The sequence below is a fragment of the Citrobacter sp. KTE151 genome, from assembly GCF_000398845.1.
Lineage (GTDB): Bacteria > Pseudomonadota > Gammaproteobacteria > Enterobacterales > Enterobacteriaceae > Citrobacter > Citrobacter braakii.
This window is the reverse complement of record NZ_KB976059.1, coordinates 172,116-229,786: the sequence shown is the minus strand read 5'-3', so window position 1 is coordinate 229,786 and position 57,671 is coordinate 172,116. Positions and strand designations below refer to the sequence as shown.

Annotated in this window: 52 protein-coding genes, 1 tRNA gene and 1 pseudogene (1 of these 54 only partly in view); 16 read left to right on the top strand and 38 right to left on the bottom strand. The window is 53.1% G+C overall.

Going from position 1 to position 57,671, the window contains the following annotated elements; all coding sequences use genetic code 11:
• The 3 genes in view from WC7_RS23110 to tamA are tightly spaced (at most 2 nt apart) and all read right to left on the bottom strand, a layout consistent with a single transcriptional unit that may run on beyond the window.
• Positions 1–85 carry the beginning of a gamma-glutamylcyclotransferase family protein gene (locus tag WC7_RS23110; RefSeq protein WP_016151451.1) on the bottom strand. It extends 260 nt beyond the left edge of the window, so 85 of the gene's 345 nt are visible here — the first part of the coding sequence; it begins with the start codon at positions 83–85; the stop codon falls past the left edge of the window.
• Between the two features lie 2 nt (positions 86–87).
• Complete coding sequence (gene tamB, locus WC7_RS23115) at positions 88–3,864, bottom strand: autotransporter assembly complex protein TamB (RefSeq protein WP_016151450.1); 3,777 nt, start codon at positions 3,862–3,864, stop codon at positions 88–90.
• The gene (gene tamA / locus WC7_RS23120; RefSeq protein ID WP_016151449.1) at positions 3,861–5,594 is read right to left on the bottom strand and encodes an autotransporter assembly complex protein TamA; all 1,734 of its coding nucleotides are present in this window, start codon (positions 5,592–5,594) and stop codon (positions 3,861–3,863) included. Before tamA ends, tamB begins: the two co-directional genes overlap by 4 nt.
• Before the next feature lie 212 nt (positions 5,595–5,806).
• Here tamA and msrA point away from each other — a divergent pair, with 212 nt between their 5' ends.
• The 3 genes and pseudogenes from msrA (at position 5,807) to WC7_RS23135 (ending at position 12,485) form a co-directional block, all read left to right on the top strand.
• Positions 5,807–6,445 (top strand): peptide-methionine (S)-S-oxide reductase MsrA, encoded by a 639-nt coding sequence (msrA, locus tag WC7_RS23125; protein WP_016151448.1) that lies wholly within the window; start codon positions 5,807–5,809, stop codon positions 6,443–6,445.
• 2,803 nt (positions 6,446–9,248) lie between these two features.
• A pseudogene (locus WC7_RS27265) lies at positions 9,249–10,886 on the top strand (autotransporter outer membrane beta-barrel domain-containing protein); the annotation flags it as partial.
• A 258-nt stretch (positions 10,887–11,144) separates the two neighbouring features.
• Positions 11,145–12,485, top strand: a complete 1,341-nt coding sequence (locus tag WC7_RS23135; protein WP_003830418.1) for a polyamine export protein PaeA — start codon at positions 11,145–11,147, stop codon at positions 12,483–12,485.
• Positions 12,486–12,552: 67 nt separating this feature from the next.
• Here WC7_RS23135 and WC7_RS23140 read toward each other — a convergent pair whose 3' ends face one another.
• Positions 12,553–12,759, bottom strand: coding sequence for a DUF1107 domain-containing protein (locus WC7_RS23140; protein ID WP_003025710.1), 207 nt, complete (start codon positions 12,757–12,759; stop codon positions 12,553–12,555).
• Between the two features lie 326 nt (positions 12,760–13,085).
• Between WC7_RS23140 and WC7_RS23145 the strand changes: the two genes are divergently transcribed.
• On the top strand, positions 13,086–13,643 hold the full coding sequence (locus tag WC7_RS23145) for a YtfJ family protein (protein WP_016151446.1): 558 nt from the start codon (positions 13,086–13,088) through the stop codon (positions 13,641–13,643).
• On the opposite strand, the gene cysQ is transcribed toward WC7_RS23145, so the two are convergent.
• Positions 13,633–14,373, bottom strand: coding sequence for a 3'(2'),5'-bisphosphate nucleotidase CysQ (gene cysQ / locus WC7_RS23150; RefSeq protein ID WP_016151445.1), 741 nt, complete (start codon positions 14,371–14,373; stop codon positions 13,633–13,635). The genes WC7_RS23145 and cysQ overlap by 11 nt on opposite strands.
• 187 nt (positions 14,374–14,560) lie before the next feature.
• Between cysQ and cpdB the strand changes: the two genes are divergently transcribed.
• Positions 14,561–16,504, top strand: coding sequence for a 2',3'-cyclic-nucleotide 2'-phosphodiesterase (gene cpdB / locus WC7_RS23155; protein ID WP_016151444.1), 1,944 nt, complete (start codon positions 14,561–14,563; stop codon positions 16,502–16,504).
• A gap of 48 nt (positions 16,505–16,552) precedes the next feature.
• Here cpdB and WC7_RS23160 read toward each other — a convergent pair whose 3' ends face one another.
• Positions 16,553–16,957, bottom strand: a complete 405-nt coding sequence (locus tag WC7_RS23160) for a winged helix-turn-helix transcriptional regulator (RefSeq protein WP_016151443.1) — start codon at positions 16,955–16,957, stop codon at positions 16,553–16,555.
• An 85-nt stretch (positions 16,958–17,042) separates the two neighbouring features.
• On the opposite strand from WC7_RS23160, the gene WC7_RS23165 reads away from it, so the two are divergent.
• The 3 genes from WC7_RS23165 to WC7_RS23175 all read left to right on the top strand — a co-directional run bounded on the left by WC7_RS23165 (position 17,043) and on the right by WC7_RS23175 (position 19,839).
• The gene (locus WC7_RS23165) at positions 17,043–17,891 is read left to right on the top strand and encodes an SDR family oxidoreductase (RefSeq protein WP_016151442.1); all 849 of its coding nucleotides are present in this window, start codon (positions 17,043–17,045) and stop codon (positions 17,889–17,891) included.
• A gap of 81 nt (positions 17,892–17,972) precedes the next feature.
• Positions 17,973–18,797, top strand: coding sequence for an AraC family transcriptional regulator (locus WC7_RS23170; protein WP_016151441.1), 825 nt, complete (start codon positions 17,973–17,975; stop codon positions 18,795–18,797).
• 76 nt (positions 18,798–18,873) lie between these two features.
• On the top strand, positions 18,874–19,839 hold the full coding sequence (locus WC7_RS23175) for a DMT family transporter (protein WP_016151440.1): 966 nt from the start codon (positions 18,874–18,876) through the stop codon (positions 19,837–19,839).
• A 63-nt stretch (positions 19,840–19,902) separates the two neighbouring features.
• Here the strand turns inward: WC7_RS23175 and WC7_RS23180 are convergent, their stop codons facing one another.
• On the bottom strand, positions 19,903–21,456 hold the full coding sequence (locus WC7_RS23180) for a methyl-accepting chemotaxis protein (RefSeq protein ID WP_016151439.1): 1,554 nt from the start codon (positions 21,454–21,456) through the stop codon (positions 19,903–19,905).
• A gap of 244 nt (positions 21,457–21,700) precedes the next feature.
• Between WC7_RS23180 and ytfE the strand changes: the two genes are divergently transcribed.
• Positions 21,701–22,363, top strand: coding sequence for an iron-sulfur cluster repair protein YtfE (gene ytfE / locus WC7_RS23185; RefSeq protein WP_016151438.1), 663 nt, complete (start codon positions 21,701–21,703; stop codon positions 22,361–22,363).
• Positions 22,364–22,443: 80 nt separating this feature from the next.
• Here the strand turns inward: ytfE and cycA are convergent, their stop codons facing one another.
• Together cycA and fklB are read right to left on the bottom strand one after the other, a co-directional pair.
• Positions 22,444–23,853: a D-serine/D-alanine/glycine transporter gene (cycA, locus tag WC7_RS23190; RefSeq protein ID WP_016151437.1), complete on the bottom strand. Its 1,410-nt coding sequence runs from the start codon at positions 23,851–23,853 to the stop codon at positions 22,444–22,446.
• Between the two features lie 309 nt (positions 23,854–24,162).
• Complete coding sequence (gene fklB / locus WC7_RS23195; RefSeq protein ID WP_029139741.1) at positions 24,163–24,783, bottom strand: BamJ family beta-barrel-assembly machinery protein; 621 nt, start codon at positions 24,781–24,783, stop codon at positions 24,163–24,165.
• A gap of 219 nt (positions 24,784–25,002) precedes the next feature.
• On the opposite strand from fklB, the gene WC7_RS23200 reads away from it, so the two are divergent.
• A complete protein-coding gene (locus WC7_RS23200) occupies positions 25,003–25,653 on the top strand; it encodes a LysM-like peptidoglycan-binding domain-containing protein (RefSeq protein WP_016151435.1) in 651 nt (216 codons plus the stop codon).
• A gap of 54 nt (positions 25,654–25,707) precedes the next feature.
• On the opposite strand, the gene WC7_RS23205 is transcribed toward WC7_RS23200, so the two are convergent.
• The 6 genes from WC7_RS23205 to WC7_RS23230 all read right to left on the bottom strand — a co-directional run bounded on the left by WC7_RS23205 (position 25,708) and on the right by WC7_RS23230 (position 29,138).
• Positions 25,708–26,631, bottom strand: coding sequence for a DMT family transporter (locus WC7_RS23205; RefSeq protein WP_016151434.1), 924 nt, complete (start codon positions 26,629–26,631; stop codon positions 25,708–25,710).
• A 143-nt stretch (positions 26,632–26,774) separates the two neighbouring features.
• Positions 26,775–27,224, bottom strand: coding sequence for a 50S ribosomal protein L9 (rplI, locus tag WC7_RS23210; protein ID WP_003025676.1), 450 nt, complete (start codon positions 27,222–27,224; stop codon positions 26,775–26,777).
• A gap of 41 nt (positions 27,225–27,265) precedes the next feature.
• Positions 27,266–27,493 (bottom strand): 30S ribosomal protein S18, encoded by a 228-nt coding sequence (gene rpsR, locus WC7_RS23215; protein WP_000135199.1) that lies wholly within the window; start codon positions 27,491–27,493, stop codon positions 27,266–27,268.
• A 4-nt stretch (positions 27,494–27,497) separates the two neighbouring features.
• Positions 27,498–27,812: a primosomal replication protein N gene (gene priB, locus WC7_RS23220; RefSeq protein WP_003025674.1), complete on the bottom strand. Its 315-nt coding sequence runs from the start codon at positions 27,810–27,812 to the stop codon at positions 27,498–27,500.
• Positions 27,813–27,818: 6 nt separating this feature from the next.
• The gene (gene rpsF / locus WC7_RS23225) at positions 27,819–28,214 is read right to left on the bottom strand and encodes a 30S ribosomal protein S6 (RefSeq protein ID WP_016151433.1); all 396 of its coding nucleotides are present in this window, start codon (positions 28,212–28,214) and stop codon (positions 27,819–27,821) included.
• 159 nt (positions 28,215–28,373) lie between these two features.
• Complete coding sequence (locus WC7_RS23230; RefSeq protein ID WP_016151432.1) at positions 28,374–29,138, bottom strand: TSUP family transporter; 765 nt, start codon at positions 29,136–29,138, stop codon at positions 28,374–28,376.
• A gap of 298 nt (positions 29,139–29,436) precedes the next feature.
• Between WC7_RS23230 and yjfY the strand changes: the two genes are divergently transcribed.
• Positions 29,437–29,712, top strand: coding sequence for a DUF1471 family protein YjfY (gene yjfY / locus WC7_RS23235; RefSeq protein WP_016151431.1), 276 nt, complete (start codon positions 29,437–29,439; stop codon positions 29,710–29,712).
• Positions 29,713–29,842: 130 nt separating this feature from the next.
• On the opposite strand, the gene WC7_RS23240 is transcribed toward yjfY, so the two are convergent.
• The 6 genes from WC7_RS23240 to ulaA are packed head-to-tail and all read right to left on the bottom strand — an operon-like array spanning position 29,843 to position 34,253.
• Entirely contained in the window at positions 29,843–30,529 is a 687-nt protein-coding gene (locus WC7_RS23240; RefSeq protein ID WP_016151430.1) for an L-ribulose-5-phosphate 4-epimerase, read from the bottom strand.
• Complete coding sequence (locus tag WC7_RS23245) at positions 30,529–31,383, bottom strand: L-ribulose-5-phosphate 3-epimerase (RefSeq protein ID WP_016151429.1); 855 nt, start codon at positions 31,381–31,383, stop codon at positions 30,529–30,531. The genes WC7_RS23240 and WC7_RS23245 overlap by 1 nt, the downstream gene beginning before the upstream one ends.
• Before the next feature lie 9 nt (positions 31,384–31,392).
• Positions 31,393–32,043 (bottom strand): 3-keto-L-gulonate-6-phosphate decarboxylase UlaD, encoded by a 651-nt coding sequence (locus WC7_RS23250; RefSeq protein WP_016151428.1) that lies wholly within the window; start codon positions 32,041–32,043, stop codon positions 31,393–31,395.
• Between the two features lie 12 nt (positions 32,044–32,055).
• On the bottom strand, positions 32,056–32,523 hold the full coding sequence (gene ulaC / locus WC7_RS23255; protein ID WP_016151427.1) for a PTS ascorbate transporter subunit IIA: 468 nt from the start codon (positions 32,521–32,523) through the stop codon (positions 32,056–32,058).
• 11 nt (positions 32,524–32,534) lie between these two features.
• Entirely contained in the window at positions 32,535–32,840 is a 306-nt protein-coding gene (gene ulaB, locus WC7_RS23260) for a PTS ascorbate transporter subunit IIB (RefSeq protein ID WP_016151426.1), read from the bottom strand.
• A gap of 15 nt (positions 32,841–32,855) precedes the next feature.
• Positions 32,856–34,253 carry a PTS ascorbate transporter subunit IIC gene (gene ulaA / locus WC7_RS23265; protein ID WP_032946815.1) on the bottom strand — a complete coding sequence of 466 codons (1,398 nt, stop codon included), beginning with the start codon at positions 34,251–34,253 and terminating at the stop codon, positions 32,856–32,858.
• A 367-nt stretch (positions 34,254–34,620) separates the two neighbouring features.
• Here ulaA and ulaG point away from each other — a divergent pair, with 367 nt between their 5' ends.
• Complete coding sequence (gene ulaG / locus WC7_RS23270) at positions 34,621–35,685, top strand: L-ascorbate 6-phosphate lactonase (RefSeq protein ID WP_016151424.1); 1,065 nt, start codon at positions 34,621–34,623, stop codon at positions 35,683–35,685.
• 107 nt (positions 35,686–35,792) lie between these two features.
• Entirely contained in the window at positions 35,793–36,548 is a 756-nt protein-coding gene (gene ulaR, locus WC7_RS23275) for an HTH-type transcriptional regulator UlaR (protein ID WP_016151423.1), read from the top strand.
• Here the strand turns inward: ulaR and yjfP are convergent.
• A complete protein-coding gene (gene yjfP / locus WC7_RS23280) occupies positions 36,545–37,294 on the bottom strand; it encodes an esterase (protein WP_016151422.1) in 750 nt (249 codons plus the stop codon). The two genes, ulaR and yjfP, sit on opposite strands and share 4 nt — an antisense overlap.
• Before the next feature lie 181 nt (positions 37,295–37,475).
• Here yjfP and bsmA point away from each other — a divergent pair, with 181 nt between their 5' ends.
• On the top strand, positions 37,476–37,805 hold the full coding sequence (gene bsmA / locus WC7_RS23285) for a biofilm peroxide resistance protein BsmA (RefSeq protein WP_029139740.1): 330 nt from the start codon (positions 37,476–37,478) through the stop codon (positions 37,803–37,805).
• 147 nt (positions 37,806–37,952) lie between these two features.
• Positions 37,953–38,228 carry a DUF1471 family protease activator YjfN gene (gene yjfN, locus WC7_RS23290; protein ID WP_016151420.1) on the top strand — a complete coding sequence of 92 codons (276 nt, stop codon included), beginning with the start codon at positions 37,953–37,955 and terminating at the stop codon, positions 38,226–38,228.
• An 85-nt stretch (positions 38,229–38,313) separates the two neighbouring features.
• Here the strand turns inward: yjfN and WC7_RS23295 are convergent, their stop codons facing one another.
• From WC7_RS23295 to nnr, 15 genes are all read right to left on the bottom strand, one after another.
• Positions 38,314–39,936, bottom strand: a complete 1,623-nt coding sequence (locus WC7_RS23295; protein ID WP_016151419.1) for an isovaleryl-CoA dehydrogenase — start codon at positions 39,934–39,936, stop codon at positions 38,314–38,316.
• A 129-nt stretch (positions 39,937–40,065) separates the two neighbouring features.
• Complete coding sequence (gene rlmB / locus WC7_RS23300) at positions 40,066–40,797, bottom strand: 23S rRNA (guanosine(2251)-2'-O)-methyltransferase RlmB (RefSeq protein WP_003830482.1); 732 nt, start codon at positions 40,795–40,797, stop codon at positions 40,066–40,068.
• 70 nt (positions 40,798–40,867) lie between these two features.
• Positions 40,868–43,330 carry a ribonuclease R gene (gene rnr, locus WC7_RS23305; RefSeq protein ID WP_016151418.1) on the bottom strand — a complete coding sequence of 821 codons (2,463 nt, stop codon included), beginning with the start codon at positions 43,328–43,330 and terminating at the stop codon, positions 40,868–40,870.
• 38 nt (positions 43,331–43,368) lie between these two features.
• Positions 43,369–43,794: a nitric oxide-sensing transcriptional repressor NsrR gene (gene nsrR / locus WC7_RS23310; protein ID WP_003025609.1), complete on the bottom strand. Its 426-nt coding sequence runs from the start codon at positions 43,792–43,794 to the stop codon at positions 43,369–43,371.
• A 216-nt stretch (positions 43,795–44,010) separates the two neighbouring features.
• Positions 44,011–45,309, bottom strand: coding sequence for an adenylosuccinate synthase (gene purA, locus WC7_RS23315; protein WP_003025606.1), 1,299 nt, complete (start codon positions 45,307–45,309; stop codon positions 44,011–44,013).
• A 102-nt stretch (positions 45,310–45,411) separates the two neighbouring features.
• Positions 45,412–45,609 carry a DUF2065 domain-containing protein gene (locus WC7_RS23320; protein ID WP_005122170.1) on the bottom strand — a complete coding sequence of 66 codons (198 nt, stop codon included), beginning with the start codon at positions 45,607–45,609 and terminating at the stop codon, positions 45,412–45,414.
• An 82-nt stretch (positions 45,610–45,691) separates the two neighbouring features.
• A complete protein-coding gene (hflC, locus tag WC7_RS23325; protein ID WP_016151417.1) occupies positions 45,692–46,696 on the bottom strand; it encodes a protease modulator HflC in 1,005 nt (334 codons plus the stop codon).
• A gap of 2 nt (positions 46,697–46,698) precedes the next feature.
• On the bottom strand, positions 46,699–47,952 hold the full coding sequence (gene hflK / locus WC7_RS23330; protein ID WP_016151416.1) for an FtsH protease activity modulator HflK: 1,254 nt from the start codon (positions 47,950–47,952) through the stop codon (positions 46,699–46,701).
• Between the two features lie 189 nt (positions 47,953–48,141).
• A complete protein-coding gene (hflX, locus tag WC7_RS23335; RefSeq protein WP_016151415.1) occupies positions 48,142–49,422 on the bottom strand; it encodes a ribosome rescue GTPase HflX in 1,281 nt (426 codons plus the stop codon).
• Between the two features lie 74 nt (positions 49,423–49,496).
• Entirely contained in the window at positions 49,497–49,805 is a 309-nt protein-coding gene (gene hfq / locus WC7_RS23340) for an RNA chaperone Hfq (protein ID WP_016151414.1), read from the bottom strand.
• Between the two features lie 84 nt (positions 49,806–49,889).
• A complete protein-coding gene (miaA, locus tag WC7_RS23345) occupies positions 49,890–50,840 on the bottom strand; it encodes a tRNA (adenosine(37)-N6)-dimethylallyltransferase MiaA (RefSeq protein WP_016151413.1) in 951 nt (316 codons plus the stop codon).
• On the bottom strand, positions 50,833–52,695 hold the full coding sequence (mutL, locus tag WC7_RS23350; protein WP_016151412.1) for a DNA mismatch repair endonuclease MutL: 1,863 nt from the start codon (positions 52,693–52,695) through the stop codon (positions 50,833–50,835). Before mutL ends, miaA begins: the two co-directional genes overlap by 8 nt.
• Positions 52,696–52,704: 9 nt before the next feature.
• Positions 52,705–54,036: an N-acetylmuramoyl-L-alanine amidase AmiB gene (gene amiB, locus WC7_RS23355; RefSeq protein WP_016151411.1), complete on the bottom strand. Its 1,332-nt coding sequence runs from the start codon at positions 54,034–54,036 to the stop codon at positions 52,705–52,707.
• A gap of 16 nt (positions 54,037–54,052) precedes the next feature.
• Positions 54,053–54,514 carry a tRNA (adenosine(37)-N6)-threonylcarbamoyltransferase complex ATPase subunit type 1 TsaE gene (tsaE, locus tag WC7_RS23360; protein WP_016151410.1) on the bottom strand — a complete coding sequence of 154 codons (462 nt, stop codon included), beginning with the start codon at positions 54,512–54,514 and terminating at the stop codon, positions 54,053–54,055.
• The gene (gene nnr, locus WC7_RS23365) at positions 54,486–56,033 is read right to left on the bottom strand and encodes a bifunctional ADP-dependent NAD(P)H-hydrate dehydratase/NAD(P)H-hydrate epimerase (RefSeq protein ID WP_071601741.1); all 1,548 of its coding nucleotides are present in this window, start codon (positions 56,031–56,033) and stop codon (positions 54,486–54,488) included. Before nnr ends, tsaE begins: the two co-directional genes overlap by 29 nt.
• Here nnr and queG point away from each other — a divergent pair.
• Complete coding sequence (queG, locus tag WC7_RS23370) at positions 56,032–57,171, top strand: tRNA epoxyqueuosine(34) reductase QueG (protein WP_016151408.1); 1,140 nt, start codon at positions 56,032–56,034, stop codon at positions 57,169–57,171. The two genes, nnr and queG, sit on opposite strands and share 2 nt — an antisense overlap.
• A gap of 269 nt (positions 57,172–57,440) precedes the next feature.
• Here queG and WC7_RS23375 read toward each other — a convergent pair.
• Positions 57,441–57,516: transfer RNA gene (locus tag WC7_RS23375), tRNA-Gly, on the bottom strand.
• Positions 57,517–57,671: the final 155 nt, after the last annotated feature.

The following is a 57,671-nucleotide window of genomic DNA, read 5'->3' as shown; positions in this document are numbered from 1 at the left end:
TGAAATTTCCCAGCAACAGGGCATTGGTCATCCAGTGGCTGTTGCCTTGTTTGGTTCGTAAACTGCCGTAGACAAATATTCGCATTGCTAAAACTCGAACTGATAGAGCAAATCAAGTGCCTGATCTACGCCAGACACTGCTTCCAGATATAGCTTAGGCATCAGACGATAACGTAGCGTGAGTGTCGCTAAGGAGTCAAATATACCCACACCATATTTCACCTGCAGACCTGGCAGTACGTATCCGCTGACAACCACCTGAGATGAATCACCCACCCCTTGTGTGTCCAGTGCCAGATTGCTTACGCCAAATGTCTCCCCGATTTTACCCACAACCTGACCACTTTGTGCAACCCCCAGACCAATAAGCATTGAAGTCATTGCCGCGCTGTCGCTCTGTTCGCTATCCAGTCCTTGTCCGCGTAGCAGGTAGGAAAGCGCCATTTGCTGCGACATCGCCGGGTCGGAGAAGATCTCCGCCTTCGGTTCATCGGCAGTGCCCGTGACGCGAACCCCGGCGATCACGTCGTCTTCGGTGGCTTCTGGGTTACGAATTGCTTCGATGTTGAGTAACGGCTGATCCGGCGGACCGGAGAACAACAGCTCACCCTTACGCACAATCAGATCCTGACCATAGGCATGGAAACGCCCGCTCGGAATATTAATTTGTCCGTTCAGCCCCAGCCCCTGCTTATCCTGCACCACTTTCAGATCGCCCGTCAGACGCGCTTTCAGACCAAAGGCGTCAATACGCACGTTGTTACCGACGTGGATGTTCAGGTTGCTGTTGATCGGAATACCTGCTGTCTGCGGTTTCTCCGGTTGCAGATTGTTGTTAAGCATGACCATATCGCTGGAAACCCCTACCGCGCTCTCCGGCAGGTCGTGTACCACGATACGCGCCCACGGCACATCCACGTTGCCATCGAGGGTAAACAGGCTCGGCGTGGCTTCAAAGACCACGTCCGGCGATACGTCCAGGCGGACCATCGGCGGCACGGTTATACGAACCCTGCTGCCTTTAGCCGCAACGCGCGCCCGCCAGTTGTCTATCTGACTCCAGTCGGCATCGCCGCTCAGGTTAATTTCGCCCTGCTGCGTACGCACCACGCCCGCCAGCGTTGAGCGTGTTCCGGTGAAGTTAACGGCTAACTGGCTTGGCTGCATGTCAAACGGCATAAAGTTACCGTCGATATCCAGACCGCTCAGCTGCAGCTGTCCGAGCAGTTGCGGGCTTTGCACATCGCCGCCCAGACGTAGGTTGGCGTTGATCACCCCTGCCGCTTTTTCACCGCGCGAGAAAATGGGGTTCACCATCGCCAGATTAAAGTTGCGGATGTTGACGTTGCCGCCGAGACTGCGGCGTCCTTGCGGATCCGTCACCTGCACCTGGCCGTCAAACTGCCCGTTGTTGGTCAGGCGAATCAGCCAGCCCAGCTCGGCACGGTTATTGTGCAGGTCGGCGGTCAGATTCAGCGTTTCAAACGCCACAGGGAGCGGCGCATCGTTCACGCTTTGCGTGACCTTCACGTTACGTCCGCTCAGCGTAACCTGCCCCTGCGGCAGCCCCTCTTTGGTGGTGTCCCAGCTAACATCAGCTTTGCCAGTGAAAACGCCGCTGGCCTGGGTTGTATCCGGCATAAACGGTTTTAGCATCGCCAGGTCAAAGCGGTTAAGGTTCACCACCGCGCGTCCTTGTGCACCGGCATCAATGGTTTGTGGTACGCACAGTTCCGCATTCGGGTTGTTCCAGCAGTGCGGCCCAATGCTGATTTTCTGTTCCTGATTGCGATAATCCAGCGCGACAGGGCGGTTAAGGGACCACGGACCGACCGGCGTCTGGAAGCGGGTATCGCTTAACGCACCTTTCCAGCGCTGCTCTTGGCGATCAAAGCTACCTGCCAGGGAGAGCTGCCCAGAGACCGGTTCCCCCTGAATGCGCAGCTGCAGCTCATGCTGCTTTTCGCTACCTTTGGCATTGAGCGTCACCAGGCCAATATTCACGTCAGGCTGTACAATCCGCTCTACGCGAACGTTGAGATTACCAGCGATTTGCTCTGCCGATTTCACGTCGCCTTCGACGCGCACCTGAGCGACGGACAGCTCCTGCCAGCGCAGACCCCGAGCGGTGATATCCGCCAGCAGCTGTGGCGCTTCAACCGTACCGCGAACTTTTACCAGCCCTTTCGCCGTACCGCCCAGTCCCGGCAGCGCGTTATCCAGGCTCGGGGCATCAATCGTCGCGTCGAGATTGAGGTCTTTGACCCCCAGTTCCCCTTTCACATCCGCGCTGTTGCGTCCCAGTTCCAGATGCAGGCCCGGGATCGTCCACTGCAGGTAGCTGTTACCCTTCAGCGAACCGTGTACATTAACCTTGTTCTGCTTCACGTTGCCGGTCAGCTTCAGCTCGGGCACCTCCATCTGCCAGCTTCCGCCGTACAGACTGCCGCGAGTTTTCACCAGGCCATTCAGTTTTGATGGCCACTCCGGGATCGCTTTCGCCGTGTTGATGCCATCCAGCGTTAGCTCCCCGCGCCAGCTGATCGCCTGCTGCCAGTCCACCAGCGCTTTCAGCTCAGTTTTCCCTTCCAGCGCCGCAACGCTGAGTTTGTCGAGATTGATCTGCTGTTCGTTGCCTTTGGCGTCCAGCGTGATGGTAGCCGGAGGAATATCCTGCCCTTTCACAGCGGTACGCATCGACAGCGTATAGTCGGTCATCTTACCGGTCAGTTTGAGCTTGATGTCATCAGCCTGGAACTGCTTGTCGCCGGTAAACGGCCAGTAAACCTGCTTACTCACCACCTCAAGGTTGAGCGGCAATCCGGCTTCCGCCAGACGCGCCTGCGCCCGCAGGTCCATATCCACCGGACCAGACAGATTTACGCCGACTTCCAGCTGTTCACGCAGCGCGCCGCCGACCTTCAGCTTCACCTTTTCGCCTTTTAACGGATCGACGTTGAGCGTGCTGTTTAACGTAATATCGACCGGCCACGTGTCGGTCAGTTGCGCCGTGCCGCTGGCTTTTACCGTCCCCTGATTCGAGTCGATATCCAGTGCATCGAGTTTCATGTTGCCGTCAATGCTGCTCACTTTCAGCAGCATGTTATGTACCGTTAAATCCGTATCCCCGGTCACGCGCAGCTGCTCGCCGCGAAACGCTTCAATGTTGAGATTGAGCGGCAGATGGACATCGGTCATTTCCGGCAGCACCGGCTTTGAGAACAGATCTTTTAGCGTTTCGCCGAGCGGTTTTTCATCCGGTTGCGGATTTTGAATCTTTGGTTCGACAACCTCTTCCTGCGCCACTTCCGCCACTTTAGGCAGGGCAATCAGCAGCCCCTGTAATGACGTTGGCTTCAGGGTCAGCGTTTTTTCCTGCCAGTTCAGGCCGGAGGTAAATTCCAGCACCGAAACCGTGGTGTCATCGATTTTGATATTGATGTTGTTCAGCGCCACGCGCGAAAGCGTGATTGGGTAAGGTGTGGAAAGGTTAAGCGGACCGCTCTCTTCCTCTTCAACCGGCGCTGATGGCGGCATCTTTTTGCTGTCGATCGCCACGTTGATATTTTTCAGCGACAGATCGTTGATGCACAGGCTGCTGTCCCACAGGCAGTTAAGCCCCACGGCCAGATGCACTTCGCCAGCATTCACCGCCACGCCTGGCTGGTCATAACGAATATTTTTGAGCGATAAATCCCGCCAGCCGCCGGTGACCTGACCAATCTCCAGCCCCGGAACCCAACGATTCGCCGCTTTGAAGATCAGATGCAGGCCCGAAGTGGTGCCGACGAGGAACGCCACCGTGCCTAACAACAGCAGGATAAAAATCAGCACGCCGAGGCTTATCTTCTTCCATAAACTCATAATTCAGGCCCCAGACCGATGTAAAACTGTAAACCATGTTCATCTTTGTCGCCCACAGGGACAGCAAAGTCGAGCTTGATGGGTCCCACTGGCGATTGCCAGCGTACGCCGACCCCGGCACCGGTTTTGAAATCGCTTCTGCGGATATCGCTGACCGCTTCGCCGCTATCGACAAACATCGCGCCCCACCATTTTCCGGTCACGTTGTACTGATATTCCAACGAGCCGGTCGCCAGTTTAGAGGCCCCTTTCAGCTTGCCGTCGCTGCCTTCAGGCGAAATAGATTTGTATTTGTAGCCGCGAATGCTGCGATCGCCCCCGGCGAAGAAACGCAGATCCGGCGGTACTTTGTCGAAATCCCCGGTTTCGATCCAGCCGAGGTTGCCGCGCATTACAAAGCGATGACGATCGTACAGCGTGCGGATCCAGACGTTTTGCGCCTGGAAGACGGAGAAATCAACGTCTGAACCCCAGGCCGTGTTGGAGTAATCGATGGAATAACGTTGGGAGTCGCCCCAGACTGGCATCAGACCGCCGCGCGAGCGCGTCCGACTGATCATCACGCCCGGATAGAGCAGCATGGTGGTGTTAGTGACGTTACCCTGGGTAAAGTGGTCGAGGCTCCAGCGCAGGTTGATCGCGCGCTGCCAGCCGCTGGAGAGATCCCAGTAGCGGGAAACCGCAAGCGTAGTGGAGTCCTGCTCGGTATCGTTTAAATCGGTACGCTTAAAGCCCCCCTGCACCAGGTAATACTGCTCCAGCGGGTTCTTTAATAGCGGCATTTTATAACTGAAATCAAGAACCTGCTCTGGCGCAGAGATGCTGGCGCTGGTGGTCAGGCTGTGGCCATAGGAGTTCATCCACGGCTTTTTCCACGAGGTCTTCACCCGTGGACCGACGTCAGTTGAGTAACCGACCCCGGTTTCGATGGTATTTTCAGTTCGCGGCGACACCACACCTTTCAGCGGCAGCACTTTGGTTTCACGGGCTTTATCAAATTCCGGTGCGACGACCACGGAATTAAACCATCCGGTCGCCGACAGACGACGGTTCAGTTCGCCCAGATCTTTCGACTCGTACTCTTCACCCTCTTTAAAGGGCACCAGATTTTGTAGGTACTCATCGCGAATTTGCGAGCCTTCAAAAGTGACATGCCCAAAGCGATAGCGTTCACCGCTGTTGTAATCGATATCCCAGAATGCCTGGCGGCGTTCGAGCGCTATCCCAAGCTGGCTTTTATTAAATTCACTGTCGAAATAGCCTTTGCGCAGCGCCACGCTGGTGAGTGACTTTTTGAAGTTATCATAGTCCCCCTGATTCAGCGCGGTGCCGATTGCCGGTCGCGTTTTCAGCAGATCCAGGTAATCTTTATCCGTACGTGCGCCACCGCGCAGAATCACTTCGGTGCCGCCAATCAGCACCGGCTCACCAGGGGTCACTTTGGCAATCAACACCTGGCGTCCTTTCGCCGGCGGCGGACGCAGCTCAAAATCAATGGTGGGCTCAAAGTAGCCCAGCGCTTTTAGCCCTTCGCGGATGGCATCATCAACGCGCGCACGAAAGCGTCGGTCTGGAGTGACTTCATCACTTTGAATCGTGGATAGCTGCGCACGGACGTTTTTCTCCAGCGGTCCTGATAATCCCTCGACCTGTAAGCGAACATTCGCTGCGGCGGCGGAGCCACTTAAGCACAGTAATCCCACCCAACATAACTGACGGATATGTGGCACATTTTCTCCTGAATATCCTTTTTTCCCACCCCTGGAAAAAAATACTATGCCGTTCCTCGGCTTAACAAAAAATCAACAATAAGAGTTGAAAAACAGACGACAACCCAAATATTTCTTATGTTTAACTCTAGACGTATTCACGCCGTTTATTGTGGGCAAAGACGCGTCTCGTTACAACCTTAACCCAAATGACTGATTTCGGGAGAACGGCCATGAGTTTATTTGATAGAAAGCATCTTGTTACTCAAGCAGATGCCCTACCTGGACGCAACACCCCGATGCCAGTGGCAACGCTGCATGCGGTTAACCAACATTCGATGACCAACGTGCCCGACGGTATGGAGATAGCCTTTTTCGCCATGGGATGTTTCTGGGGCGTTGAACGTTTATTCTGGTCATTACCCGGGGTATACAGCACAGCGGCCGGATATACCGGCGGCTACACCCCTAACCCAACCTATCGGGAAGTGTGTTCCGGCGATACCGGACACGCCGAAGCGGTACGCGTCGTCTATGATCCGCATGTTATCAGCTACGAGCAACTGCTGCAGGTGTTCTGGGAAAATCACGACCCGGCGCAGGGCATGCGTCAGGGGAACGACCAGGGGACGCAGTATCGCTCCGCCATTTACCCGTTAACACCGGAGCAAACCGTCGCGGCACGGGCAAGCCTTGAGCGTTTTCAGGCAGCAATGACCGCCGCTGGCGACGAGCGCACCATTACAACGGAAATCACTACCGCAACCCCGTTTTACTATGCCGAGGACGATCACCAGCAGTATCTGCATAAAAATCCTTATGGGTACTGTGGCATTGGTGGGATTGGCGTTTGTCTGCCGCCAAACGGATGATTGCAAGAAGGCGGCCCCGCAGGAGCGAGGCTCAGGGATGAGCCGGGTAAAAAAGCCTGCGCACCAGTAACGTGAAGTATGACAAATATATCTACAAAACTCAAAAACACCCATTAAGCACAATAGATTATATATTGACACCCCGCATAAATCATTAAAGTTACATAACGAATATTTATAAAAATATAAAACACATTAATCATCATCCAAATAAATATAATACATCGAAGTTATATTTTTTTATTTTGATTAGCCATTAAAAAAGTTTTACAATATTAATTGTAGGGACAGGAACACCATTAGTTCACAATAAGTCAGGTTAAGGAATTGGCCGTTATTACATTGAGCAGAGACTCTATAACACCTGCGCTTGTAATTTTCGCTTTTTTTTTGATTTTTATAAAATTAAGGAATAGATACAATGAATATGCAAAGGAAGGCGATATCACTTTGTATTGCCCTGGTGTTAAACGGAAATGCGTTCGCCGCGAAACTGAATTCCAGCAAGCCCCTCGATAACTGCCCTGTCGATACCAGCACGCTGACAAAAGAAGAACTGGCAAAATTACCGCCGGAATGTCAGAAAGCCGCTGAAAATTCTGATGATACCGTCTGGGCATGGCTTCTCAGCGGTGTGGCTGGCGCAGGAGCGATAGCGGGTATTGCCATCCATAATCACGACGATGATAACCACAACGATCGCGGAAACGGTGGCAATAATACCGATAACGGTGGTGATAATACCGACAACAGCGGCGATACTCCACCCGACAACAGCGGCGATACCCCACCCGACGACGGTGGCGATACCCCGCCCGACGATAATGATGAACCTCTGGATAATATTGGTTACGGCGAACAGCCAAGCGAAGAAACCGGTAAAACAACCGGCGATAACGACAGCACCATCAACGCCCGTGACAACATCGGCTACGACGAAGGCGGCACAGGTCTTGACGTCAACGGCAATAATAATGAGATCACCTCCCGCGATAATAAAGCCGAGGACGGCGGTATCGGCCTTGACGTTGACGGCGACGCTAACGATATCACCGCCAGCACCAGCACGGGCAGCGGGGATGGATCAAAAGGTGAGGACATCCGCGGCCACAACAACACCATCAACAACGGCGAAAGCAAAGGCACCGACGGCGGTACGGGGACTTACGTAAACGGTGATGGCAATACGATCAATAATGGCACCAACACCGCTGACGGCAATGGTGCGATCGGCACTGACGTCGCGGGCAACAACAATATTATCAACAATGGTGACAGCAGTGCCAACAAGGGTGCTACAGGTACCGATGTCAGCGGTGGCAACAACATCATCAACCAGAACGGTAAACTGGTAGTCGACAGTTTCTCTACTGGCATTAAAGTCACCGGCGATGCTAACCAACTGAACCTGACTTCTAACGAAATGACTGTCACCGGCGAACAGGCTAACGGCGTGATAGTTTCTGGTGCAGCCAATGTCGTCAATATGATCGGCACCATGAACGTGAATACTTCCGCTACGGGGATTAATATTTCCGGTACTTCCGCTGATGTAAAACTGTCGGGCACCGTCAATGTCGTGGCCAATGCTGAAGATTCCATCAGCCAGTCATTACGTTTTGATAAGGGGACCGGTTATCGCGGTGTCGTGGTCTCATCGGAAAATACTTCCGCACAAAATGCAACCAACGTGCTGGTGGAGGGTTCTATTAACATCAAAGATAATCGTACCGATCCGATGGCGTATCCGAATTCACCGACCGATGTGGTTCCTTATGGCCGTGATATGACAGGTTTGGATGTGTCGGGTGCCTACAATAATGTGACCGTGACCGGTGTTATTTCCCTGGAGGCAACGCCATACAACAGCAAACTGGTGAACGACTCAACAATCAAAGGAAATGATAACGACTATGACGATCATCTGATCGGGCTGAACGTTTCTGGTACAAACAATAATGTTGTGGTTGAAGGTGGTATTAACCTTAACAGTACAACTGAAACGTCTGACGGGGTCACCCCGCCAGATATGGTCGGTATTGCGGTAGCGGGTGCCGGAAACCAGGTCACAATCAGCGGCGCATCCAGCTTAATCAGTAAAAGTGCAAGTGGTAGTTTCATGCAGTTTTCCAGCGTCGCTGACGGCAGCTCGTTGGTATTAGAAACTGATTCTACACTGACTATCGCACCTCAAGGCAACGGCAACAAGAACCAGGAGGTCGGTGGGAGGATTATTCAGGTTAAAGATGCTAACAGTAAATTTGTTAACAAAGGCGAGATCAATTCGACCTCGTCTGGCGGGCTGCCTCACCTGATTGTTGAGAGTCAATCTGGTGCCACAAGCGAGAACAGTGGCGCGATGACGTTGAACATATTACCGATGAATTTCCCCTGGGGTTATAGTGGTGTTGTTTTAGCTGCCACTGATATTGGTTCTCACGTTAGTAATACCGGTGAAATTACAGTCATCAACAATAAGAAGGCCAACGATTTTAAATATATGACAGATGTTGCTTATAACCCGATGTCTGCACCTCGCAGTGGTGGATGGCATTTCGCTGCCGGGATCTCGGTAATATCAGGTGCGACAGGGTCTAACAGTGGAACAATAACAGCGACTGGAGGAAATACTTGGGCCTTAGGTGCGAATAACAAGGGCACAATAATTAACGAAACTGGTGGACAGATCGTTCATAACGCTAACTCTGAGACGCAAGACTTAACGATTCAGTGTACCGTTGAAAAACCTTGTCTTGCGGCTATGGGTGGTGGTGTGGTTACTGCACATGAAGCAACCGCGACAAACAAAGGCACCATTACCATCAACGATTCCGGGGTGGGGATGTATGCCGATAGTGGCACCGTTATCAATAAAGGCACCATCAACCTTGAGAATACAACCACACCTGTGTCGGGTACGCCATTAATTGGCATGGCTGCGACATATGGTGGTACCGTCATTAACGACACCACCGGCGTGATTAATATCAATGCCGGAAATGGTCAGGCGTTCTACACCAATGGTACCGGCGGCACCATCTATAACAGCGGCACCGTTAACCTGAATGCAAGCGGCGCCAGTATGGGCTCTACCCCAACCGCTTCCGCACCAGATGCCGTTCAGCATGTAAGCGGCTATGTACTCGGCACCCACGCCGACGGCTCTGCCGGTACGCTTAACGCGGGTAATAACGCCCTGGCGCTGGGTTCTGTCAGCGTGGATACCGGCTTTACCACCGGTACTGCCGCCACCACGAAGACCTTCGATAATGTCTTTACCGGGACAGATGTGGAAGGCGTGGAAAACATCACTTCTGAAAGCGTGGTGTGGAGCGCGCAGGGTCAGAAAGACGCGAACGGCAACGTGGACGTCACCATGACCAAAAACGCCTACACCGACGTGGTGACCGACAGCAGCGTCAGCGGTGTTGCCGGTGCGCTGGATGCCGCGTACACCAGTAACGAGCTGTTCAGCAGCCTGAACCTGAAGACCGCTGCGGAACTGAACAGCGCGATGAAGCAGATTTCCGGCAGCAAAGCCAGCACCGTGTTCCGTGATGCCCGCGTGCTGAGCAACCGCTTTAATATGCTGGCGGATGCGGCCCCGGTTAACGGCAACGGCCTGGCGTTTAATGTGGTGGCGAAGGGCGACCCGCGTGCTGAGCTGAGCAACGAGACGAAGTACGACATGATGGCGCTGCGCCAGAGCCTGAGCTTTGGCGACAGCCAGACGCTGGCGATGGAGTACGGCATCGCGCGTCTGGACGGCAACGGCGCCGCGACGGCGGGAGACAACGGGGTGACCGGCGGCTACAGCCAGTTTTTCGGGCTGAAGCACAGCATGCCGCTGGGTGAAGACGGTCTGAGCTGGAACAACGCGCTGCGTTATGACGTGCATAACCTCGACAGCAACCGCTCAGTGGAGTACGGCGACGTCAGCAAAACGGCGAAGGCGGACAGCCGGCAGCAGTACCTGGAGTTCCGTACCGAGGGGGCGAAAACCTTCAGCGTGCAGGAGGGCCTGACGGTGACGCCGTTTGCGGGACTGAAAATGCGTCACACCACGGAAGAGGGCTATCGTGAAAAAGGCGCCGGTGATTTCAACCTGAGCATGAGCAGCAGCAGCGAAACGGCGGTGGATTCGGTGGTGGGTCTGAAACTGAACTACGACGGGAAAGAAGGCTGGGCGGCGACGGCATCGCTGGAAGGCGGGCCGAATCTGAGCTACGCGAAGGGCAGCCGCACGGCGTCCCTGCAGGGAGCAGCGGGTCAGCGCTTCGGGGTTGAAGACGGTCAGAAAGGCGGCAGCGTGAACGGCATGGCGCAGGTGGGGGTGAGCTACAGGTCAGACAACACACAGATGGGGGTGGATGCGTACAGCTGGAAGGAAGACGGCCTCAGCGACAAGGGCTTTATGCTGAACGTTAAACACCATTTCTGATAGTTGTCCCTGTCAGCAGTCTGAGATGAAACCCTGTATTTCAGGGTTTCATCTCGTGTTACGTTAAGGCCGCAATTATGATGAAATCCCGCCCAGTCATTACGGAAAATTAACCCTCTGGCGGCTTTACAGTACCTTACGCTATACTAGCCTCTGAAATTACCGGCTCACTTCCACGAGCCGGTTTTCAATGTGTATTTCACACGGATTTATCAATTTATCCCTTCCGAGGATCTGGCCTTAACGGTCGGATAAGATATGTTAAACAGTATTTTAGTCATTCTCTGCCTGATCGCCGTGAGTGCGTTTTTCTCGATATCCGAGATCTCGCTTGCTGCATCACGCAAAATAAAACTTAAACTGCTTGCCGATGAAGGCAACGTAAACGCACAACGTGTTTTGAAGATGCAGGAAAACCCCGGCATGTTTTTTACCGTCGTGCAAATTGGCCTTAACGCGGTCGCTATTCTCGGTGGTATTGTCGGTGATGCGGCATTCTCCCCGGCGTTTTACAGCCTTTTCTCGAAGTACTTCACTCCAGAGCTGTCCGAACAGTTAAGCTTTATTCTGTCGTTCTCGCTGGTTACTGGCCTGTTCATCCTGTTCGCGGATTTAACTCCGAAACGCATCGGTATGATTGCGCCAGAAGCTGTGGCTTTGCGTATCATCAACCCGATGCGCTTCTGCCTGCTCGTCTTCCGCCCGCTGGTGTGGTTCTTTAACGGTCTGGCAAATAACATCTTCCGTCTGTTTAAGATCCCGATGGTGCGTAAAGACGACATCACCTCGGACGATATTTACGCCGTGGTCGAAGCGGGTGCGTTGGCAGGGGTTCTGCGTAAGCAAGAACATGAGCTGATTGAAAATGTGTTCGAACTGGAATCCCGTACCGTACCGTCTTCCATGACCTCGCGCGAGAATATTATCTGGTTCGATCTCCACGAAGATGAGCAAAGCCTGAAGAACAAGGTGGCGGAACACCCACACTCCAAATTCCTGGTGTGTAACGAAGATATCGACCACATCATTGGCTATGTCGATTCAAAGGATCTCCTCAACCGCGTACTGGCGAACCAAAGCATGGCGCTGAACAGTGGCGTACAGATCCGCAATACGCTGATTGTGCCGGATACGCTAACGCTCTCTGAAGCGCTGGAAAGCTTCAAAACCGCAGGCGAAGACTTTGCCGTCATCATGAACGAGTACGCGCTGGTGGTGGGGATTATCACGCTCAACGACGTTATGACTACGCTGATGGGCGATTTAGTCGGTCAAGGTCTGGAAGAGCAGATCGTGGCGCGCGATGAAAACTCATGGTTAGTCGATGGCGGTACGCCGATTGATGACGTTATGCGCGTCCTGGATATCGATGAGTTCCCGCAGTCCGGCAACTATGAAACCATCGGCGGCTTTATGATGTTCATGCTGCGTAAAATCCCGAAACGCACCGACTCGGTGAAGTATTCAGGCTACAAATTTGAAGTGGTGGATATCGATAACTACAAGATCGATCAGCTGCTGGTGACGCGTCTGGACAGTAAACCTACCGTACTGGTACCGAAACTGCCGGATGCAAAAGAAGAGGCAAAGGCGTCTTAACGTCCTGCAGAAACATCAACGGCTCCCATCCAGGAGCCGTTTTTTTAACTACCGCATAGCACTTTGATCAAGCCATCTCAGTTTGCAGACGCAAGACCTGACGGTTAACTTCGGACATCACGGAAAAATGCAGTTTGTCCTTCACTTTTGGGATAAGAATCTTACCCTTATCAAATTCAAAAGCGCCTACATCCTTGATATATAACCGTCCACGAAACAGGATCTTCACGTACTTCGCCACCTGCAGCGGGTTGTATCGTTGGAAAATTTTCATTGTTGTCTCCTGCTGAGCATTACGCCTTTGCGGTACCACAATCGGTCCGACAATCCTCAGGCGCAAATTTTAATGCCCTATGACTATAGACTATCTCGCTCATGTTTCCAGCGTGTATAAGTTTATTTACCTTCAGGTTACAAATATTCAGAATTATCTTTTCAACGCTTCGCTGTCTTCAGTATAAGCCTTCATTTTTCGCAGGATTTGTGCGCCCGTCCGCAAACTGGCATCGCGCTTGCGGGAAAAAGCATCAATCGCACATATGATTAAATTCCAGACCCAGTGGTCGGATCACCTGCAAAATAAAGAAAGAAGGAAAACCTATGACCTTACAAAAACTGCTGGCGCTGTCGTGCCTGCTGCTGCCGATGATTGCCTGTGCGCATTCGTTTGAGACTAACCAGCGCGTACCGCCGGTGGGGATCGCCGATCGCGGCGAACTGATTCTCGATAACGATAAGTTTAGCTACAAAAGCTGGAATAGCGCGCAGCTGCCAGGGAAAGTGCGAATTGTGCAACACATTGCCGGACGCACCTCCGCCAAAGAGAAAAATGCTACGCTGATCGAGGCAATCAAGGCGGCCAACCTGCCGCACGACAAATACCAGACCACCACGATCGTCAACACCGATGACGCTATTCCTGGCTCCGGTATGTTTGTGCGCAGCAGTCTGGAGAGCAATAAGAAGCTCTACCCGTGGTCACAATTTATTGTCGACAGTAATGGCATTGCGCGTAAAGCCTGGCAACTGGATGAAGAGAGCTCCGCTATCGCCGTACTTGACAAGGACGGACGCGTTCAGTGGGCAAAAGATGGTGCGTTGACGCAGGAAGAGGTGCAGCAGGTTATTGCCCTGCTGCACAAATTACTCAGTAAATAGCGACGCGGAAGCCGGGGTTGAGGAATGATTCACGTGGGGTGTAATCCAGAGATTTCCCCTGCCAGTCGTGAACGTGCGCCCCGGCTGCGGCAGCAACGGCGTGGCCAGCGGCAGTGTCCCATACGTTAGTTGGCCCAAAACGTGGGTACAGCTGTGCCTGCCCTTCCGCCACCAGGCAGAACTTCAGCGATGAGCCAATCGACGTGGTCTGGTGCTCCCCCAACTGTTGCAGATACTCTTTTAACTCATTGTCAGCATGCGAACGGCTAATCACCACCAACGGCGGACGCGCGTCACGAACATGGATTTGTTTGCGCACGCCGCACTCTTCTTTCCACGCTTTACCTTCTGCCGCGCTGTACATCACTTTCATCACCGGCGCGTAAACCACGCCCAGTACCGGCTTTCCTTGCTCGATAAGCGCAATATTGACGGTGAATTCACCGTTACGCTTAATGAACTCTTTGGTACCGTCCAGCGGGTCTACCAGCCAGTAGCGCTGCCAGTGCTGGCGAACATCCCAGCCAGGAGGCGCTTCTTCAGACAGGACCGGAATATCCGGCGTCAGCGCCAGTAATCCTTCGAGGATCACCGTATGCGCGGCGATATCCGCCGCCGTGACCGGAGAATCGTCCTGCTTGCTGGTAATCTCCATCGGTTTGATTCCATCGTAGACCTGCATAATGGCATCGCCCGCATTCCGTGCAAGCTGGCATACATGTTCTAACATTCTCCACCTCGTTTCTGTCGTGGTGTTAACTCGTTGTTTTACTTATACCCGATCGCCAAAGGATCCGCCAACTGTGATAGCGTCTGCGGTTTTAAACGCTATATTCATGTCATGATTCACAGTTCTGTAAGCAAGAAGATTTATATACATTTTCTTTTGTGGCTTAGATCTTAAAAGGATGCCCCTGATGATTAAGTTTAGTGCAACGTTTCTGGCCACGCTGATTGCAGCCAGCGTCAATGCCGCGACCGTCGATCTGCGCATAATGGAAACCACTGATTTACATAGCAATATGATGGATTTCGATTATTACAAAGATACGCCGACTGAAAAATTTGGCCTGGTTCGTACGGCAAGCCTGATCAACGCAGCACGTGGTGAAGTCAAAAACAGCGTGCTGGTTGATAACGGTGATCTGATTCAGGGCAGCCCGCTCGGGGATTATATGGCGGCCAAGGGGCTGAAAGCGGGCGAAACGCATCCGGTATATAAGGCACTGAATACGCTGGATTACGCCGTGGGTAACCTTGGCAACCATGAATTTAACTACGGTCTTGAGTATCTGCACAACGCGCTAGCCGGGGCGAAGTTCCCTTACGTTAACGCCAATATCATCGACGTTAAGACCAAAAAGCCACTGTTTACTCCTTATCTGATCAAAGAGACTGAGGTTGTCGATCAGGAAGGAAACAAGCAGACGCTGAAAATTGGCTATATCGGTTTTGTGCCGCCGCAGATCATGACCTGGGATAAAGCCAACCTCAACGGCAAAGTGACCGTGAATGACATTACGGAAACCGCACGTAAATACGTGCCGGAAATGCGAGCCAAAGGTGCCGATGTCGTGGTGGTGGTTGCTCACTCCGGGCTTTCTGCCGACCCATACCAGGCGATGGCGGAAAACTCCGTTTACTACCTCAGTGAAGTTCCGGGCGTGGATGCCATTATGTTTGGTCACGCTCACGCCGTTTTCCCGGGGAAAGACTTTGCCAACATCAAAGGCGCAGATATCACAACAGGCACGCTCAATGGCGTTCCTGCGGTGATGCCGGGCATGTGGGGCGATCACCTGGGTGTGGTGGATTTAGTGCTGAATAACGACAGCGGTAAATGGCAGGTTACGCAGGGGAAAGCGCAGGCGCGCCCGATTTATGACGCCGCGGCCAAAAAATCACTGGCTGGCGAAGACCAAAAAATCGTTGAGATCCTAAAAGCCGATCACGATGCCACGCGTGAATTTGTCAGCAAGCCAATCGGTAAATCTGCCGACAACATGTACAGCTATCTGGCGCTGGTTCAGGACGACCCGACCGTGCAGGTGGTGAATAACGCGCAGAAAGCCTATGTGGAACATTTTATCCAGGGCGATCCGGACCTGGCGAAACTACCGGTACTTTCCGCCGCTGCGCCGTTTAAAGTCGGTGGACGCAAGAACGATCCGGCCAGCTTTGTCGAAGTCGAAAAAGGTCAGCTTACCTTCCGTAACGCCGCTGATTTGTATCTCTATCCCAATACCCTGGTCGTGGTGAAAGCCAGCGGAAAAGAGGTGAAAGAGTGGCTGGAATGTTCTGCCGGGCAGTTTAATCAGATTGATATCCACAGCAGCAAACCACAGTCGTTAATTAACTGGGATGGCTTCCGTACCTATAACTTCGACGTGATTGACGGCGTGAATTATCAGATTGATGTTTCACAACCCGCTCGCTATGACGGTGAATGCCAGACGATTAACCCGCAAGCGGAGCGTATTAAAAATCTGACCTTTAACGGTAAACCGATCGATCCGAACGCAACCTTCCTCGTCGCGACCAACAACTACCGCGCCTACGGCGGTAAGTTTGCCGGGACCGGCGACAGCCACATCGCGTTTGCATCACCAGATGAAAACCGCTCGGTGCTGGCAGCATGGATAGGTTCCCAGACAAAGAGCGCAGGCGAAATTCATCCAGCGGCAGATAACAACTGGCGTCTGGCGCCGATTCACAGCGAGACACAACTGGATATTCGCTTTGAAACATCACCGTCTGATAAAGCCGCTGCGTTTATCAAAGAGAAAGGCCAGTATCCACTGAAGAAAGTCGCTACCGATGACATCGGCTTCGCCATTTATCAGTTGGATTTGAGTAAGTAAGACCACGCCGGATGGCGCTGCGCCATCCGGCAAGCCCGACCGGGTCGTTTACGCTGATGCCGGGACGTCTTCGTTCTTAACGGTATGATTTGCCAAAACCTGCGGCAAATTCACCTCTATCCAGTCCGCCAGCGCTGCGACTTTTTCGCTCACCTGCTCACCCAACGGTGTCAGGCTATACTCCACATGCGGCGGTACCACCGGATATGACACCCGATTGATAAACCCGTCCTGTTCTAACGCCTGCAGGGATTGCGCCAGCATTTTTTCACTGACGCCGCCCATCTTACGGCGCAAATCGCTGAAACGGTGCGTACCGTCGCGCAGCGCCACCAGAATCAATACACCCCAGCGGCTGGTGACGTGTTTTAACACCTCGCGGGAGGGACACTGCTCGGCAAACAAGTTGCCATCACGTAATTGCTGGGAGAGCGTCAAAGCTGTCATTTTCATACTAACCTTTTTGTACGTACTTACTAAAAGTAAGTTTAGGTGTTAATGTGATTAAACACAAGACCAATACCAAAGGAGTTATCCTATGATCGCGATTACTGGTGCCACTGGCCAACTGGGCCAACACGTTATTGAAACGCTACTGAAAACCGTTCCTGCCAGCCAGATTGTGGCTATTGTGCGTAATCCTGCTAAAGCGACGGCGCTTAGCCAGCAGGGCATTACCGTTCGTCAGGCGGATTACAGTGATGAAGCTGCCTTTACCACGGCCTTACAGGGGATAGACAAGTTACTGCTAATCTCCTCCAGCGAAGTGGGACAACGTGCCCCGCAGCATCGCAACGTGATTAACGCGGCGAAAGCGGCCCACGTGAAATTTATCGCCTACACCAGCCTGCTGCACGCCGATCGCTCCCCGCTGGGGCTGGCTGATGAGCATGTCGCAACCGAGAAGATGCTGGCTGAATCCGGTATCGCGTACGCGCTGCTGCGTAACGGTTGGTACACCGAAAACTATCTCGCCAGCGCACCAGCCGCGCTGGAACACGGCGTGTTTATTGGGGCGGCGGGAGAAGGCAAAATCGCCTCGGCGACCCGTGCCGACTATGCCGCTGCCGCCGCGCGCGTCATCAGTGAAGACGGTCATGCCGGTAAAATCTATGAACTGGCGGGCGACGCAGGCTGGACCCTGAGCCAGCTGGCGGCCGAACTGGCAAAACAGAGCGGTAAAAAAGTGGTGTATCAAAACCTGAGCGAAGCTGATTTTGCCGCCGCGCTGAAAAGTGTAGGTCTGCCTGCCGGACTGGCGGACATGCTGGCTGACTCAGACGTTGGTGCCTCTAAAGGTGGCCTCTTCGACGACAGCCATACGCTGAGCAAACTGATTGGTCGCCCAACCACGTCGCTGGCAGACAGCGTCAAAAGCATCGTGTAAGTGTTAAAAATTAGTTAATTGTGGTGGCATCCCCGCGCATCCTCTCTGATAATGACATGATGATGCGTGGGGAGAGAAGACGTGCAAGGTGTACCTGAGCAGTTTATTGATGAGAAAGACAGCGCCCGCTTTCGCCATCTGGCACAGGTGCCGGGCGTTGAGCTGTATCATGCGCACATCTCGCGTTACGCCTTTGAACCCCATACCCATGAAGCGTTTGGTATTGGCGCGATAGAAGCCGGAGCCGAACGTTTTCGCTATCGCGGCACGCAGTACGTGGCCCCCGCCCATTCTGTCGTCACCATGAATCCCGATGAGCTACATACCGGCGAAGCGGAAACCGCCGACGGCTGGCGCTATCGGATGATCTATCTTGAGCCCGATCTTCTGGAAGAAGTCACCGGGATCCGCCACTGGTGGTTTCATGACGTAACGCGTCACGATCCGCTACGCTCGCGCCAGATCTGCTCGCTGATCCATGGCCTGTGGAACACTGAGGATCCGCTGGCGCAAAAAGGGCTATTACTCGATCTGATCGACACGTTCCAGCCGCTGGCCCGCCATGCGCCGGTATTACCGGAGGGAGTGCATCGCTTTGAGCGGATACGCGAGTATTTGCACGATAATTATATGCACCCGGTCACGCTCGACGAACTGGCGCGGGTTGCAGCGCTGAGCCCCTGGCATTTTCAGCGCCAGTTTAAATCTCATTTCCACGTCACGCCGCACCAGATGCTGATGGCGATCCGCCTGTGGCGAGCCAAAGGTTTTCTCACTCACGGAATGCCCGCCGCGGAGGTCGCTGCCGCAACCGGCCTCACCGACCAGTCGCATCTCACCCGCGCGTTTACCCATCGCTACGGTATTACACCGGTACGTTATCAGAAACAAGTCGTCCGGCGTTGAACAGCAATCTCATACAATACGGCTGCATTTTTCCTGCCTACACTCGACTTATTGTTAAGCGATGTGGATGTCAAAAATGATTAGCGGCGTGTTGTATGCCCTGCTGGCTGGGCTGATGTGGGGATTAATTTTTGTTGGGCCGCTGATCGTACCGGAATACCCGGCGGTATTGCAGTCGATGGGGCGCTATCTGGCGCTGGGGCTAATAGCGTTGCCGATTGCCTGGCTGGGGCGTGTGCGCTTGCGTCAGTTGACGCGCAAAGACTGGGTCACTGCGCTGGCGCTAACGATGATGGGTAATCTGATTTATTACGTTTGCCTGGCAAGCGCCATCCAGCGCACTGGCGCGCCGGTTTCAACGATGATTATTGGTACATTGCCGGTTGTGATCCCGGTCTTCGCTAACCTGCTCTACAGCCAGCGCGACGGCAAATTATCATGGTGGCGTCTGTCGCCTGCGCTGGTGCTGATTGGTATCGGTCTGCTGTGCGTGAATATCTCGGAGCTGAATCAAGGCTTACCCGACTTTAGCGGCTGGCGTTATGGTTCTGGAATCGCGCTGGCGCTGATCTCGGTAGTGTGTTGGGCGTGGTATGCGCTGCGTAATGCCCGCTGGCTGCGCGAGAATCCAGATAAGCACCCGATGATGTGGGCGACGGCCCAGGCACTGGTAACGTTGCCTGTTTCTCTGCTCGGTTATATTGCAGCCTGCCTGTGGCTGAACGGACAAACGCCGGACTTTGCCCTGCCCTTCGGCCCACGTCCGGGCGTGTTTATCGGCCTGATGATAGCGATTGCGGTATTGTGTTCGTGGGTTGGCGCACTGTGCTGGAACGTCGCCAGCCAAAAATTGCCGACGGTGATCCTCGGCCCGCTGATTGTCTTCGAAACGCTGGCTGGCCTGGTGTACACCTTTATCCTGCGCCAGGAATTCCCGCCGCTGCTGACGGTAAGCGGCATTGCGCTGCTGATTGTTGGGGTGGTGATAGCCGTCAGAGCCAAACCACAGAAACCAAGCGTCGTCGTGGTTCCACAATCATAATGGCCCGAACGGCGCTGCGCTAATCCGACCTACAAGGTATTATTTTGTAGGCCGGAGTAGACGTTAAACTTTAAACACCGCTACGGTCTGATTCAGTCGTGCTGCCTGCTCTTCGAGCGCAGCGGCGGCGGAAGCGGACTCCTCCACCAGCGAGGCGTTTTGCTGCGTCACGCGATCCATCTCGGCAACCGCCTGACCTACCTGATCGATACCCCGGCTCTGTTCATCAGAGGCCGAGGCTATCTCGCCCATGATGTCGGTCACACGGGTCACGGCGCTAACAATTTCCGCCATCGTTTCACCCGCTTCATGCACCAGCGCCGTACCAGCATTTACCCGATTCCCCGAGTCATCAATCAGCGCCTTAATCTCTTTCGCCGCCTGAGCGCTACGCTGTGCCAGTGTACGGACCTCGCCAGCGACCACGGCAAACCCGCGCCCCTGCTCGCCCGCACGCGCCGCTTCTACTGCCGCGTTCAGCGCCAGAATATTGGTCTGGAAGGCAATGCCGTCGATAACATTGGTAATTTGTGCGATTTTGCTGGAACTGGTAGCGATTTCATCCATCGTACGCACCACGCCATCAACCACGGTTCCGCCTTTCTGCGCCGTCTGTGAGGCATTTTTTGCCAGACTGGTCGCCTGACGCGCGTTATCCGCGTTCTGTTTCACGGTAGCGGTGAGTTGTTCCATACTGGCAGCAGTCTCTTCCAGAGAGGCGGCCTGCTGCTCGGTACGTGAAGAGAGATCGTTACTGCCGGCGGCAATTTCACCTGCGCCGGTATAGATGGTGTCAGCCCCGTCACGCACCACGCTGACTGTGTTCGCCAGCGCCTGCTGCATGTCGCGAACGTTGACTGCCAGCAGCGCCATCTCATTGCTGCCATCGGCGTTGATTCTGTGCGTCAAATCACCCGCAGCAATGTGGCGAATATGCCCCATCACTTCGTGGAGAGGCTTGAGCAGCACTCTCTGCATCGCCAGCCAGCTGGCGATAATCACGGTGATGACAATCATCATCACGGCAGACAGCAGCCAGATTATCTTCTGGTAATCACTCTCATTGTCCTGCACCCCGGCAGTGGCCAGCGCCGTTTGCGCGCTACGCCATTCCCGATAGACTTCCTGCATGGCCGTTTGCTTTTGCTCGGCATTCTGCTTGAACATCTCTTCCAGCTTACCTTCAGCTAGCAGCGCGTTCATTTTAGCCAGCGTCGCAGAATAGATGCCGTACTGCTCTTCCAGTCGATCGGCCAGATGTTCATCAAGCCCCGGCGTTTCCGGCAGGGCGTAGTATTTATCGTAATGCTCTTTCGATTCGGCCAACAGGCGATTTGCCGTGTTTACCAGTTCCTTCAACTGACCGCCGTTAATCTCGCTGGCCATCGTGCCCTGTAAACGCAACATGCCCCGGTTGAGCGTGACGCGAGCCTGGTTCAGGCTAATCCACGCATCGGTAAACTCGGCCACGTTCTGGCTGGAAAGCTGAGAGACGTTAAAGTTTTGCTTATCGTTATTGAGCGCGCCAATAAAGACGCCCGCGGAGATGAGCTGCATCGCGCCCAGGGCGAGTAACACGGTGATAAGTAGGGTTATCACTTTGATTCGTTTAAACATCTGTAGCCTTTTATTATGCAGGTATTGTCTGAGGTCTAACTATCGGCAGCGGCGTGCGCTTATTTAATCCTGTCGCGCGGCTTTTTTCGCCATCCCTCTCCTTTCTAATAAGATTCAGCACTTTAACGAAACAAGAAATTTTCGTGACATTCCTCACAAAACACCCCACCCCGAAAGGGTTATATCCTTCGCTATAAGTTGTATTTAAAATACATCTTATATTATTGAGAATGAGGTAACGGCAATGTCTTATCGCGATCAACCTTTAGGTGAACTGGCGCTCTCTATTCCTCGCGCTTCGGCCCTGTTTCGTAAATACGATATGGATTACTGCTGCGGCGGTAAGCAAACGCTGGCACGCGCTGCTGCGCGTAAAGAGCTGGATTTAGACGTTATTGAGGCACAGCTCGCGCAGTTGGCTGAACAGCCGCTGGAGAAAGACTGGCGTACCGTGGCACTGGCTGAAATCATTGAGCATATCATCGTGCGTTATCACGACAGACACCGCGAACAGCTGCCGGAACTGATTCTGCAGGCCACGAAAGTTGAACGCGTTCACGCAGATAAACCGAACGTACCACGCGGTCTGGCGAAAAACCTGACCATGCTGCATGAAGAGCTGTCCAGCCACATGATGAAAGAAGAGCAGATCCTGTTCCCGATGATCAAACAGGGCATGGGTAGCCAGGCGATGGGACCAATCAGCGTGATGGAAAGCGAACATGACGATGCCGGTGAACTGGTCGAAGTGATCAAACACATCACCCATAACGTGACGCCGCCGCCAGAAGCCTGCACCACCTGGAAAGCCATGTATAACGGCATTAACGAGATGATCGACGACTTGATGGAACACATCAGTCTGGAAAATAATGTGTTGTTCCCGCGAGCTCTCGCCGGGGAGTAAAGATATCGCCGGATAGCGCTAACGCGTATCCGGCCTAAGGAATTCAGGCCCGGTAAGCATCGCGCCACCGGGCACTAAAATTAACGCATACCTGCCATACGTTTCTTACCGATAAACAACCAACCCAGACCCAGCGCGATGAACCACAGCGGCGTCACGATCAGCGCCTGGCGGGTATCATCTTCCAGCGTCAGCAGTACCAGTACGAAGACGAAGAACGCCATACATACCCAGCACATCAGCTTGCCTAGCGGCATCTTGTAGATTGATTTTTCATGCAGGTGCGGACGCTGCTTGCGGTACACCAGGTACGAGCAAAGAATGATGGTCCAGACGAACATGAACAGAATCGCCGACACGGTAGTGATCATGGTGAACGCGCCAATCACGCTCGGGTTCACGTAAAGCATCACCACGCCGCCCAGCAGACAGATACAGGAGAAGGTTAAACCTTTCGCCGGAACTGCGCGTTTAGACAGTTTGGCAAACGCTTTAGGCGCTACGCCTTCCTGTGCCAGGCCGAACAGCATACGGCTGGTAGAGAACACGCCACTGTTTGCGGAAGAGGCTGCTGAAGTCAGCACCACAAAGTTGATCAGGCTCGCCGCGGCAGGCAGACCGACCAGCACAAACAGTTCAACGAATGGGCTCTTGGTTGGTACTACCGAGCTCCACGGTGTTACGGACATAATCACGATCAGCGCAAAAACGTAGAACATGATGATACGGATCGGAATCGAGTTAATGGCGCGCGGCAGAGATTTCTCCGGGTCCTTGGTTTCCGCTGCGGTCGTTCCCACCAGCTCAATACCCACAAACGCGAACACGGCTATCTGGAAGCCAGCAAAGAAGCCGCTCAGACCTTTCGGGAACCAGCCACCGTCATTCCACAGATGCGTGAACGATGCCTGAACGCCGGTTGGCGACTGGAAGTGCGTCAACACCATCACCAGACCAACGACAATCAGGCCGATGATAGCGACGATTTTGATCATCGCAAACCAGAACTCCATCTCACCGAACATTTTTACAGTGGCAAGGTTGAGGCTCAGCAGCAGCACGATCACCGCCAGCGAGGCGACCCAGTCTGAAAGTTCGGGGAACCAGAATTGCGCATACGCCGTAATGGCGACAACGTCTGCCATCCCGGTAACAACCCAGCAGAACCAGTAAGTCCAGCCGGTAAAATACCCGGCCCATGGCCCGAGCAGATCAGAGGCGAAATCACTAAAAGATTTGTACTCCAGATTCGAGAGCAGCAATTCACCCATTGCACGCATCACGAAAAACAGCATAAAACCGATGATCATATACACAAAGATGATCGACGGTCCGGCGAGGCTGATGGTTTTACCAGAGCCCATAAACAGGCCGGTACCAATAGCACCACCAATGGCAATAAGTTGAATATGACGGTTTGTGAGATTGCGCCGTAGCGACTGTTCAGACGAAGCCTCTTCAGCGGCGTCGACTTTTACCTGATCTACCATGTTTTTTCTTCCTGTACCTGTCTGTGTTGTTCAGGCTCTACGGCCTTTAGTGTGTCTATGATACGACGTTCCTGATTATCAGGACTTATCGATATTAGGTAAGAATTGGCGGGATGAATACTAAGATTTAGATATAATGTTAATTTAATGTTTAAAGTGAGTGTCATATCACTCTGATAGCGCGAATCAGCTCACAAAAATACACGTTAACGAGGCATTTGCAAAATAAAATATCGACAACCACGTAACTATAGCTTTTCACGCTATTTTTTTGTTCCCCCCGGCCTCGGAGGGAACAGAAGTCACTGCTTACAGGATCTCAAGCAGCTCAACGTCGAACACCAGCGTGCTGAACGGAGGAATGGACGCGCCAGCGCCACGCTCGCCGTAAGCCAGTTCCTGAGGAATAGTCAGTTCCCATTTGGAACCTACCGGCATCAGAGTCAGCGCTTCAATCCAGCCTGGGATCACGCCGTTAACCGGGAATTCAGCCGGTTCGCCGCGTGCGACAGAGCTGTCAAACACGGTACCGTCGATCAGTTTACCGGTGTAGTGCACGCGAACGCGGTCAGTACGCGCTGGAATAGCACCTTCGCCCTGAGTCAGAACACGGAACTGCAAACCGGATTCAGTGCTGTTCACACCGTCTTTCTCACGGTTTTCTTCTAGATATTTGACGCCATCAGCCGCCATAGCCTGGAAACGCTCGCGACGTACTGCATCAGCGCGTTCGTGGATTTCACGCAGTGCGCGATGCACAACATCAACCGGCACTGCCGGGTGCTTACCTTCCAGCGCGTCAGCGATACCCGCTACCAGCGCTTCAGGCAACAGTCCTTCCAGTCCGGATTCACTCAGCTGTTGTCCTACCTGCAAACCAATGCCGTAGCTTGCTTGCGCTTCGATAGTGTCAAAAGTCGGGTTAGCCATCATATTTCCTTTCATCGGATGTAAAGTAGCGGGCAGCATATCAGCCATGCCGCATCCGGTAAAACTTTGTCTCGGGAACAGATGACAAATCGCGAGGAAACATAAACAATAGGAATACCCCGCGTTGACGTCACGAAAGCGGGTAATATGACGAACATCATAGCATTAGCCATCTATACTCTATGATCGAGGAACGAGACGCGGAGCAGGAGGAAAGCCATGCCCGGGCGCTTTGAATTAAAACCAACCCTGGCGAAAATCTGGCATGCACCGGACAATTTTCGCATTATGGATCCGCTACCGCCTATGCACCGACGCGGCATTATAATTGCTGCTATCGTGCTGGTGATAGGCTTCCTGCTGCCCTCCAGTGACACCAGCGATGCCCCTGTGGTTACGCGTACTGCCCAGCTGGATTTACAGTCACAGTCGCAGCCGCCGACCGAAGCTCAACTGCAGGCACAGTTGGTCGCCCCGCAAAACGATCCGGGCCAGGTCGCTCCGCTTGCCCCAGAGCCAATCCAGGAAGGAGAACCAGACGCGCAGCCGCAGGCTCAGCAATCTCAGCCGCAGACGCAACCTTTCCAACAGGATAGTGGAATTGAGCAGCAGTGGCGCTCCTATCGCGTAGACTCGGGCAAAACGCTGGCGCAGGTATTCCGTGACCATAACCTCCCGCCAACCGATGTATACGCAATGGCGCAGGTTGAAGGTGCCGGAAAACCGCTGAGCAACCTGAAAGACGGCCAGATGGTACAAATCAGGCAGAATGCCAACGGCGTGGTAACGGGATTAACCATTGATACCGGTAATGGTCAGCAGGTACTGTTTACTCGACAACCTAACGGCAGTTTTATTCGCGCCCGTTAACCGGCACACCTGTAGACCTGATAAACACAGCGCATCAGACATCAAGGTGAAGCGTCAGCGCTTCACCTTGTTCACCCACCAGATCCCGGAACAGACCAGCACCAGCGCCAGCGCATATTTCCATTCGAGAATGTTTTCGCCGAGGAATATCGCCGACAGTACCGCCCCCGAAACCGGGATCAGGAAGTTAAACGGCGCAATCATCCCCACGCGGTTATGCTTGAGCAGAATACTCCACAACGCAAAAGCGACCGAAGAGAGTAACGTCAGGTAGCCCAGAATCGCCACCGATGACGCGCCATGTACGGTCAGCGTGCCCCCAAAAGCGTAGCCGCCGATAACCAGCGCCAGACCGCCGACACCCAACTGATATCCTGTCATTACCGTCGGGTCTACCGTCTGAGAAATGCGTTTACCGTATAACGTGGCGGCAGAAAGAATAAAGGCCGCCATCACCACCGAACCGTCCCCTAACAGGCTGAAGTTAAAATCCAGTCCGCTGCTAAAGTTCACCACCATTACGCCGGTAAAACCCAGGATACAGCCCAGCACTTTGTTGTAGCTCAGCTTGTCGTTCTGATAGATAAAATGGGCCAGCAGCACGCTGAAGAAGGTGCCGGTCGCGTTCATGATCGACCCCTTCACCCCCGTCGTGAACGCCAGGCCAATATAGAAGAAAATGTATTGCAGCGAGGTTTGCGTCAGTCCCAACAGCGTGAGCTGACCGTACTGACGCGGGCTTAACCGGCCAATCGGTTTACGCTGCGCCACCGCCAGCAGTAGCAGCAATAATCCAGCAAACAGGAAGCGATAGCCGGCAAAGACAATTTTTGAAGGAATGTCATCCGTGGCAATCTGGAAGATCTCATATCCGCTTTTGATCGCCGGATAGGCGCTCCCCCACAGCAGGCAGCAGAACGCTGCGCTCAGGTAGACAACATTTTTACGCGCAAACAGAGGTTGGTGCGTTGGTTCCATTCCATCACCACTTTGAAATAATGTTTTATTTTTATGATTATCCCGAAAAGGATAAAGAATAGCCAGAGCGAAAAGCGGAGGGAACAGAAAAGCAAAACGCCGACACAAGGCCGGCGCTTTTACGCGGAAATCAGAATAAAAACTTATTCTGCAACTACGTTTACAGTCAGCTTAGCAAACACTTCGCTGTGAACCTGGAAGCTCACTTCGTGCTCACCAGTGGTACGCAGAACGCCGTTCGGCAGACGAACTTCGCTCTTAGCTACTTCAACGCCAGCTGCAGTTACAGCGTCAGCGATGTCGCGAGTACCGATGGAACCGAACAGTTTACCTTCGTCGCCAGCTTTAGACGCGATGGTTACGGTTTCCAGTGCATTGATTTTCTCAGCACGAGCTTCAGCAGCGGACAGAACGTCAGCCAGTTTAGCTTCCAGCTCAGCGCGACGCGCTTCGAAAAATTCAACGTTTTTCTTGGTAGCAGGAACAGCTTTACCCTGTGGTACCAGGAAGTTACGAGCATAGCCCGCTTTAACGTTAACCTGATCACCCAGGCTACCCAGGTTTGCTACTTTATCAAGCAGAATAACTTGCATTACCTTATCCTCTCAAAGTCGTATTAATGGACCGTGACCGATTACTGATGACGATCAGTGTACGGCAGCAGGGACAGGTAGCGAGCGCGTTTGATAGCGCGAGCCAGCTGACGCTGGTATTTTGCACGGGTACCGGTGATACGGCTTGGGACAATCTTACCGCTTTCGGTGATGTAGTTTTTCAGCGTAGCGATATCTTTATAGTCGATCTCTTGAACGCCTTCCGCGGTGAAACGGCAGAACTTGCGACGACGGAAATAACGTGCCATATGGCTAGTCTCCAGAATCTATCAATTCAATCTGCTCGGCATGCAGAACCATTTTGCTCAGGCCGTTCTTTGCCTTGTGGCAAGAGATGAACCCCTGAACGGTCACTGCGCTACCGACCGTTATACTGTGAGTAATGGCCTGGTTTTCGTGTCCGCTAATAATAACGGGCATTTGGCACCACGCCTGCCGGTGAAACCCGGCTTCCTCCTGCACAGAACGATGCTCAAGCACGAACTGGCAATGAGGAATTCCTGATGGACTGACCTTTCGAAGGGGAGCCCTGCACACGGTGCCGGACAACGCCAGACGGTTGGTCATCAGAAATTACTCTTCAGAATCCCCAGCTTCAGCATCATCTGCGGTTTCGTTAGCGAAATCATCGCGACGTTCACGACGCTCGTCTTTCGCTTTAACCATCGGAGATGCTTCGGTAACAGCGTGTTTAGTACGCATAACCATGCTGCGGATAACGGCATCGTTGAAGCGGAAGGTAGTTTCCAGCTCATCGATCACTTCCTGCGGCGCTTCAACGTTCAGCAGAACGTAGTGAGCTTTGTGCAGTTTGTTGATCGGGTAAGCCAGCTGACGGCGGCCCCAGTCTTCCAGACGGTGGATCGTGCCTTCTGCACCAGTGATGGCAGCAGTGTAGCGTTCGATCATACCCGGAACCTGTTCGCTCTGGTCAGGATGGACCATAAAAACGATTTCGTAATGACGCATCGAATTGCTCCTTACGGATTATTCAGCCTCCTGTCTGGGTCAGCCGAGGCCCGGGGAGGCAAGGAACGTGTTAAAGGTCGGCTGAAAAATTGACGCGTCATAATACTGGCGCCTGCCACTAAACTCAAGGTAATTGTACGATTATTTATCATGTCGCCATTAATACATATCCAGCAGCATTTTGACGCTGATGCAAATGGAGACAATGACAATCATGGGTCGGATAACTTTCTTGCCGCGCGTTAGTACGACCGTCGCGCCAAGACGTGCGCCGAGGGACTGCCCGGCAAACATCACCAGCCCCAGTGACCAGATCATTTTACCGCCAAAAATGAAGAACAAAATCGAGGCGATGTTGGACGCCAGGTTAATAAAATTCGAGTGAATTTGCGCCTTATCGATGCTGTATCCCCACAGCAGGATATAGCTGAGGGTATAAAAGGAGCCAGCCCCGGCACCGAGAAAGCCGTCATAAAAACCAATGCATCCCCCGCCGATCAACGAGAAGAGAAACAGGGATACCTGCTGCTTTCTTTTCGGTTCGCTGAGATTTGGCGCAAAAATAAAGTAGATAGCGACCGCGATAATCAGGATCGGGAGCAGTTTCTTCAGCAGTTCCGGTTCAATGAACTGGATAAGCGTCGTTCCCATCGCAGAACCGATAAAGGCAGATAAAAACACATACTTGTGCTCCTGCACGTTGATATGCCCCCGGCGTAAAAAATAAATCCCGGAGGTCAGCGAGCTGCCCAGCGCCTGAATTTTATTGGTTGCCAGCGCATTCGCCGGGGGTAAACCAGAAATTAACAGTGCGCCAATCGAGAGAAAACCACCGCCGCCCGACACCACGTTAATAAAGCCTGCCACCAGCGCGACCATAAACATAATCACAAAGTAGCTGAAATCCATGAATGAAGTATCCATAAGTTTTTGCCTTATTATCATAAAGTTATATTAATTATCCGGCTCACTATAAACGGCGTACTCACCCGATTAAATTGACTATTTGGTAAGTGCTTATGCGCGAAAGACAGGTATTTTTCGCCGCAGCGGTACACACCAGCGGCCTGTTAATAAAAGAAAAGATGGCTATGCGGTAATTTTTTGAACAACTGCATCAGAAATGGTCGCTATCGACTGCGCCGGTTGCGGTTAAAATTACATCAGAAGCTAATCACTCACAGGAGAGAGGCAACCAGAGACCGCAGTCGAGGAGGTACATATGCGAGCCCGTGTTTTGACCCTTCTGGCTATGCTTTTGTTTAGTGCAAATGCAACGGCAGCCATCAAAATTGACAATCATCAGGCCAGGAATATGGATGATGTGCAGAGCTTAGGCGTCATTTACATAAATCATAACTTCGCCACTGAAAGTGAAGCCACTCAGGCCCTGAATGAAGAGACCGATGCGCAAGGCGCAACCTACTACCACGTGATCCTCACCAGGGAACCCGGTAGTAACGGAAATATGCACGCCAGTGCAGATATTTACCGCTAGCACCAGAAATAACCAACGAGAACATTGCCGCAGTTTAATTTGCCCCCTTCACAGGGGGCTTTTTTTGCAACAAAGTCCCACAGCCAGATCAATAACATCCCCTGAATGATTGGGCTCCAGGACTTAGTCGTTACTTCTGTCCGTAATAGGCGTTTGGACCGTGTTTACGCATGAAATGCTTATTCATCAGATAACTGTCGATGGGGCTAAGAGCCGGATTAATACCACGCGCAATCCATGCCATTTTTGCCACTTCCTCCATCACCACGGCGTTATGTACCGCATCGTGAGCATCCTTGCCCCAGGCAAACGGGCCATGCTGGTACACCACTACGCCAGGCGTATGCAAAGGTTCCACCTCCCCCAGCGTTTCGACAATCACCTTGCCGGTATTTAGCTCATACTCGCCCTGAACTTCAACTTCAGTTAACGCCCTGGTGCAGGGAATATCGCCAAAGAAGTAATCCGCATGCGTCGTGCCAAGCGAGGGAATTGCCAGACCCGCCTGCGCCCATGCCGTCGCGTGGGTTGAGTGGGTGTGCACCACGCCGCCGAGAGAAGAATAGCGGCGATACAGCTCCAGATGGGTGGCGGTATCAGAAGAAGGACGATAGCGCCCTTCCACTACGTTGCCGACCAGATCCACAACCACCATGTCATCTACCTGCATCGTTTGGTAGTCGACGCCGCTAGGCTTAATCACCACCAGCCCGCGCTCGCGGTCAATGGCGCTGACGTTCCCCCAGGTGAACGTCACCAGCCCGTAGCGCGGCAAATCCATATTGGCCTCAAAAACCTGCTGTTTAAGTTTTTGCATTACACCGCCTCCACCAGACCTGCGCTGGCCATTCGCGCCTTCACCCAGTCGCGCGCCTTCGCGACTTCACGTGCCGGGTCGTCCGACGTTTCACTCCACATCTCAATCAGGTATGGTCCGCAGTACCCACTCTGTTTGAGCGTCGCAAAACAACGTTCGAACTCAACAACCCCTTCACCAAACGGCACATTTTTGAATACACCGGGTTTGGTATCCTTCACGTGTACGGCAACGATATGACCCATCCCAGCCTGCAACTCCATCTGCACGTCGTTATCCCACGCCGACAAATTGCCAATATCGGGATACAACTGGAACCACGGATTGTTGAGATAGTGGGCATAACCCAGTGCCTTGCTGATCGAATTCATCAGCGGATAATCCATGATTTCCATCGCCAGCGTCACCTGCGCGCGGCTCGCCATCTCCACGCTCTCTTTCAGCCCATCGCGAAACCGACGACGCGTTTCGTTATTGGCCTGCTGGTAATAGACGTCGTAACCCGCCAGTTGAATAACGCGAATACCGATATCCTGCGCAAACTGAATGGCTTTACGCATGATCTCCAGCCCCTGTTCGCGCACCGCATCATCTTCACTGCCAAGCGGGAAACGACGATGAGCGCTCAGGCACATGGACGGTACGCGTATCCCTGTCTCGGCGATAGCGGCCACCAGCGCCAGTCGCTGCTCGCGGCGCCAGTCAAGACGCGCCAGGCGATCGTCGGTTTCATCAACCGATATTTCGACAAAATCAAAGCCCAGTTCCTTCGCCAGCTGCAAGCGTTCCAGCCAGCACTCCCCGCCGGGGAGCGCTTTTTCATAGATACCGAGCGGGACCTGTTTCGACAACATAGTCGCTCCTTATCCCCACAGTTGGGCGATGGAACGTTTGAACTGACGCGCAGCGTCTACCGGAGAGGCGGCATCGCGAATGCTGCGTCCGGCAATAAAGACGTGGATAGGGATCCCCTGGAACAGCGGCAGATCCTCCAGCGCCAGGCCACCGGTGACGGTGACCTTAAAGCCCATATCAGACAAGCGTTTGATGGCGCTAATATCTGCCTCTCCCCACGCCACACCCGCCGCCTGCGCGTCACGGCTGCGGTGATATACCACTTGCCCAATGCCCGTGTCACGCCACTCCTGCGCCTGCTCCCAGGTCCAGTAACCAGTCAGTTCAATCTGCACGTCGCCGTTAAATTCTTTCGCCACCTCCAGCGCCCCCCTGGTGGTATTGATATCCGCGCAGCAGATGACGGTAACCCAGTCAGCGTTGGCTTCGAAACACATGCGCGAGAGGATTTTACCCGCGTCGGCGATTTTGGCATCCGCCAGCACAATTTTATGCGGATAAAGCGCCTTCAGATCGCGTACGGCGCGCACCCCCTCTGCCACGCAAAGAATCGTGCCCACCTCAATGATATCGACCTCTTCGGCAATCAGACGCGTCGTTTCATAGGCGGAAGACATTGATTGGTTATCCAGCGCGACCTGCAACATAGGTAATGACATTTTGGTATCCTTTTAAACAGCCGCCGCAGTGGCGTTATCAATTAAATCCAGCACTTCCTGCGCGGTGCGGCAGGCACGTAAACGGTCGAAATTGGCTTCGTCGTCAAAGAGATTCACGATCTGCATGATGCCGACTTCCTGATGTGTGTTGGCGTCTACTGCCGCCATGGTGATCAGGATGTCGACCGGGTCGTTATCTTCGTGGTTAAACACCAGCGGTGTTTTCAGCGTCACCAGCGCAAAACCGGTTTTCTTAACCCCTTCCTCCGGACGGCCGTGCGGCATCGCCAGGCCGGGCGCAATCACAAAATACGGGCCGAACTGTTCGACTCCGTCGAGGATGGCCTGGTAGTAGCGTGGTTCAACCACATCAGCCTTAACCAGCAGATCCACGCTCAGCTTTACGGCTTCCTGCCAGGAACTGGCCTCGGCCTGTAAAAGGATGGCGTTATTGTCTGCCAGCGAATCACGTAATTTCATAGGCCGCCTCCTTACTTCACGTCCTGAGGGAAATGCGCGTTGATCACTTCCAGCAGTTTTGGTCCAAAATCGGCGGGAGACAGCATGTTGCGTACGCCAACAACATATTTATTGCCCGATACGGTAATCTCACCGGCGATATGGGTAGAAGCGATGATGATATCCGCGCCGCTCAGTTCACTTTTGTATTCACCAACTGCGCAACTGTTTACCGTATGGTCAATATTTGACTGGGTTAAAAACTGATCCACCTTCATCTTCATGATCATGGAACTCCCCTGCCCATTGCCACATACAGCCAAAATACGTACGGTCATAATCGGAACTCCTTATTAAGCAGAGTGTTCTGCCAGTAGTTTTTCTTCGTCTTCCTCAGCGCGCAAGGTGCGTCCTGCGAAAAACATATAAGCCAGTGCAATCAGAATAATGACGGCCATAAACACGATGCCGATGGAGGCAAAGCCCTGCATCATCGGCGGCGCCAGAATTGACCAGTCCGCCATGCCCATCCAAGCGCTCATCCCGGTGAGCTTCACCGCCCAGACGCAGCCGAAGATTTCGATCATCCCCATCACCAGGCAAATCTTGAGCGCTGCACGCCAGCCGCCAAAGTGGTTAGCAAACACGCCGATAGTCGCGTTCGAGAAGAACATCGGAATAAAGCCAGGGATAATCAGAATAGAAGAGCCGCAACCCACCAGGATGCCCACCGCAATCAGTTGGCCGATGGTGCCCCACATAAAGCCCCAGACCACCGCGTTGGGCGCAAAGCTATAAATCGCCGCGCAGTCGATAGCCAGCACTGCACCCGGGATCAGACGTTGAGAGATACCGTTGAACGCTTCTGAAAGCTCAGCAACGAACATACGTACGCCCTGAGTGATAATGAAAATAGCGACGGCAAACGAAAAACCGGTCTGCAGGATATAGACCGTCCAGTGGGTTTTACCCGCCATCGCCTGAACTACATCAATGCCGAAAGAGAGCAGGATCGCGCCGAAGAAGAGGGTCATAACAATCGCGGTAGAAACGATGTTGTCATGGAAGATATTCAGCCAGCCCGGCAGCTTCAGATCTTCAACACTCTCCTCTTTCTTACCCAGATAAGGCGCGACTTTGTAGGCAATCCATGAAGCGAACTGTTGCTGGTGACCGATGGAGAAACCGCAGCCGTCGGTCACTTCCTGCGTCGGCTTGTACATCATATTGGAAGTAATGCCCCAGTAGAGGGACACCAGCACCGCGGTGCAGATGATGGTGGTCCACATCGGGTAACCAAAGATGTAGAGAGAGACGGCAATCAGGCCCGCCTGCTGGAACATAATGTGGCCGGTCAGCATGATGGTGCGAATGCCGGTAATACGCCGTAGCAGTACGTAACAAATATTCAGCGCCAGCGCCAACAACACCGCATAACCCACCCAACTATAGGCATCGCCCATACGTTCGATGGTTGCCATCATGGAGGCATAGGTATCGGAAATCGCACCATTGATACCGTAAACTTCGGACATCTTCGCCACCACCGGTTTAAACGTGCTGGTCAGAATGCCCGATCCCGCTTGCAGCAACATAAAACCGATAATCGTTTTGATCGTGCCTTTGATAATAACGCTGACGCTTTTACGCAGCAGGATGTAACCAAGACAGGTCACAATACCCAACAGCAAGGGCGCGTTGGTCATAACCTGATTAAAAAAGACGGTAAAGATGTTGTAGAGGATCTCCATAACGATCTCCAGTAGACGAAGTTGCTGAACATTCATTACAGATGCTCAGGATGTTGTGCCCTCACTCTAATTTTCAAAAGTAATCACAACAAGATTGAATTTGATTAAATGTGATGCAGTACGCAAATAATTCACACACTTGCAGAGTGGCTTTACTTCTAATTCATCGCTGCCAAAATAAACCCTATTAAAACAATAAAATACAAAACAAACACTCATGCAAACCATCCTGTCACGCTGTGATTTGATCACATTTCCCCGTTGAACAGCTAAAATCAACGCATTGCCTTCTTGAAAAAATGATGTCAATATCAATCAAAATAAATCACAAATTGACTTAATCTGAATAGATATGAAGGTAAATGCGATGAGTAAAGTAAAAAGCATCACGCGTGAATCATGGATCCTGAGCACATTCCCGGAGTGGGGAAGTTGGCTGAATGAAGAGATCGAACAGGAGCAGGTCGCCCCGGGCACATTCGCTATGTGGTGGCTTGGCTGTACTGGCATCTGGCTGAAGTCGGAAGGCGGGACGAACATTTGCGTCGATTTCTGGTGCGGGACGGGTAAACAGAGTCACGGTAACCCGCTAATGAAAACCGGCCACCAGATGCAACGCATGGCTGGGGTGAAGAAACTGCAGCCAAACCTGCGCACCACGCCGTTTGTTCTAGATCCGTTTGCAATTCGACAGATCGATGCGGTGCTGGCGACACACGATCATAACGATCACATCGACGTGAATGTCGCGGCCGCCGTCATGCAAAACTGCGCCGATGACGTGCCATTTATCGGGCCGCAAACCTGTGTAGATTTGTGGATCGGTTGGGGTGTGCCAAAAGAGCGCTGTATCGTGGTAAAACCAGGCGATGTGGTGAAAGTGAAAGATATTGAAATTCATGCGCTTGACGCGTTTGATCGTACGGCATTAATCACGTTACCTGCCGATCAAAAAGCGGCAGGTGTGCTGCCGGATGGTATGGATGCACGTGCGGTAAACTACCTGTTCAAAACACCGGGCGGTACGCTGTACCACAGCGGGGACTCGCACTACTCTAACTACTACGCAAAGCATGGCAACGAGCACCAGATCGACGTTGCGCTCGGCTCCTACGGTGAGAATCCGCGCGGGATTACGGACAAAATGACCAGCTCCGACATGCTGCGCATGGCGGAAGCGTTGAATACGAAAGTGGTGATCCCTTTCCATCATGACATCTGGTCAAACTTCCAGGCCGACCCTCAGGAGATCCGCGTACTGTGGGAGATGAAAAAAGATCGACTGAAGTATGGCTTTAAGCCGTTTATCTGGCAGGTGGGCGGTAAGTTCACCTGGCCGCTGGACAAAGACAACTTTGAATATCACTATCCGCGCGGCTTTGATGACTGCTTCACGATTGAACCGGATCTTCCGTTTAAATCCTTCTTGTGACCCCCTACAAAATGCCGGGCTATTCCGGCATTTTTTCCCATTTACTTTAGTATTTCCAGGCTATTTCAAATATCATCTTTTCAAATCAATTTGTATCGGAATAGCTCATGACTGAAGCACAAAGACATCAAATATTGCTGGATATGCTGGCGCAGTTGGGCTTTGTTACCGTTGAGAACGTGATTGAGCGTCTGGGGATTTCACCAGCCACAGCACGCCGGGACATCAATAAACTCGACGAAAGCGGCAAACTCAAGAAAGTCCGCAATGGCGCAGAAGCCATCACCCAGCAACGTCCGCGCTGGACACCTATGAATCTGCATCAGGCGCAGAACCACGATGAAAAAGTTCGCATTGCCAAGGCCGCATCCCAGCTTGTAAATGCGGGTGAAAGCGTGGTGATCAACTGCGGATCAACCGCCTTCCTGCTTGGTCGTGAAATGTGCGGCAAGCCGGTGCAGATCATCACCAATTATCTGCCGCTGGCGAACTATCTGATCGACCAGGAGCATGACAGCGTGATCATCATGGGAGGGCAATACAACAAAAGCCAGTCCATCACGCTTAGTCCGCAAGGCAGCGAAAATAGCCTGTATGCCGGACACTGGATGTTTACCAGCGGTAAAGGGTTGACCGCGGACGGACTGTATAAAACCGATATGCTAACCGCGATGGCTGAGCAGAAGATGCTTAACGTAGTGGGTAAACTGGTGGTGCTGGTCGATAGCAGTAAGGTCGGTGAACGCGCGGGGATGCTGTTCAGTCGCGCCGATCAAATCGATATGCTCATTACCGGCAAAAATGCTAACCCTGAGATTCTGCAACAACTTGAAGCTCAGGGCGTAAGCATTGTGCGCGTTTAAAGGTGCTGGCGAAAAAACGTTACCGTCGCAGCCAGCGCCTCTGGCGTGATGCGGTGGCGCACGCCCGCTTCCCACAGGCAGGTTAAATTGTTATCCAGCCCTGCCTGAATCAGCGCCTGCTGTAAGCGGAAGGTTTCAACCGCGGGCACCACATCGTCCTCCTGTCCATGCCACAACAGCAACGGTCTGTCGGCCAGACGTTGTAGCTGATGCGTAACATCCCATTCGGCGAGCGGTGCGATAATGGCATCGAACTCTGCCTGCTGCTCTGGCGTCTGGACCCGTAAAGGGGGAAAAAGCGTCTGTGCAAGACGGGTAAAATAGCCCGAACCCATCAGGCTGGCTACACATTTAACCTCGGGATGGCGGGCCATAATGCCCAACGCCGTCATGCCTCCCATCGACGCCCCCGCAACAGCAAGTCTTTCATCTGATAGCCAATTTTCCGCCACCAGCGCCGCACGTAACGTCGTAAACTCCTGCATGTTTTGCTGCAATATATGCCAGAAGCGGAACATTCGCTCCTGAGCATCACCGTTGAAGCGGGCACCATGGTCGGGCGCATCTGGCATGACAACCCGGAATCCGGCCTGAGCCAGAGCAACGGCAAAATAGCTATAGACCAGGCTTGAAGATGTAAACCCGTGATAGAAAATAATGCAAGGGAGTGAACACTCGCGTTTGCCAGCCGGAACGGCGTGCAGGACAGGGATACCAGCCAACTGTCGTGTTTCAATTTCGATCATTTGTCGCCTCTTTTTTTCTGGTATGCCATGCAGCAATACTTAACGCAAGCGAATGTGTTCGGCAATGATTCATAATGTTGAGAACTGGGTTACGCTTTCGCAACATTTTCATTCGAAAATCGCGTGAGAGATAACACTTCGGGAACATTCCCCTAAAGGGAAATTGATAAGGCACTACACTATGGCTATCAGGAAACGAGATAGAGTTATGCGTCGGTTTGCCTCTTTATTGCTGGTGATGCTTTTAAGCGCCTGTAGCGTGCTACAGGGAACGCCCCAACCCGCACCGCCCGTTGCCGACCACCCGCAGGAGATCCGCCGTGACCAGAGTAATGGGTTACAGCGAATAGGAACGGTCAGCGCGCTGGTAAGAGGCTCTCCGGATGATGCGCTGGCAGAGATCCGTGACAAAGCCGTCGCGGCAAAAGCTGATTACTACGTGGTTTTATTAGTGGATGAAACCATCGTGACAGGCCAATGGTATTCACAGGCTATTTTGTATCGTAAATAACATTGGGTTGGAATTTAGTCAGCTTTACATTGCTTTGCGCCGCTATGCGTTTACCTGTGCACAATAAACCAACAGCAGGAAGCTTGAGGTTTATGATCGCGATGGAATGCCCTGCCGTGTGTAGGGGTACGAATAATGGAGCTGACGATGAAACAATCACTTGCCTTATCCTCACTGCTGCTTTCTGCCGGACTGGTAGGTACTACGGCGCAGTCTGCCGAGTTCGCCAGTGCTGACTGCGTTACAGGCCTGAACGAAATTGGCCTGATATCTGTCAGTAACATTGCAGGGAATCCGCAGGATGTAGAACGAGTAGTCGCGTTAAAAGCGGATGAACAGGGTGCCTCATGGTATCGGATCATTCAGATGTACGAAGACCAGCAGCCCGACAACTGGCGCGTACAGGCCATACTCTATGCTTAACAGATTGCCGGATGGCGTAAACTTATCCGGCCTACATTGAATGTAGGCATGATAAGGCGCGCCAGCGTCGCCATCAGGCATATTATTACCGTAATCCCCCCGTTGCCCGCAGGAGCAAGTCGTTCAGCACCTGTTCGGACAATCGTAGTCCACCACGCGTATCGAGCATCATTTGACACCAGGCCTGCGCCACTGGCGGAGAGGCATAGCGCAACATCTGCGCCCCGCAACCGAGCAGGAAAAGCTGCTGTGTAATCTCCCGTCCCAACTCCTCGCTCGGTTTACGTAAACGCTGCTGTAGTTGACGTACCCTTCGATCGTAATGCCGGTCTTGCCCTTTTACCTCAGCAAAGGCTTCGCTGAGCATATCGTATATGCCGGGTTGTTTTGTCAGCACCCGCAATACATCGAGGCACATAATGTTGCCAGAGCCCTCCCAGATACTGTTTACCGGCATCTCACGATACAGGCGCGGCAATTCACTCTCCTCGCAGTAGCCAATCCCGCCGAGCACTTCCATCGCCTCTGCAACAAACGGCATACCGGCCTTGCAAACAGAGAATTTCGCTGCTGGTGTGAACAACCTGGCCCACAGAGATTCTTGGGCATCAGCGCGACGGTCCCAGGCCCGCGCCAGTCGGAACAGTAACGCCGTCTGACCTTCCAGTTGGAGCGCCATCCGACCTAATACCTGGCGCATCATCGGCTGTTCGATCAACGGCTTGCCAAAAACCTGTCGCTGGTGCGCATGGTAAATCGCGACAGAAAAAGCACGTCGCATCATGCCATGACTGCCGAGCGCACAGTCAAAACGCGTCATCCCACCCATTTTCAGGATATGACGTATACCTTCCCCTTCTTCACCCAATAGCCAGCTAATCGCATCGTGGAATTCAACCTCGCAGCTGGCGTTGGAGCGATTGCCTAACTTATCTTTCAGCCGCTCCAGACGGATAGCATTACGCTGCCCGTCGGGTAAAAATCGCGGTACAAAAAAGCAGGATAAGCCTCCCTTTGCCTGGGCCAGCACCAGATGGGCATCGCTTTGCGGCACGGAGAAAAACCACTTATGTCCCACCAGCCGATACGAGCCGTCTGTAAGACGTTCTGCCTGAGTGGTATTGCTCAGCACATCTGACCCCCCCTGCTTCTCGGTCATTCCCATGCCGATCAATAACCCACGCTTTTGCCCTCCGGGCAGTAAATGCGAGTCATAACGGTCGCTTAGCAGCGGCGTAAACCAGTCGTGAAAGGGGGCAGGTAACATCTGAAGTAACAACGGCGTGGCGGCAAAAGTCATGGTAACCGGACACAACGTGCCCGCTTCCACCTGCGCATGCAGCATGAAACGGGCCGCCCGGGCAACAAATGTTCGCTGCCTCGCGTCTTCTTCCCAGGCCAGATTATGTACGCGATTGGCGCACAATCCCTGCATCAGTAAATGCCAGGCAGGATGAAAACGCACATCATCCAGCCGCTGACCCTGCGAGTCGTAGCGCAACAACTCGGGTGGAAAAGCATTGGCCAGACGGCCAAGCTCGAGCGACTCGGCAGTCCCTAACTGCTGACCAATACTGGCGAGAAGATCGCTATCCCAGCCAGCGCCTTCACGGATAACCGCTTCACACAGCGCGCCATCGGACAGATATAAGTTGCTGTTATTGAGCGGTACAGGTTGGTTAAAAACGGTATGCGTTTGCCAGTGCATTGTGTCTCCCTCCGTCAATGGCCGTCACCTTAAGTATGGTCAGACAGAAGGCAGCACGCATGGGACAACGGTCACAAAAAAGCCATCCCGAAGGATGGCTTGAGAGAAGAGAGAAATGAGGGAGATAGTTTAGCCGCGCTGGCGTACAGCCTCAAACAGGCAGATGCCCGTCGCAACTGAAACGTTCAGCGACGAAACGCTCCCAGCCATCGGGATGCTGATCAGTTCGTCACAGTGTTCGCGGGTCAAACGACGCATACCTTCACCCTCTGCGCCCATCACCAGCGCCAGACGTCCGGTCATTTTGCTCTGGTAGAGAGTATGATCAGCTTCACCTGCGGTTCCGACGATCCAGATATTCTCTTCCTGCAGCATACGCATAGTGCGCGCCAGGTTGGTCACACGGATCAGCGGTACGCTTTCTGCCGCGCCGCAGGCCACTTTTTTCGCCGTTGCATTCAACTGCGCAGAACGATCCTTCGGTACGATAACAGCATGGACGCCAGCAGCATCGGCGCTACGCAGGCATGCCCCCAGGTTATGCGGATCGGTAACACCATCGAGGATCAAAAAGAACGGCTGATCGAGCGTAGCAATCAGATCCGGCAGATCGTTTTCCTGATACTGACGACCCGGCTTCACGCGAGCAATAATTCCCTGATGTACCGCACCCTCGCTTTTCTCATCCAGGAACTGGCGGTTAGCCAGTTGAATGACAACACCCTGTGCTTCCAGTGCGTGGATCAGCGGCAGCAGGCGTTTATCTTCACGACCTTTGAGAATAAAGACGTCCTGGAAGCGCTCAGGCGCACGTTCCAGCAGAGCCTGCACCGCATGGATGCCGTAAATCATTTCACTCATGAATGTACTCGTTAATAGTTTATGCGTAACGCGGGCAACGCGAGGTTGCCCGACTTACTGTTTATGGCTGTTATTGCGCGACTTTCTTTTTCGTCGCGCGTTTAGCTTTGGTGGCGGCAGCGATTTTAAGCGTTTTTGCCGATGGCTTTTTCGCTTTTTTATCGCCTTTCTTCTCAGCCGTTTTTTTATCCGCCTGAGGTTTGGCTCTGCCTTTCTTCTCGCCGCGGAAAGCGCTATCCGGCTCGAAATTTACTTTTTTGCCCATCTGACGACGCTTACCGGTATTTTTACCCGCATCGCCTTTTTTCGCTTTTTCACGCGCGGTTTTACCTTCATTGCGCGGTGCACGTTCGCTGGAGATCAAACTGAAGTCGATTTTACGCTCGTCCATGTTGACCGCTTCCACGCGAACTTCCACGCGATCGCCCAGGCGATACATTTGACCGCTGGATTCCCCCGTCAGACGCTGCCCAACCTGGTCAAAACGATAGTAGTCGTTATCCAGGGAGGAGACATGCACCAGACCGTCGATAAACAGCTCATCAAGACGGACGAAGAAACCAAACCCGGTAACGCTGGCGATCACGCCTTTGAAGACATTACCTACCTGATCCAGCATAAAGTCGCACTTCAGCCAGTCAGAGACGTCACGTGTGGCTTCGTCAGCACGGCGCTCGGCCATCGAACAGTGTTGACCCAGCTGCAGCATCTCTTCCATCGAATAATGGTAGCCACCCGTTTCCGTGGTGTTGCCTTTATGGCCCTGCTCCTGCGCCAGCAGATACTTAATCGCCCGGTGCAAGGAGAGATCCGGGTAACGACGGATCGGCGAGGTGAAGTGTGCATAAGATTGCAACGCAAGGCCAAAGTGACCGCGGTTTTCCGGATCGTAAATCGCCTGCTTCATTGAACGCAGCAGCATAGTTTGCAGCATTTCTGCGTCAGGACGGTCAGCAATCGACTCCAGCAGTTCAGCGTAATCACGCGGCTCGGGTTTATTACCGCCGGGCAGCTCCAGCCCCAGCTCCGCCAACACCGAACGGAACGAATTAATCGCTTCGGTCGTCGGCTTATCGTGAATACGGAACAGTGCCGGCTCTTTGGCTTTCTCAACGAATCGCGCCGCTGAGATGTTCGCCATGATCATGCACTCTTCAATCAGTTTGTGCGCGTCATTACGCTGCGTCTGCTCAATACGCTCAATACGGCGTTCAGCATTGAAGATAAACTTCGCTTCTTCACTTTCAAACGAGATACCGCCACGCTCTTCACGCGCTTTATCCAGCACTTTGTAGAGGTTATGCAGCTCTTCAATGTGTTTAACCAACGGCGCGTACTGCTCACGCAGTTCCTGATCGCCCTGCAGCATATGCCAGACCTTGGTGTAGGTCAGACGCGCATGGGAGCTCATAACCGCTTCGTAGAATTTAAAGCCTGTTAAGCGGCCTTTCGACGAAATGGTCATTTCACAGACCATACACAGCCTGTCCACCTGCGGGTTGAGCGAACACAATCCGTTAGACAGCACTTCCGGTAGCATCGGAACAACCTGCGACGGGAAGTAGACGGATGTGCCACGGCTGCGCGCTTCCTGGTCCAGCGGAGTCGGCGGGCGAACGTAATAGCTTACGTCAGCAATCGCCACCCATAAACGCCAGCCGCCGCCGCGCTTCTTCTCGCAGTAAACCGCATCATCGAAGTCACGCGCATCTTCGCCATCGATAGTGACCAGCGGCAGGGAGCGCAGATCAACACGTCCGGCTTTCGCTTCTTCCGGCACTTCTTCTTTCAGGCCGGCGACCTGTTTTTCGACCGCCTGAGGCCAGATATACGGGATTTCATGAGTACGCAGCGCCATATCAACGGCCATGCTGGTTCCCATGTTGTCGCCCAGGACTTCAACAATTTTACCCACCGCTTTAGTGCGACGTGTCGGACGCTGGGTCAGCTCAACCACGACCACAAAGCCCATACGAGCACCCATCACCTCTTCCGGCGGGATCAGGATATCAAAGCTCAGGCGGCTGTCGTCAGGGACGACAAACCCAACGCCAGCGTCGGTGAAGTAGCGACCGACAATCTGGCTGGTTTTCGGTACCAGTACGCGCACAATACGCGCTTCGCGACGACCTTTACGGTCCGCTCCCAGCGGCTGTGCCAACACTTGATCGCCATGAATGCAGGTTTTCATCTGCTCGCTGGACAGATACAGGTCATCTTTGCGGCCTTCAACGCGCAGAAAGCCGTAGCCATCACGGTGGCCAATAACGGTACCTTTCAGCAGGTCAAGACGCTCCGGCAGCGCATAGCACTGACGACGAGTGAAGACCAGTTGCCCGTCACGTTCCATGGCGCGCAGGCGGCGACGCAGCGCTTCTTGCTGCTCTTCACCTTCAATGTTGAGTTCAGCGGCCAGCTCATCGCGGTTGGCCGGTTTTTCACGTTTAGTTAAATGTTCGAGGATAAATTCCCGGCTCGGGATAGGATTCGCGTATTTTTCTGCTTCGCGTTCCTGGAAAGGATCTTGTGACATCGAGGTTCCTCCATTGTCAGCTCTGATGAAGATTTTCGTCACTCCACCAGCAATAATTTATAAAGCGGTTGATTCTCTTCAACCAAATCAGCAAGTGTGTAGTTGTCCAGTTCCGTGAGAAAACTTTGCACTGCCTTAGAAAGCGCCTGTTTAAGTCGACAGGCTGGGGTAATGTGGCAAAACTCGCTGCTACAATTGACCAACGATAGTGGTTCCAGCTCGCGAACCACATCACCAATACCAATATCCTTAGCTGGTTTACCCAGGCGGATACCGCCATTTTTTCCTCGAATAGCAGTAACGAAGCCCGCACGGCTAAGTTGATTGATTATTTTGACCATATGATTACGGGACACGCCGTAGACTTCTGTCACCTCAGAAATACTGGTCATACGTCCTTCGGGAAGTGACGCCATGTAGATTAGCGCACGTAATCCGTAATCGGTGAAACTTGTTAACTGCACATCAACCTCAGGAAAAGGGATAAAACGGATAAACCTGGTGGTATTAATTACATTGATGATAAACCAGCCACCAGCCAGGTCGCTAATTTATTTCAGTTCAGGAAGGAAAAAAGCGAGGAACTTACGTGATTTTAAGCCGGATTATGATGCAAAGCGCCTCATCCGGCCTAAGATAGTGCAAGCGCAGCGCCATTCGACGCCACGCTATAACCAGAATTATGCGTCGAACGGGTCGCGCAGGATCATGGTTTCAGTACGGTCTGGGCCAGTTGAGATAATATCAATCGGCACACCGGTCAGTTCTTCAATACGCTTGATGTAGTTCAGTGCTGCCTGCGGCAGACCGCTACGTTCCTTCACACCGAAGGTGGATTCAGACCAGCCCGGCATGGTTTCGTAGATCGGCTCGATACCTTTCCAGTCGTCTGCAGCCAGCGGGGTAGTCGTTACTTCACGGCCATCCGGCATACGATAAGCGACACAGATTTTCACCTCTTTCAAACCGTCCAGTACGTCCAGTTTGGTCAGGCAGAAGCCAGACAGGGAGTTAATCTGTACTGCACGGCGTACCGCAACGGAGTCCAGCCAACCGGTGCGACGACGACGACCGGTGGTCGCGCCATACTCGTTACCTTGTTTGCACAGGAACTCGCCAACGTCATCAAACAGCTCAGTCGGGAACGGACCCGCGCCTACACGTGTAGAGTAAGCTTTGATGATACCCAGAACGTAATCCACATAACGTGGACCCAGGCCGGAGCCGGTCGCCACGCCACCTGCGGTGGTGTTGGAAGACGTTACATACGGATAGGTACCGTGGTCGATATCCAGCAGGGTACCCTGTGCGCCTTCGAACATGACGAAATCGCCACGCTTACGCGCCTGGTCCAGCAGATCGGAAACATCAACAACCATAGAGGTCAGGATGTCGGCAATCGCCATCACATCATCCAGCACTTTCTGGTAGTCAACTGCTTCAACTTTATAGAAATTCACCAGCTGGAAGTTGTGATATTCCATCACTTCTTTCAGTTTTTCAGCGAAGGTTGCTTTATCAAACAGATCGCCAACGCGCAGACCGCGACGAGCTACTTTGTCTTCATAAGCCGGACCGATGCCACGACCGGTAGTACCGATCGCTTTCTCGCCACGCGCTTTCTCACGAGCATTATCCAACGCAACGTGATAATCAAGGATCAGCGGACAAGCTTCAGACAACAGCAGGCGCTCGCGAACCGGGATGCCACGATCTTCCAGTCCTTTCATTTCTTTCATCAGCGCGGACGGAGACAGTACAACACCGTTACCGATGATGCTGATGACATTCTCGCGAAGAATACCTGATGGAATAAGATGGAGGACGGTTTTTTCACCGTTGATTACGAGAGTATGGCCTGCGTTGTGACCACCCTGGTAGCGCACAACATATTTAGCCCGTTCAGTCAGAAGATCGACGATCTTCCCTTTACCTTCGTCACCCCATTGGGTGCCCAGTACGACGACGTTGTTACCCATTTTTCAAAATCACCGTTTGCTTAAAAATGGATTCTACCACCGCTTTTTCAGATATACAGCACTTTTTGCATGCGAAAATCCGCAAAATAGGCTACTTATTGATCAGCCAATCGTTTTCCTCAACATGTAGTAGACCACAACGCCCGCAACCACAAGACCTCCACCAAAACGACGCAAAATATTTTCGGGAAGTTGCGCCATTGCGGAAATCATTTTCTTCCACGCGCGGGGATAAAGCATAGGGCCCAGGCCTTCCAGCACCAAAACCAGCGCGAGCGCCAGCAAAATTGTTGAATTCATCCATCGTCCTTTTATAAAAAGAAAACCACCGCATCCCTGGGGATGCCGGTGGTTTTGCTGGTTTAAAACCGCTGGAACTTTATTAGCGTGTCGTAGTGCTCGGTGTCTTCATGTAGCGGAAGAAATCGCTGTCCGGGCTCATGACCATCACGTCCTGGTTGCCTTCGAAGCTCTTCTCGTAAGCTCGCAGGCTACGGATGAAGGCGTAGAAGTCAGGATCCTGGCTGAACGCATCGGCAAACAGTTTAGCGGCTTCTGCATCGCCTTCACCGCGCATGATGCGGCCCTGACGCTCAGATTCTGCCAGCGTTTTGGTCACTTCATAATCCGCCGTGGCACGCAGTTTTTCCGCTTCTTCCTGACCTTGTGAACGATGGCGACGTGCTACCGCTTCACGCTCAGCGCGCATACGGTTGTAGATAGCCTCAGACACTTCAGCAGGCAGGTTGATTTGCTTGATACGCACGTCAACCACTTCGATGCCCAATGCCGCCATACTGTTCGGGTTGATGACCGGTACTTTACCGTTTGTTTCAGCCTGAACACGCTCAGCAGCTTCGGCAATCGCGCTATCTGCCGCCGGAGTCGCGACTTCATCTTCCGTGCCAGCAGAACCGGAGTTCAGCGCATCACGAACTTCCAGCGTCAGACGACCGCGGGAATCGGTAACGATGTCTTTCACGTCCAGACGACCAATTTCAGAACGCAGACGGTCAGAGAACTTACGTTTCAGCAGGACTTCTGCCTGAGAAACATCGCCACCGCCCGTTGCCAGGTAGTAACGGCTAAAGTCACTGATGCGCCACTTAATGTAGGAGTCAACGATCAGGTCTTTCTTCTCTTTGGTAACAAAGCGATCGGCCTGGTTGTCCATGGTCTGAATACGCGCATCCAGCATCTTCACAGATTCAATAAACGGAACCTTGAAGTGCAGGCCTGGTGCAACAACCAGCGGCTTGTTTTCATCGTCACGCAGAACTTTACCAAAGCGCAGAGTAATCCCGCGCTCGCCTTCTTTGACCACAAAGACAGACATGAACAGAACTACCAGAACGATGATGATAATCGCAATAACTGACTTACGCATCGTTATTCCCCCTGACGCTGGTAGTCGTTACGCTGCGCGTTCGCGCGGCGTTGGTCCATAATATCGCCCTGACTGGTGGACGAGGTATTGCTTGCTCCAGTGCCGGACGTCGTTGCTGGCGGCAGACGCAGCAGGTTTGAACTGCTGTCACTCTTTGCTGCTGGCGCACTACCGCCTTTCAGCATTTGATCCAGCGGCAGAACCATCAGATTGCTGCCCTTATCGTTAACCAGGACTTTGCGGGTATTGCTCAGCACTTTTTCCATGGTTTCGATATACAGACGCTCGCGAGTAATTTGCGGTGCGGCTTTATATTCCGGCAGAATTTTTGCGAAGCGAGCCACTTCACCCTGTGCTTCCAGGATGGTTCGCGTTTTGTAAGCACGCGCTTCTTCCAGAATACGCTGCGCCTGACCGTTAGCACGTGGCTGAACTTCGTTGGTGTACGCTTCTGCTTCACGGATGTACTGCTGCTCGTTTTCACGTGCTGCAATGGCATCGTCAAACGCGGCTTTTACTTCTTCCGGCGGACGTGCTGCCTGGAAGTTGACGTCCAGCAGGGTGATACCCATGTTGTACGGACGGATCGTTTCTTCCAGTTCACGCTGGGTATCGCTACGAATAACGGTACGCCCTTCGGTCAGGATACGGTCCATGGTGTATTTACCGATAACCCCACGCAGGGCGCTGTCGGTTGCCTGACGCAGACTGTCATCCGCGCTGGTTACGCTAAACAGGTAACGCTGCGGATCGGTCACGCGGTACTGCACGTTCATTTCAACGCGTACGACGTTTTCGTCAGAGGTCAGCATCACGCCGGATGCGGCAAGTTCACGCACGGCTTCCACGTTGACCGGGGTCACTTCGTCGACAAAGGTCGGTTTCCAGTTCAGACCCGGTTCAACCAAATGGCTGAATTTACCGAAGCGTGTCACCACGCCGCGTTCCGCTTCTTTAATGGTGTAGAAACCGCTGGCCGCCCAGATAATGACGATAGCTGCCGCTGCGATAGTAAAGACTCGACCACCCAATTGCGGACGCGGGCCTTGCGATGAGCTACCGCCGCCAGAACCAGCACCTTTACCGCCACCCAGACCACCGAGCTTTTTACTCAGTTTGCGGAAGATATCATCCAGATCGGGAGGTCCCTGATCGCGACCACCTTTGTTTCCATTTCCCTCAGGGTTGCCGCCAGGTTTGCTGCTTCCCCACGGGTCGCGGTCTTGTCCGTTATTACCGGGCTGATTCCACGCCATTTTTGTGCTCCATATTTGTTATGCGATGCTATACCTGCGTATTTTGCGCTGCCGATGCGTTGGCTACGCCCCTTAATCTCAGTCACATAGTTAACTATGCCCCTGAAGATTTCAGGACTTGCCACCTTCATGCTGCACAAAACCCACAAGGTATAGAGGCGAAAAAATCTTCAGGCCATATCCGTCAGGTCAGACAATATAGTCTTCCAGTGCCGGTTCTTGTTTACAGAGGCGACGCCAGTCTACGATCGGCATACGAACCTGCAGACCTACGCTGCCGTCCTCCTCCATCCACTCTCTTTCTATTGCCTGAAGTTGGTAAAACCGGCTTCTCAGACGCCCTTCCTGCGGCGGCAAACGCAACGTATGCTGCGCCACCTCACCGGAAAGTCGCTCAGTCAAAGCCTGAAAAAGCTGTGGTATACCTATTCCCGTTTGCGCTGAAACCCAAACGCGAATGGGTTTATTCTCTTCATCTCTGTCGATACGTGGTTCAAAATCATCCAGCATATCGATTTTATTCATCACCAGCAGAGTCGGGATCTCATGCGCATCGATCTCTTCGAGCACCGTGTCGACGGCCTCGATGTTTTCCTGCACACGAAAATCTGCAGCATCAATAACATGCAGCAGCAATGTCGCCTGACGCGTTTCCTGCAGGGTGGCTTTAAACGCCGCCACCAGGTCGTGCGGCAAATGACGGATAAACCCTACGGTATCCGCCAGCACGGTTTCACCGACGTCCGCTACGTCTATACGGCGCAGCGTTGGGTCCAGGGTCGCAAACAGCTGATCCGCTGCGTAAACCCGGGCTTCGGTGATCTGGTTGAACAGGGTGGATTTTCCGGCGTTGGTATATCCCACCAGTGATACGGTTGGGACATCCGCTTTCTTGCGCGACTGTCGCCCCTGCTCACGTTGCTTTTCAACTTTTTCCAGGCGCGACTGTATTTGCAAAATGCGATTACGCAGCAAACGGCGGTCGGTTTCGAGCTGGGTTTCACCCGGACCGCGCAAACCAATCCCGCCCTTTTGCCTTTCAAGGTGGGTCCAGCCACGGACCAGACGAGTAGCCATATGGCGCAACTGCGCCAGCTCAACCTGCAACTTACCCTCATGGGTGCGCGCACGCTGGGCAAAAATATCTAAAATAAGACCTGTCCTGTCGATAACAAGACACTGGCACAACTGTTCCAGGTTACGTTCCTGGGCGGGGCTTAGAGCATGATCAAAAATCACCACCGCAGCGCCAGTCGCTTTTACGGCTTCCGCAATTTCGATTGCCTTACCTTCACCAACAAAATACTTCGGGTGCGGTGCTTTACGGCTCCCGGTAATCACCTGCATTGCTTCGACACCGGCGGAAGAAACCAGAGATTCAAACTCCTGGAGGTCTTCCATATCTTTGTCTTGCGAAAAATAGATGTGTACCAGTACCGCCTGCTCACCGGCATCATAACGGTCAAACAAGCGTCAACCCCTTAATATATATCAACGGGGAACGCAGGATCGCTGGCTCCCCGTGTGTAAAACAGCTAACAACCTTATTCGGTTTCTTCGCTGTCCTGTTGCGCAGATGAACCTTGCGCGTTGCTACCGTGATGGTAGTTGCTGCCAGTGCTGCCGGTGGCATTATTGCTGTGATGAGAAACCGGGCGAGACGGGACAACAGTAGAAATCGCGTGCTTATAAACCATCTGGCTGACCGTGTTTTTCAACAGGATCACGAACTGATCAAAAGACTCGATTTGACCTTGCAGCTTAATACCATTCACCAAATAAATAGAAACTGGAACACGTTCCCGACGCAGTGCGTTCAGGAACGGATCTTGTAAAGATTGCCCCTTAGCCATTCTCTCTTTTCCTTATATGCTTATTTGTACTTTGAACCTTTCGATTCTGAAAAATTGCGCACGATACGTTTCAATTGTACACATTCAGTTCGCGATAGCACCAACAACCTGTAATACTTCGTTTCGCGCCTGGTCAGGCTTTTCACTGTCAAGCCAGTGCACCCCTTCCCAACCACGCAACCAGGTTACCTGTCGCTTCGCCAACTGCCTCGTGGCGCAAACACCTCTATAAACCATTTCATCGTATGAAATTTCGCCTTCAATGTATGACCACATCTGGCGATACCCTACACAACGAATGGAAGGCAAATCCGTATGCAAATCTCCACGGGCAAATAGCGCCCGGACTTCTGCTTCAAAACCTGAAGCCAACATCTGATGAAAACGCTGCTCAATTCGCTGATGGAGCAGTTCACGGCTCGCCGGGGCGATAGCAAACTGATGCACCTGATACGGCAAAGCATCTCCTGACGTTTGCGTCAGCTCCGTTAAAGTTTTACCCGAAATGAAAAAAACTTCCAGTGCCCGGGAAAGTCTTTGCGGATCATTTGGATGAATACGCGCCGCAGCCACCGGATCTATTTCCTGAAGCTGTCGGTGTAACGCGTCCCACCCATGCTCTGCCGCCTGCTGCTCAATTCTGGCCCTGACTTCCGGATCTGCCGACGGTAACGGCGACAGCCCTTCAAGCAAGGCTTTGAAATATAACATTGTGCCGCCCACCAGCAGCGGAATACGCCCCGCGGCGGTGATATCGGCCATCTCGGCTAACGCATCGCGGCGAAAATCCGCAGCAGAGTACGCCTGGGACGGATCGCGGATATCCAGCAACCGGTGCGGCGCGGCCTGTAATTCATCTGCATCAGGCTTGGCTGTACCGATATCCATCCCCTTGTAAATAAGGGCGGAATCAACGCTTATCAACTCTACAGGCAAAACTTTACGCAATTCAATTGCCAGTGCCGTTTTACCGGAGGCCGTCGGCCCCATCAAAAAAATCGCCTTTGGCAGGCTCGCCTTACGGGTATCACTCATGTTTCAGGGCATTCATTACCGAATGTAAATCAACAGGTTGTAACAAACCACCCGGCGGCGCCTTCACGAGTTGTGGACAAAGCCGCTCAACATCCGCTAACAGCGTAATCGCCTGAGCCATGCTCCACTGCGGATGCTCGCTAATCAGATTACGTGCAATCCACTGTGCAATATTGCCCGGTTCGAATTCGGACTGCTGCGCCAGGTAGCCTATCAGTTCAGGAATCAAGATTTGTAAATTTTGTTGGCGTAAGGGTAAAGGCACCGCCCGGATGGTCACATGCTGTGCATCCAGTTGAAATTCAATACCCAACTCAGCCAGTTGGCTCTGCCCTTTTTGCAGCGCCGCTTTTTCATCAGCGTTTACTTTTAGACGTAAAGGGATCAGTAACGGCTGAGCGCAAACGACGCCCTGGTCCGGCGTTAACTGCGCCTGACGTAGCCAACGTTCCGCCACCGGCAATGCCAGCAACCGAATATGACCATCGCATTCGAGTAATGCGCAGTCCGTACCGACAATGGTTAGCACCCGCCCAAAGCCCTGACTGCTGCCGGACAAAGGAGCTGATGGCGTTTCAGAAACCGGCGTTTTACGCGGCGGAACCGGCGTCTGTAGCAGTTGCTGATAAATCTCACCCTGCTGCTTTTGATATCCAGGCTGGGCATGAGGCCAGCTGGCCCCCGTCTGACGGCCACCACTACTGCCAGCGCCAGCAGATGCTGAGTAACGCGGCGTCGCAGGTTCACGCGCCGGGGCCGGTTCGGCAAAATGGTTACGCCCGGCCGCGACGCGGTTTTCCGGGATGTGCCTTGGGGCAGGCTCATCGTCATCAGCCAACGGCAGCGGCGTTTCAAGCTGCTGTTGCAGGACGCTCAACACGCCCTGGTAAATAAAATCATGCACCAGGCGGGACTGATGAAAACGGACCTCATGTTTGGCGGGATGTACGTTAACATCCACCTGATGCGGGTCGATTTCCAGATACAGCACAAAAGCGGGCTGCTGATCGGCTCCCAGTTTATCTTCACAGGCCTGACGAATAGCATGGTTGATCAACCGATCTCGCATCATCCGGCCATTCACATAGCAGTACTGGATTTCCGCCAGCGCCGTCGTCGTGTGGTTAGGATCGGCCACCCAACCGCGCAGCGTTAAATCGCCATGCTGCCATTCAATCGCCAGCGCATGTTCCAGAAACGGCGAGCCGCAAATCGCGCCCAGTCGGCGCTCTTGCTGCCCATCCGCAGCCACTGCCCGGTACTGACGCACCACTTTGCCGTTGTGCGACAAATTAATCGTCACATCAAAACGTGCCAGCGCAATGCGGCGGATTATTTCGTCGATATGATTAAATTCAGTTTTCTCGGTGCGCATAAACTTGCGCCGCGCCGGGGTGTTGTAGAACAGATCTAACACCTCCAGCGTGGTTCCCACCGGATGCGCAGCGGGTTTAACCGTCACATCCATGTCGCGCCCTTCGGCATAGGCTTGCCAGGCTTCAGGTTGTTCTTGCGTACGCGACGTCAGGGTTAAACGAGAAACGGAGCTGATACTGGCCAGCGCTTCGCCGCGAAACCCGAGGCTCACGATGGCTTCGAGATCGTCAAGCGAGGAAATTTTACTGGTGGCATGACGTGCCAGCGCCAGCGCCAGCTCGTCTTTTTTAATCCCGCAGCCGTTGTCACGAATACGGATAAGCTTCGCGCCGCCGCGCTCAATATCAATATCAATGCGAGTCGCACCAGCATCGATACTGTTTTCCACCAGCTCCTTCACCACTGACGCAGGCCGTTCTACCACCTCGCCTGCGGCAATCTGGTTCGCCAGCTGTGGCGGTAGAACCTGAATCGGCATGGCTAATCCTTAATTTGCTAACGTGTTACCAGGCGATACCGCACTGGCGGTTTGCGCCGGTGTGCCTTGAGGCCCGGTTTGCATCGGGTGCGCCTGGAAATAGTTACGCAATCCTTTGTAAATTGCCTCGGCCAGCTGCTGCTGGTAGTCATCACTCGCCAACAGACGCTCTTCGCTGTTGTTACTGATAAAGCCAGTTTCAACCAGCACTGACGGGATATCAGGCGAACGTAATACCCCAAGGCTGGCGTGTTCCGGACGACGCTTATGCATCGAGCCAATACGTTCTAACTGGCCGATCATGCTGGTCGCTACATCATACCCAACGCGTTGCGAATGACCGAACTGCAGATCCAACACGGCCTGGCTGAGATAAGGATCGGACTGGCTGTTTGCCAGCACATCGCCCGCCCCACCCAACAGTTCCGATTGCTTTTCGTGCTGTTCCAGCCAGCCGGCCATTTCACTGTTTGCCCGACGGTTTGACAGTACCCAGACGGAAGCACCAGTGGCATCCCGGTTTGGCGCAGCATCCGCATGAATAGAGACCAGGAAGTTGGCGTTTTGTTTACGCGCAACGTCTGAACGCCCCATCACCGAGATAAAGTAATCGCCATCACGGGTGAGTACGCCTTTAAACATCGGGTCATCATTGAGCAAACTGCGCAGTTTACGCGCCACGGCAATCGTGACGTTTTTCTCACGTGTGCCACCGGGACCAATAGCGCCAGGATCCTGCCCACCGTGTCCGGCATCAATGGCGATAACTACTTTTTCGCCGTTACTGGTACTGGCGCGCGCCGCAGGTCGTGTGGAGGTATTACTGTTGGTTACCATCGTGGTGCGATCGTTTTCCGCTTTAAACGGATTACGCGCAGGCTCGGCAGGGCGCGGGGCGATAACCGGCGCTTCAACACGCTTCGCAACCACTGGAGGTGGTGGAGGCGGCGGAGGCGCATCAGCTTTGATGGTAAACACGACGGTATAATTGCCGCCGTTCTGGCGTTTTACGGCTTCGGCTTTGCCGTTCTCGGTTAAATCCACCACCAGGCGCAGAGACTGCGCATCTTTTGGCGTGCCGGAACGGATAGATTTCACCAGATTATTGCCGCTAAACAGCAGCGGTAACCCCTGAATCACACCGGTTTGTTTAATATCCAACGCGACGGTTCGTTTCCCGTCCTGCGAAACTGCGTATTCAGGATCGCCAATAAAGCTCAGCGTAATCCGCGCTTGTTGATCGCCATTGGACACCTGAAGATCGGAGAGGCTGGCGGCCCCTGCCTGCGCGCACAGCAGGACCAGTGTTGCCATCAGCCAGTTTCTGATGCGATAAATCATCCCGCCACCCTTAAGGTTAATCGGCTAAACGCGCCAGCAATAAATCACCCGATGAGGAGACTGCGCTTATGCGCGCCTCTCGACCTTGCGCCTGATATTCAATGTGTATTTCGACGTCCGGGTCTGGCAGTACACCTTTACCTTGTTGCGGCCATTCCACCAGGCAGATGGCGTCATTGGCAAAATAATCGCGGATCCCCATAAATTCCAGCTCCTCTGGGTCCGCAAGTCGGTACAGATCGAAGTGATATACCATCAAATTATCGAGCGAATAGGGTTCAACCAGCGTATAGGTGGGGCTTTTTACATTTCCTTTGTGACCTAACGCCTGCAGGAATCCCCGGCTGAAAGTGGTTTTACCCGCCCCCAGGTCGCCGTACAAATAAATTACCGTCGCGCCATCACAGGCTTTGGCTACCCGCAGTCCCAGGTCTAAAGTCGCCTGCTCATCAGGTAGTGGAATTACTCGATTCATCATGATAAACGTCAATCACATCAGGGTTAACAATACGCTGTAGCGTGGTAAAGAGATCTGTCGCCAGCATGCCGCGCGTACCAAAACGCGCCGCCAGCACATCCGCCGCCGCACCGTGCGCGACACATCCCGCACATGCCGCATCATACGGGGTAAGCTTCTGTCCGAGCAATGCGCCAATAATACCGGAAAGCACATCACCCATTCCGCCGCTGGCCATTCCGGCATTGCCAGTATCAATAATACCCAATTCGGCCTGTTCGGCAGCAACAACCGTACCCGCGCCTTTCAGCACGACGACGCCTCCGTACCGTTTTACCAGACGTTGTGCACAAAGTAATCGATCGTCTTCAATTTCTGCAATGGAACAGCCCAGAAGTCGCGCGGCTTCACCAGGATGCGGCGTGATCACGCGATTGTGACGTTTATCGGGGTTGATTGCCAGCAGGTTCAGCGCATCCGCATCCCAGAGCATCGGTTTGCGAAAATTCTCTACCTTTTGCAGCGCTTTTTTACCCCATTCCTGCTGACCAAGCCCTGGTCCTATTACCACAACATCCGCCCACGCCAGGCTCTCTTCCAGAGTCTGCGGCGTCAGCGTATCGACCATCAGTTCCGGTCTGGCAGTCAGAATAGGCGCAATATTTTCACTTCGGGTCAGCACTTTGACCAACCCGGCTCCTGCACGCAGCGCCGCTTCACCGGCCATGCGTATTGCGCCAGCCGTGCCGTGGTCACCACCGATGATCACCAGCCGACCGTGAGAGCCTTTGTGCGAGGTGGGTCGACGCGGCGTTAACCAGTGTACAAGCTGTTGAGCATCAAACCGTTGCAGCGGCGCGTTCTGCCCCGCCAGCCAGTCGTCCAGACCGAGTGCGTTAACATGCAGGCGTCCGGTGACATCGCGCGCTTTACCGGTTAGCAGACCAGGCTTTAACGCAATAAAGGTCACGGTGTGCGCAGCGTTGATAACCGCGCCCGGCGCCGCGCCCGTCTGCGCCAGCAAGCCGGATGGAATGTCTATCGCCACGACAGGAGCAGGATGGTGATTGGCACGTTCGATCAATACCGAGAGAGGCTCACGCGGCGCGTGTTTTAAGCCCGTGCCTGACAGCGCATCAATAATGACGTCCACGCGATCTGGCCAATTGATATCCGCAGCATGAATGACGCCACCGGCGTTAAGCCAGGCGTCGCGCGCCTGCTGTGCTTCCTCGGGCAGCGCTTTATCACTCTCCTGCGCCAGCAACGTAATATCAAGCCCCTGAGCTTTGGCAAGCCTTGCCACCACGTAACCATCACCACCGTTGTTGCCATGACCACATAGCACCAGCCAGTGCTGAGCGTTTGGATATGTCTCGCGGGTGACCTGAAACGCCGCCTCTCCCGCCCGTTGCATCAGCTCGTACAACGTCAGTCCTAAACTGTCTGCCGCCTCTCGCTCCATCCGCCTGATGTCATCGGCGTGCCAAATGGAGTGTGGTATACTTGCGGGGTTTTTCTTCATTGTATGGTCCGTCATGTCAGAGCCCCTCGATCTCAATCAGTTAGCGCAAAATATTAAGCAGTGGGGGCTGGAGCTTGGCTTTCAGCAGGTCGGTATTGCCGATACCGACCTCAGCGAAGCGGAGCCCAAACTGCTGGCCTGGCTGGATAAACACTATCACGGCGAGATGGACTGGATGGCCCGCCACGGCATGATGCGCGCCCGACCTCACGAATTATTACCCGGTACGTTACGTGTCATCAGCGTACGTATGAACTATCTTCCTGCCAATGCGGCCTTTGCCAGCACGTTGAAAAATCCCTCTCTGGGTTACGTCAGCCGTTACGCGCTTGGGCGCGACTACCATAAACTGCTGCGTAACCGCTTAAAAAAGCTGGGGGAGAGGATTCAACAGCACTGCGTTTCGCTGAATTTTAGACCTTTTGTCGATTCTGCGCCCATTCTTGAGCGTCCATTAGCGGAAAAAGCCGGGCTTGGCTGGACAGGTAAGCACTCACTTATCCTCAATCGCGAAGCTGGTTCATTTTTCTTCCTCGGGGAATTACTGATCGATTTGCCCCTGCCGGTCGACAACCCAGTAGAAGAAGGATGCGGGAAATGCGTCGCCTGTATGACCATCTGTCCCACCGGGGCCATCGTTGAACCCTACACGGTAGATGCGCGCCGCTGTATCTCTTATCTCACTATCGAACTGGAAGGCCCGATCCCGGAAGAATTTCGTCCCCTGTTGGGGAATCGAATTTACGGCTGCGATGATTGCCAGCTCATTTGCCCGTGGAACCGATACTCGCAGTTGACGACAGAGGATGACTTCAACCCACGCAAACAGCTTCATGCTCCGGAGTTAATAGAGCTGTTTAGCTGGAGCGAAGCGTGGTTTTTAAAAGTCACGGAGGGGTCTGCTATTCGTCGTATTGGTCACCTGCGCTGGCTGCGAAATATCGCCGTTGCGCTGGGTAATGCCCCATGGGATGAAGCCGTTATTCACGCGCTGGAAAGTCGCAGAGGTGAGCACCCACTTCTCGACGAACACATAGAGTGGGCGGTTGCTCAGCAAATCGAGAAGCGAAATGCCTGCGTAGTTGAAGTGCAGTTACCGAAGAAACAACGTTTGGTCAGGGTCATTGAAAAGGGTCTGCCGCGTGACGCTTAAGTCATCCACAGCTTGTGTATAAAAATAAAAACACATTGATATTCAAGAGGGAAAAAATCGTCAAGTGATCGCATTAACAATTTGAAATGATAATTAATTCAATATTTTCAATAACTTAAAATGATACTATTCACCCAACTAAGTTTTTTGCATTCCAGGAATAATACCCGAGCCTGTGGATAAGTCTGTTTACAAGAGTATGTCAATGACGAAACAAAACGTCCCCAACGTATTTATTCGCTGTGGATATTTTTATTGGGGTAAGAATTTGGAGCGGGAAACGAGACTCGAACTCGCGACCCCGACCTTGGCAAGGTCGTGCTCTACCAACTGAGCTATTCCCGCAAATTTGTACTGCTTTTGCTGCTGCCGTAACGTGTAATTCTCTGTCGTTACGGGAGGCGCATTATACGAGAAATCCATTTAGCTGCAACCCCCCTAAAAGCGATTTTTTCGTTTTTCTGTTTAAGTGCTGAATTTATCGGCAAGTCGTTTAATTT

What these genes read in the sequence shown, in the direction of transcription:
- tamB (WP_016151450.1), bottom strand. Translation starts at nt 3,864, where the DNA reads ATGAGTTTATGGAAGAAGATAAGCCTCGGCGTGCTGATTTTTATCCTG.
- msrA (WP_016151448.1), top strand. Translation starts at nt 5,807, where the DNA reads ATGAGTTTATTTGATAGAAAGCATCTTGTTACTCAAGCAGATGCCCTA.
- WC7_RS23135 (WP_003830418.1), top strand. Translation starts at nt 11,145, where the DNA reads ATGTTAAACAGTATTTTAGTCATTCTCTGCCTGATCGCCGTGAGTGCG.
- WC7_RS23140 (WP_003025710.1), bottom strand. Translation starts at nt 12,759, where the DNA reads ATGAAAATTTTCCAACGATACAACCCGCTGCAGGTGGCGAAGTACGTG.
- WC7_RS23145 (WP_016151446.1), top strand. Translation starts at nt 13,086, where the DNA reads ATGACCTTACAAAAACTGCTGGCGCTGTCGTGCCTGCTGCTGCCGATG.
- cysQ (WP_016151445.1), bottom strand. Translation starts at nt 14,373, where the DNA reads ATGTTAGAACATGTATGCCAGCTTGCACGGAATGCGGGCGATGCCATT.
- cpdB (WP_016151444.1), top strand. Translation starts at nt 14,561, where the DNA reads ATGATTAAGTTTAGTGCAACGTTTCTGGCCACGCTGATTGCAGCCAGC.
- WC7_RS23160 (WP_016151443.1), bottom strand. Translation starts at nt 16,957, where the DNA reads ATGAAAATGACAGCTTTGACGCTCTCCCAGCAATTACGTGATGGCAAC.
- WC7_RS23165 (WP_016151442.1), top strand. Translation starts at nt 17,043, where the DNA reads ATGATCGCGATTACTGGTGCCACTGGCCAACTGGGCCAACACGTTATT.
- WC7_RS23175 (WP_016151440.1), top strand. Translation starts at nt 18,874, where the DNA reads ATGATTAGCGGCGTGTTGTATGCCCTGCTGGCTGGGCTGATGTGGGGA.
- WC7_RS23180 (WP_016151439.1), bottom strand. Translation starts at nt 21,456, where the DNA reads ATGTTTAAACGAATCAAAGTGATAACCCTACTTATCACCGTGTTACTC.
- ytfE (WP_016151438.1), top strand. Translation starts at nt 21,701, where the DNA reads ATGTCTTATCGCGATCAACCTTTAGGTGAACTGGCGCTCTCTATTCCT.
- cycA (WP_016151437.1), bottom strand. Translation starts at nt 23,853, where the DNA reads ATGGTAGATCAGGTAAAAGTCGACGCCGCTGAAGAGGCTTCGTCTGAA.
- fklB (WP_029139741.1), bottom strand. Translation starts at nt 24,783, where the DNA reads ATGGCTAACCCGACTTTTGACACTATCGAAGCGCAAGCAAGCTACGGC.
- WC7_RS23200 (WP_016151435.1), top strand. Translation starts at nt 25,003, where the DNA reads ATGCCCGGGCGCTTTGAATTAAAACCAACCCTGGCGAAAATCTGGCAT.
- WC7_RS23205 (WP_016151434.1), bottom strand. Translation starts at nt 26,631, where the DNA reads ATGGAACCAACGCACCAACCTCTGTTTGCGCGTAAAAATGTTGTCTAC.
- rplI (WP_003025676.1), bottom strand. Translation starts at nt 27,224, where the DNA reads ATGCAAGTTATTCTGCTTGATAAAGTAGCAAACCTGGGTAGCCTGGGT.
- rpsR (WP_000135199.1), bottom strand. Translation starts at nt 27,493, where the DNA reads ATGGCACGTTATTTCCGTCGTCGCAAGTTCTGCCGTTTCACCGCGGAA.
- priB (WP_003025674.1), bottom strand. Translation starts at nt 27,812, where the DNA reads ATGACCAACCGTCTGGCGTTGTCCGGCACCGTGTGCAGGGCTCCCCTT.
- rpsF (WP_016151433.1), bottom strand. Translation starts at nt 28,214, where the DNA reads ATGCGTCATTACGAAATCGTTTTTATGGTCCATCCTGACCAGAGCGAA.
- WC7_RS23230 (WP_016151432.1), bottom strand. Translation starts at nt 29,138, where the DNA reads ATGGATACTTCATTCATGGATTTCAGCTACTTTGTGATTATGTTTATG.
- yjfY (WP_016151431.1), top strand. Translation starts at nt 29,437, where the DNA reads ATGCGAGCCCGTGTTTTGACCCTTCTGGCTATGCTTTTGTTTAGTGCA.
- WC7_RS23240 (WP_016151430.1), bottom strand. Translation starts at nt 30,529, where the DNA reads ATGCAAAAACTTAAACAGCAGGTTTTTGAGGCCAATATGGATTTGCCG.
- WC7_RS23245 (WP_016151429.1), bottom strand. Translation starts at nt 31,383, where the DNA reads ATGTTGTCGAAACAGGTCCCGCTCGGTATCTATGAAAAAGCGCTCCCC.
- WC7_RS23250 (WP_016151428.1), bottom strand. Translation starts at nt 32,043, where the DNA reads ATGTCATTACCTATGTTGCAGGTCGCGCTGGATAACCAATCAATGTCT.
- ulaC (WP_016151427.1), bottom strand. Translation starts at nt 32,523, where the DNA reads ATGAAATTACGTGATTCGCTGGCAGACAATAACGCCATCCTTTTACAG.
- ulaB (WP_016151426.1), bottom strand. Translation starts at nt 32,840, where the DNA reads ATGACCGTACGTATTTTGGCTGTATGTGGCAATGGGCAGGGGAGTTCC.
- ulaA (WP_032946815.1), bottom strand. Translation starts at nt 34,253, where the DNA reads ATGGAGATCCTCTACAACATCTTTACCGTCTTTTTTAATCAGGTTATG.
- ulaG (WP_016151424.1), top strand. Translation starts at nt 34,621, where the DNA reads ATGAGTAAAGTAAAAAGCATCACGCGTGAATCATGGATCCTGAGCACA.
- ulaR (WP_016151423.1), top strand. Translation starts at nt 35,793, where the DNA reads ATGACTGAAGCACAAAGACATCAAATATTGCTGGATATGCTGGCGCAG.
- yjfP (WP_016151422.1), bottom strand. Translation starts at nt 37,294, where the DNA reads ATGATCGAAATTGAAACACGACAGTTGGCTGGTATCCCTGTCCTGCAC.
- bsmA (WP_029139740.1), top strand. Translation starts at nt 37,476, where the DNA reads ATGGCTATCAGGAAACGAGATAGAGTTATGCGTCGGTTTGCCTCTTTA.
- yjfN (WP_016151420.1), top strand. Translation starts at nt 37,953, where the DNA reads ATGAAACAATCACTTGCCTTATCCTCACTGCTGCTTTCTGCCGGACTG.
- WC7_RS23295 (WP_016151419.1), bottom strand. Translation starts at nt 39,936, where the DNA reads ATGCACTGGCAAACGCATACCGTTTTTAACCAACCTGTACCGCTCAAT.
- rlmB (WP_003830482.1), bottom strand. Translation starts at nt 40,797, where the DNA reads ATGAGTGAAATGATTTACGGCATCCATGCGGTGCAGGCTCTGCTGGAA.
- rnr (WP_016151418.1), bottom strand. Translation starts at nt 43,330, where the DNA reads ATGTCACAAGATCCTTTCCAGGAACGCGAAGCAGAAAAATACGCGAAT.
- purA (WP_003025606.1), bottom strand. Translation starts at nt 45,309, where the DNA reads ATGGGTAACAACGTCGTCGTACTGGGCACCCAATGGGGTGACGAAGGT.
- WC7_RS23320 (WP_005122170.1), bottom strand. Translation starts at nt 45,609, where the DNA reads ATGAATTCAACAATTTTGCTGGCGCTCGCGCTGGTTTTGGTGCTGGAA.
- hflC (WP_016151417.1), bottom strand. Translation starts at nt 46,696, where the DNA reads ATGCGTAAGTCAGTTATTGCGATTATCATCATCGTTCTGGTAGTTCTG.
- hflK (WP_016151416.1), bottom strand. Translation starts at nt 47,952, where the DNA reads ATGGCGTGGAATCAGCCCGGTAATAACGGACAAGACCGCGACCCGTGG.
- hfq (WP_016151414.1), bottom strand. Translation starts at nt 49,805, where the DNA reads ATGGCTAAGGGGCAATCTTTACAAGATCCGTTCCTGAACGCACTGCGT.
- miaA (WP_016151413.1), bottom strand. Translation starts at nt 50,840, where the DNA reads ATGAGTGATACCCGTAAGGCGAGCCTGCCAAAGGCGATTTTTTTGATG.
- mutL (WP_016151412.1), bottom strand. Translation starts at nt 52,695, where the DNA reads ATGCCGATTCAGGTTCTACCGCCACAGCTGGCGAACCAGATTGCCGCA.
- amiB (WP_016151411.1), bottom strand. Translation starts at nt 54,036, where the DNA reads ATGATTTATCGCATCAGAAACTGGCTGATGGCAACACTGGTCCTGCTG.
- tsaE (WP_016151410.1), bottom strand. Translation starts at nt 54,514, where the DNA reads ATGATGAATCGAGTAATTCCACTACCTGATGAGCAGGCGACTTTAGAC.
- queG (WP_016151408.1), top strand. Translation starts at nt 56,032, where the DNA reads ATGTCAGAGCCCCTCGATCTCAATCAGTTAGCGCAAAATATTAAGCAG.
- nnr (WP_071601741.1), bottom strand. Translation starts at nt 56,033, where the DNA reads ATGACGGACCATACAATGAAGAAAAACCCCGCAAGTATACCACACTCC.